The sequence below is a fragment of the Rathayibacter sp. AY1A5 genome (assembly GCF_002930875.1).
In the GTDB taxonomy this organism is placed as follows: Bacteria; Actinomycetota; Actinomycetes; order Actinomycetales; family Microbacteriaceae; genus Rathayibacter.
Genome location: NZ_PSTM01000017.1, coordinates 1 through 55,725 on the forward strand (window position 1 = coordinate 1; position 55,725 = coordinate 55,725).

The following is a 55,725-nucleotide window of genomic DNA, read 5'->3' on the forward strand; positions in this document are numbered from 1 at the left end:
GCTCCACCGACGACGCGGGCCTCGACGAGGCCCTGTGGGAGCTGGTCTGGGCCGGGCTCGTCACGAACGACACCCTGGCGCCGCCGGTCGAGCCGACGAGGGTGCGCAGCGGCGCCAGGGTGTCGTTCGTGACGAGCCCGGCCCAGACCAGCTCCCACAGGGCCTCGACGAGGCCCGCGTCGTCGGTGGAGCCGACCGCGTCGGAGAGCTGGCGGAAGAAGTAGCCGCCGCCCGAGCCGAGCACGCCGACGATCTCCTGCTGGAGCTCGGTCAGGGTCACGGACTCGGCGGCGGGGACGGGGAGGGTCAGCACTGCCGTGTCGGCGAGATGGAGGCTCACCCAGCCGTCGTTGCCGGGCAGGGTGCCCGCGCCGGCCCAGAGGACCTCGCCGGTCGCGGTGAGCTCGTCGAGCATCGCGGGGGAGTAGTCGCGCACCCGGGCGGGCAGGATCAGCGACTCCCAGGCGGACGCGGGGATGGGCGCGCCGGCCAGCTGGTCGATCACGGAGGCCACGCCGTCGATGCCGCGGAGCGAGCCGCCGACGTGCTGCCAGGCGGGGAGGAAGCGGGCGTACGCTGCCGCGTCGACCGGCTCCACCTCTTTGCGGAGCGCTGCGAGAGAGCGGCTGCGCAGGCGGCGCAGCACCTCGGCGTCGCACCACTCGGTCCCGGTGCCGGTGGGGCGGAACTCGCCCTCCGAGACGCGGCGCTCGCCCGCGAGGCGGCGCAGGGTGTCGGTGACGACCGCGACGCCGAGGCCCAGGCGGGTGGCGACGGCGGCGGCGGTGAAGGGGCCGTGGGTGCGCGCGTAGCGGGCGACGAGGTCGCCGAGCGGATCGCGGACCGGGTCGATGAAGGCGACGGGGACGCCGATCGGCAGGGGCACGCCGAGAGCGTCGCGGAGCCGGGAGGCGTCCTCCATCGCGGCGTACCGCTGCTCGCCGCCGAGCCCGACGGGCAGGACACGCTTGGCCTTCACGAGCGCGGCGACGTCGGCCTCGAGCACCGCGCGCTCGATCGCGGGCGCCTTCGCGACGTCCGCCAAGGCGACCGACTCGTCGACCAGGCGCTCCCCGAGCTCGTCGAGCGTCAGCGGGCCGAGCAGCCGGAGCAGGTCGGCGGCGCCCTCGAGCCCGCGGAGGCGGCGCTCGGGCTCGACGCGCTGCAGCTCGCGCTCGATCTGCGCGAGGACGGCCGGGTCGAGCAGCTCGCGCAGCTCCGCCCGGCCGAGCAGCTCGCCGAGGAGCGTCGCGTCGACCGAGAGCGCCGCGGCACGGCGCTCGGCGAGCGGGCTGTCGCCCTCGTACATGAAGGCCGCGACGTAGCCGAAGAGCATGGACCGCGCGAACGGACTGGCGGTCGGCGTCTCGACCTCGAGGATCCGCAGCTCGCGCCCGTCCAGCCGCGCGGCGAGCCGGAGCAGCGCGGGCAGGTCGTAGACGTCCTGGAGGCACTCGCGGACGGTCTCGAGGATGATCGGGAAGGTCGGGTAGGTGCGGGCGACGTCGAGCAGCTGCGCCGCCCGCTGCCGCTGCTGCCAGAGCGGGGAGCGCTTGCCCGGGTTGTACCTCGGGAGCAGGAGCGCCCGCGCCGCGCACTCGCGGAACCGGGCGGCGAAGAGGGCGGAGCCGCCGACCTCGCTCGTGACCAGCTGCTCCAGCTCCTCGCGCTCGAACAGGAACAGCTCGGAGCCCGGCGGCTCCGACTCCGTGTCGGGGATCCGCACGACGATGCCGTCGTCCCCGGCCATCGCCGCTCCGTCGACCCCGTGCCGCTCGCGGACGCGAGCGCCGATGGCGAGCGCCCACGGCGAGTGCACCTGCATCCCGTACGGGGAGTGCAGCACCAGCCGCCAGTCGCCCAGCTCGTCGCGGAAGCGCTCGAGCACGAGGGTGCGGTCGTCCGGGATCTGCCCGGTGGCCCGGCGCTGCTCGTCGAGGAAGGAGAGGAGGTTGCTGGTCGCGTACTCGTCGAGCCCGGCCGCCGTGCAGCGCTCGCGCGCCGTCTCGGGGGCTGCGGCGCCCACCTCGCGGGTGAACGCCCCGATCGCCTCGCCGAGCTCGGCGGGGCGCCCCTGCGAGTCGCCCTTCCAGAACGGGAGGCGCCCGGGCTCGCCGAACGCCGGCGTCACGATCACGCGGTCGTAGGTGATCTCCTGGATGCGCCAGCTGGTGGCTCCGAGCGCGAAGACGTCGCCGACGCGGGACTCGTAGACCATCTCCTCGTCGAGCTCGCCGACGCGGTTGCCGGTCGAGCCCGGCTCGCCGACCATGAACACGCCGAAGAGCCCGCGGTCGGGGATGGTGCCGCCGCTGGTGACGGCGAGGCGCTGGGCGCCGGGCCGGCCGGTGAGCGTGTTCGCGTCGCGGTCCCAGACGAGGCGCGGCCGCAGCTCCGCGAACTGGTCGGAGGGGTAGCGGCCCGAGAGCAGGTCGAGGGTCGCCTCGTAGGCGGAGCGGGGCAGGGACACGAAGGGGGCGCTGCGGCGGACGGTGTCGAACCAGTCGTCCACGTCGAGGCTCTCGAGGGCCGTCGCGGCGACGGTCTGCTGCGCGAGGATGTCGAGCGGGTTCGCGGGGACGGCGATCGCCTCGATCAGTCCCGAGCGCATCCGCTCCGTCGTCACGGCGGAGTGGAGCAGGTCGGCCCGGTGCTTGGGGTAGAAGGACCCGCGCGAGACCTCGCCGACCTGGTGGCCGGCTCGGCCCACGCGCTGCAGGGCGCTCGCGACCGAGGGCGGCGTCTCGACCTGGACGACGAGGTCGACCGCGCCCATGTCGATCCCGAGCTCGAGGCTCGAGGTCGCGACCACGCAGCGCAGACGGCCGGATTTCAGGTCGTCCTCGATGATCGCGCGCTGCTCCTTGCTCACCGAGCCGTGGTGAGCGCGGGCGAGCAGTGGCTCCTCGTCGGGCGCGGACTGCCCGCTGCCGCTCGTGCCCCCGGCCGCTCCCATCGCCTCGGCCGGGGAGCGGCGGACGGAGGAGGAGCCCGCCTCGGCGAGCAGGGCCCCGACCGCGACGGGCTCGCCCGCCTCGCGCGCCCGCTCCGCAGCGAGCTCGCGGCGCTCGGCGTAGATCTCGTTGAGCCGGGCGGTCAGCCGCTCGGCGAGGCGGCGGGAGTTCGCGAAGACGATGGAGGAGGTGTGCGCGAGGACCCGGTCGACGATCGACTCCTCGACGTGCGGCCAGATCGACCCGCTCTGCGGACCGGTGGCCCCCATCGTCGATCCGTCCTGCGGAGCCGCCGTCCCCAGCTCGGACATGTCCTCGACCGGGACGACGACGCTGAGGTCCCACTGCTTCTCGGACGCCGGAGCCACGATCGCGACCGGGGAGCGGCCGGCGAGGAACCGGGCCACCTCCTCGCGCGGGCGCACCGTCGCCGAGAGGCCGATGCGCTGCACCGGCTTCGGGAGCAGGGCGTCGAGCCGCTCGAGGGAGACGGCGAGGTGCGCCCCGCGCTTGGTCGACGCGACCGCGTGGACCTCGTCGACGATGACCGTCTCGACGCCGCGGAGCGACTCGCGCGCCGCCGAGGTGAGCATGAGGTAGAGCGACTCGGGGGTCGTGATCAGGATGTCCGGCGGCGTCTTCTGCAGCACGCGCCGCTCGGCGGCGGGCGTGTCTCCCGACCGCACCCCGACGGTGACCGTGGCCGGCGCGCTGCCGATGCCCTCGGCGCTCAGCCGCAGCGCCGTCTGGGTGACGCCGACGAGCGGCGAGCGGAGGTTGCGCTCGACGTCGACGCCGAGAGCCTTCAGCGGCGAGACGTAGAGCACGCGCGTGCGGTGCTGCGGATCCTCCGGCGGCGGGCCCTGCACGAGCCGGTCGATCGCCCAGAGGAAGGCCGAGAGCGTCTTGCCGGAGCCGGTGGGAGCGACCACGAGGGCGTGCGCTCCACTCGAGATGGCCGACCAGGCGCCCTCCTGGGCGGCGGTCGGCGCCGGGAACGCGCCCTCGAACCACGCGCGCGTGGCGGGGGAGAAGCGCTCGAGGACGTCCGGCATGCATCCATCCTCCCTGCCACCTCCGACATTGCCGGGGCCGCGGCCCGGGGGCGAGCCCTTGACGCGGGGGAGTCCGCCCGTCAGGCGAAGCCGAGACGCACGAACGTGCCGATGTCGGCGAGCTCGGCCTGCCCGACTCCGTGGGCGACGCCCTCGTAGACCCGGGCGTCGAGCGCCGTGTGCTCCGGGAACCAGGCCGCCGCGTCCCGCACGAGCTCCTCCGGGATCACCGTGTCGAGCGTCCCGCGGCCCCAGAACACCGGAGGACGCTCGCGGGCGAGCCGCTCGTCCGCGTCGTCGCCCTCGGCGAGCGGGACCACGAACCCGGACAGGGCGACCGCGAAGGCGAAGCGGCCCGGCGCGCGCCGAAGCAGCTGCACCGCCAGCGCGGCGCCCTGGGAGAAGCCCAGCAGCCCCACCGGACCCGGGTGCTCCAAAGCGTCGAGCCACTCGATCACACCCGCCGCCGCCGCCTCGACGGCCTCGGGATCGGCCCGCGGCTCGTCAGGCACCAGCGGCACCCGGAGGGGCCACCACGCGTTCGCCCCGCCGCCCAGGGCGAGAGGCGCCCGGAGGGACGCGAGGACCGGCTCCAGCGGCAGGTAGGCGCCGAGCGAGAACAGGTCCCCCTCGTGCGAGCCGTAGCCGTGCAGCAGCACCAGGAGTGGCCTGCCGACGCGGTCGCGCTCGGAGGAGGACCACAGCACCGCGTTCGCGTCGATTCCCATCGCACCATCATCCCCCTGAGTGCGGGATCGCCGCCGCCGGTCGGAACACCAGCCGCGAAGGGTGAGAATGGCTGCATGAGCGTGCGCACCCCTGACCCGAACTCCGGGTGGCTGTCCGACGACGAACTCGCCGAGATCCGTCGGCGGCTCCCGCTGCTGTACGTGGAGGCCGTGCCCGTCCGGGTCGACGGGCTCGGGCAGGTCACCGAGGTCGGCGTGCTCCTGCGCGCGACCCCCTCCGGCCAGATCACCCGCACGATAGTCTCGGGCCGCGTGATGTACGGCGAGACGCTGCGCGACGCGCTGTTCCGCCACCTCGAGAAGGATCTCGGTCCCATGGCCTTCCCCCTCCTCCCCGCGAGCCCGCTCCCCTTCCACGTCGCCGAGTACTTCCCGATGCCCGGCATGGGACCGTTCACCGACGACCGCCAGCACGCGGTCTCCCTCGCCTACGTCGTACCCGTCACCGGCACCTGCGACCCCCGCCAGGACGCCCTCGAGCTCACCTGGATGACCCCCGACGAGGCCTGCTCCGACGCGATCTCCGCCGAGATGGAGGGCGGGCGGGGCGCGCTGATCCGCGCCGCGCTCGCTTCCGTCGGCCGCCTGTCCTAGCGGCGCGGATCGGCCGCGGTGCTCCCTTCTGCGCACCGATAGCGGCGCGCCGCGGTCGGCTCGCAAGGATGGCGGGCCGGCTGGAGTGTCGGGCGTCCGCCTGGACCGATCCGCCGGCACGCGACTCGGCCGTTCGGCTCGTGGATCCGGCGTCCACGGGACCTCTGTGACCGGGCGAGGAGAGGCGGCGCCCCTGCCCGACGACGGCGCAGCAGGGAATCGCCTGATCAGGACGCGGTGAGGACTTCCGGAGCTCCCTGCGCGGGACTCCGCTCGAAGAGGTGAAGCGTGAACGACGAAGGGCCGGGGCCCGCGACCAGTAGTCGCGGGCCCCGGCCCTTCGTGATGTCGGCGCCCTGATCAGGACGAGCGCTGAGGTGCGATCACCGAACGCTCAGCCCCCGGTCGCGACATGCTCTGCGTATCGCAACCGTGCTTGAAGCCGACCGCGGTGCGCCGCTCCGCGGCGCACAATCGGACTCAGCCCTGCGCGCGGCGGCCGCCGCGGCGGGCGCCGCCGCCGGCGGACTCGCGGGCGGGAGCGGCCGAGGCCGCTCCGCCGGTCGCGGTGCTGTAGAACGAGCGCGATCCGCCCGAGGTCGAGGGGGCGCCGGCGGCCGAGCGGCTGCGGCCTCCGCGGGCGCCGCCGCGGGCGGATCCCTCGGCGGCGGTGCGGTCGCGGCGGGGGCGGTCGCCTCCGCCGGTCGCGGCACCCGTCGAGCGTCCGCCGCGGGGTGCGGCGGTGCCCTCGGTGCGGGCCGCGCGCTTGCGCTGCGCGTTGGCGCCCTGCGAGCGTCCGCCCTGCGACTGGCCGCGGACGGGCTCGACGACGGCGCTGGGGGTGACGTACGGAGCGACGTCGCCGACGAGCTTCGCGACGGCGGCCGAGTCAGCCGTCACCTGCTGGGGCGCGACCTGGATCGCGGCCTTGCGGAGGAGGGTCTTCACGTCGCTGCGCTGCGTGGGCAGGACGACGGTGACGACGTCTCCCTCGCTGCCGGCGCGGGCGGTGCGGCCCGAGCGGTGCAGGTACGCCTTGTGCTCCATCGGCGGGTCGACGTGGATGACGAGCTCGACGTCGTCGACGTGCACGCCGCGGGCGGCGACGTCGGTGGCGACGAGGACCTTGACGGTGCCGGCGCCGAACGCGGCGAGGTTCCGGTCGCGGGCGACCTGCGAGAGGTTGCCGTGCAGGTCGACCGCGGGGATGCCCTGGCCGGTGAGCTGCTTGGCGAGCTTCTTCGCGTGGTGCTTGGTGCGCATGAAGAGGATGCGGCGGCCGGTGCCGGACGCGAGCGTCTTCACGAGAGCGTTCTTGGCGTCGAGGCCGTCGACCTCGAACACGTGGTGGGTCATCAGCGCGACCGGCGAGTTGGCCTCGTCGACCGAGTGGAGCACCTCGTTCTGGAGGTACTTCTTGACCAGCTTGTCCACGCCGTTGTCGAGCGTCGCGGAGAACAGCAGGCGCTGCCCGCCGCGGGGGGTCTTGTCGAGGATGCGCGTGACGACCGGCAGGAAGCCGAGGTCGGCCATGTGGTCGGCCTCGTCGAGGACGGTGATCTCGACGGCGTCGAGGTTCACGAAGCCCTGCTTCATCAGGTCCTCGAGGCGGCCCGGGCAGGCCACGACGATGTCGACGCCCTGCTTGAGCGCGGCGACCTGGCGCTGCTGCGAGACGCCTCCGAAGATCGTGGTGGTGACGATGCCGTACGCGTCGGCGAGGGGCTGCATCGCGGCGGTGATCTGCGTGGCGAGCTCGCGGGTCGGCGCGAGGACGAGTCCGAGCGGGCGGCCGGGGCGGCGGCGTCCGCCGGCGAGCGAGCCGCCGAGTCGGGCGATCATCGGGATGGAGAAGGCGAGGGTCTTGCCGGAGCCGGTCTTGCCGCGGCCGAGGACGTCGCGTCCGCCGAGGGTGTCGGGCAGCGTGTCGACCTGGATCGGGAAGGGCTCGGTGATGCCGCTCGCGGTGAGCGCGGCCACGAGGGGGGCCGGCACGCCGAGGGCGCTAAAGGAGAGGGGGGTGTTCGACATGGAGTGGTGCCTTTCGGGGGCATCATGCCGATCGAGGACGCGCGGGCGGTGGCCGGGGCGCGGGTGATCGGCGTTCGGGCGAAGGTGACGGTGGTCACATCCGTTCGCCGTACGATTCGGTGCGCGCGGCCGGGGGCCTCATGCACGTGCGCCAGATGGTCGGGACGGATCCTCGACGGTCAGAGTCCTAGGGGACAAGGGGCGTTCTACGACGCGGGGGAGCGCAGTCGCTGCGCTCGCACCATCCCACTCTAGTGGATGCCGATCCATCCGCGCATCGCGGCCTGCACGCGGGAGCCGTCGCGGTCGCTCAGCTTGGTCCCGACGAAGTCGCCCGCCCAGTCCGAGGTCTGCACGCGGAAGGCCGGCTCCGGGTCGCGCAGGGTCTTCAGGATGACGGCGGCGACGTCGGACGGGTCCTGCGCGTGGGTCGAGGAGAAGGACGACGCGGCGCGGTCGAGGTAGGCGCCGAGCGCCGGCGAGTAGGGGCCGGCCTGCGCGAGCATCGCCGCCGCGTCGATGCCGACGTTCTCGACGAAGCTGCTGCGGACCGCTCCCGGCTCGATCAGCGACACGTGGACGCCGACGGAGGCGGCGACCGGGGCGAGCGCCTCGAAGAACCCCTCGACCGCGAACTTCGCCGCGCAGTAGTCCTCGTTGAACGGCTGCCCGATCGCGCCGCCGACGCTCGAGACGGTGACGATGCGGCCGCGGGACGAGCGCAGCATCGGCATCGCGGCGCGGGTGACCGCGACGGTGCCGAAGAAGTTGACCTCCATCACGCGGCGCAGCTCCTCCGGATCCTCCAGCTCGAGGGTGCCGAGGTGGCCGGCTCCGGCGTTGTTCACGAGGGCGTCGAGACCGCCGAGCTCCTCCTCCACGGCGCGGAGGCAGCCGGCGACGGAGTCCGCGTCGGTCACGTCGAGCGCCCGCAGGTCGAGCTCGACGCGGGCCTCGGCGGCGGCGGCGCGCAGGCCCTCCGCCCGCTCCGGATCCCGCACTGTGGCGACCACCCGCCAGCCCGCGCGCGCGGCCTCGATCGCGGTGGCGCGGCCGATGCCGGTGGAGGTTCCGGTGACGAGGAGGACGGGACGGGGCATGCGGCTTTCCTGCTTTCCGGCGCACGACGGCGCCGCCCGGAAGCTATCGGCCGCCCCTCCGAGAACGTCCAGGGTCGGTGTCAGCCCCGGTAGCGCTCGCCGACCGGCACCTCGACCGGCAGCCGGTTGCCCGCCTGGGCGAGCGGGCAGGCCCAGGCCGGGTCGTAGGCGCAGGAGGGGTTGTAGGCGAAGTTGAAGTCGAGCACCAGCGTCCCCGGGGCGGAGCCCGGACCGAGGTCGGCGCCCTTCACGGTGTCCAGGAGGTAGCGGCCACCGCCGTAGGTGCCGCCGGGTGTCCCCGCGAGGGCGTCCTTGACCGGCAGGAACAGGCCTCCGCCGTAGGACGCCAGGCGCCAGACGTCGAGGCTGCCGGTGTCCGGCACCTCGACCGTGCCGATCAGCTCGAAGGGGACGGTGCCGTCGGTGCCGGTCTCCACGTCCATCCGCCGCGCCTCCTCGGCCGGGGCCACCTCGAGCTCGAAGCGCCAGGCCGCGTCGTAGGGCGCGATCGGCAGCGAGCGGAAGTGCGCGCGGTCGGCCGGGAGGAGGGGGGTGGAGGGGTGCTGCGCGAAGAGCGCGTTGCGCCCGCGGATCCAGGACGCGTGCGCGGCGAGCAGGTCCACGTTCGAGAGTCGGCGCACCTCCGCGTAGAGGGCCTGGACGTGGCGGCGCCAGTCCGACACCTCGACCGCCGTCGTGAGGCGGCGGCGGGGCGAGACGCCGTCGTCGTCCTGCTCCTCCTCGTCGGCGGAGGGCCACTGGAGGCGCAGGAGCTCCGAGCGCGACAGCTCGGTCTCCTCCTCGGCGACACCGTCGGGGCTCATGCGGCGGACTCCCCGCGCGGGCGGGTGTCGGCACCGACATCGTGGCGCCAGGACGGGGCGAGGGAGCGGATGCGGATGCCGCGCCACTGCCAGAACGCCCACATCGACGGCCAGAGCGCGGCCGAGGCGAGGCCCGCCGAGAACTCGAGGCGGTCGCGGAAGAGCGTGCGCCCGTCGGGGAGCGGGGCGACGGCCATGCGGTGGTCCCACGCGGTGATCAGTCGGAGGGAGCCGGTGAGGGGCCCGCCGCTGTCGCGCAGGATCCGCACGTCGGGCATCGAGGGGACGCGGCGGTAGGAGAGGTCGATCTCCTGCGCGCCCATCGGCACGATCCCGAGGGCGTCCATCGCGACCTCGTGGGAGCCGAGCCCCCAGGTCGGGCGGAAGCCGCCCTCGTCCAGCGACGCGGCGGTCAGGAGCGGGGACATCACCTCCCGGAACACGGCCGGACTCTGCAGGGCGCGCCAGGCGGAGTCGGCGTCGGTGTCGAGCACGTGCTTGAGCATCACCTTCACGAGGGACATCCTCCTCCGCCCGCCCCTGCGCAGGAACCGGGTGCGCGCGGAGCCCCGGACGTGTATGCGCCTCCGGTGCTCGCTACCGTGTCAGGGTGACCGCTCCCGCCGCCTCCGTCGACCAGTCGACCTACCAGATCCGCTTCGAGTGGGGGGCCCGCGCCCTCCGCGTGCTCGCCCCCGCCCACGTCACGGTGCTCGTCGACGCTCTGCCCGGAGGCGAGAGCCCCGACCTCGGGGGAGTGGAGGGCCGCGTCGTCCGCGCGGGCCTGGCCGACCGCTCGGCCGTCGCCCGCTGGATCCTGGAGCGCCAGCACGAGAACGGCGGGCGCACCAGCGTCAACGTGATCGCACTCGGCGACGTCGACGACAGCGGAGCGGCGCGGTTCGCGATGGAGGACCAGCTGGCGGCCGGCGCCGTCGTCGACGCGCTCATCGGGCTGGGCATCGACCACGTCTCGCCCGAGGCCGCGGTGGCCTGCGCGTCCTACGAGGGCCTGCGCCGGGCGTGCGCGCATCTGCTCACCGCGTCCGAGTCCGGCCGCCTGCTCGCCGCCGAGGGGCGGGCGGACGAGGTCCGCGCCGCCGCCCGGGTCGACACCGTCGACGAGGTGGCGGTCCTCCGCTGACCCGCCGCTCCGGCGGGCGCGGCCTCCGAGAGGTGCAGGGCGTCCGCGGAGCGCACAAGCCCCTGCGGATCCGAGCCGCCGCCTCGACCACTCGCCCGCCCCCGGCGTAGCGTTCGGCGGAGGCGGTCCCTCCGCCCCCCGCCCCGACCGAAAGCTGGCCCGCATGAAAGCCGTCCTCAACGACGTCGTCCTCGCCGACGCCCCCGACTCCGACCTGATCTCGATCGAGGGCAACTGGTACTTCCCGCCGTCGAGCATCGCCGAGGGCGTGCTCGTCGAGAGCCCCACGCCCTACACCTGCCCGTGGAAGGGCGAGTGCCAGTACTTCTCGGTGCAGACCGGCGACGGCCTGCAGAAGGACAAGGCCTGGTCGTACCCGCACCCCTACCCGACGGCGTTCGACCGCGTCGGCAAGGACTTCTCGGGCTACGTCGCCTTCGACCGCTCGGTCCGCGTCTCCGACTGACCCGTCCCGCCGCGGTGCCGCTCCCGGTGCCGCGGCGGTGCGTCAGCCGCGCGGTGCGTCAGCCGCGCGGTGCGTCAGCCGCGCGGGGCGGCGGCGCGCGCCCGGTAGGCCCGGACCTTCGACCGGTTCCCGCAGCGCTGCATCGAGCACCAGCGGCGCGACCCGGCTCGGGACGTGTCGAGGTAGAGCATCCGGCACTCCGGATCCGCGCAGCGCCGCAGCCGTCCGGTCGCGGCCGGACCCAGCAGCCCCACGGCCTCCCGGGCGATGGACGCGAGCGCCTGCCTGCCCGCCGCGTGGAGCCGTCCGGCCTGCCGCGATCCGCCGCCCAGCACCGGCGGGATGTCGGGCATCGCCGCGACCAGGTTGACCACGTCGACGTCGCGCGGGTCGAGCGCGGTGCCGGCCTCGGCCGCGACGGCCAGCCGGGCGATCGCGCCCCGGAGCATCAGCGCGTCATCCAGGCGCGCGTCCCGGCTCTCGGGGCCGACCGCCTCGAAGCGCTCGGCGAGCCAGGCGGCCAGGGCGGCGTCGGAGTCGAGGTGCTCGGCCGCTCCCGGAGGCAGTGCTCCCGTCGTGGCGAAGTCGAGTGCGAGGCTTCCGGAGTCGAACCACCAGCGCCGGCCGTCGGCCTCGGGGAGCCACTGCCCGGTGACCGGCGTGCGCCCGCCGTGCGGGGCCTCGTCCGCGGTCACGGCGCCGGGACCGGTCGGCGCCGCCACTGGATCGCGTTCGCGGGCTCGAACCGGCGCGCGCAACGGCCGCAGGCCAGGGGCCGGGTGGGCCGGCGATGGCGGTAGAAGAGGTGTCCGCCCGGGCAGGTGCCGACCCACGGCGCGAGCTCGTCCGCGGTCGGGTTGCTGTGGGTGCGCGATCCCGTGTAGCCGAGCCGCGCCGCGATCCGCCGCCACTGCGGTCCGTGCCCGGCGTCGGGCCCCGCGAGCGCGTGAGCGACCTCGTGCAGGAGTGTCTGCCGGACCTCCTCGTCGCTCCAGCGGGCTGCGAGGTGGCGCGAGACCGTGATCCGGCGGCGCGTCCAGTGGCAGGCGCCGCCGCGGGTGCGCGCGTGGTCGAGCGCGAAGGACCAGGAGTGGTCGAGGTGCTCCTCGATCAGCGCGTCGGCCCAGCGGGCCACGTCCTCGAGGTCGGCCACCGGTGGCGCTGCCTAGGACTCGTCGCCGTCGGCGCGGCGGCGGCCGCGGGCGGTGCCGTCGGTGCGGGCCTCGCGGTCGGTCCCGTCCTGGAACTCGGAGGCGGCGGCGTAGCCCAGGCGCGCGACCTCGAGCTCCTCCTCGGGGACCCCGACGCGCTCGCCGAGGGCGGTCGCGGCGTCGAAGTCGCGCATCGCCCGGCCGTACTCGCCCAGCTCGAAGAAGGTGAGGCCGCGGTGCTTGAGCGCGAAGGAGTGCTCGAGGTGCCACTCGTGCGTGCGGGCCTCCTCGACGCAGAGCGCGAGCTCCGAGAGGGCCTCGTCGGTGCGGCCCCGCAGCTGCATGAGGCGGGCGCGGCGGACGCGGGCGGTGAGCAGCTCGGCGCGGTCGCCGGAGAAGCGGGTGCGGCGCACGGCCTCGTTCGCGAGGTCCCACGCCTCGTCGACGCGCCCGAGCAGGCGCAGCAGCTCCGCCTTCTCGGTGAGCGCGGCGAGGCTGCGCAGCGCGCCGACCTCCTCCAGGCGCTCCTGGGCGGCGTCGACGTCGATCTCCTCGTGGAGGGTCGCGGGGTCGTGGCGGATGATGATGCTCAGGGCGATGCTTCCTCGTGGAGTGCGGATCCGGATCGTCGCGCGCGGCGGACGAGAAGACGGTCGGGGTCGCTGACCCCGGCGTCGAGTGTACCGGCGGGTCCCCGGACGGCGCCCCGACGCGCGGCCCGGGTCAGCCCCGTCGCACCTGGAAGATGCTCCGCGCCGGCAGCGGCGACGGGGTGGCGGTCTCGTCCGTGACGACGAGGGCGCCGGCGATGAAGTTCTCGAGCTCCCGCCCCTGCACCAGCTTGGAGGGCGCGGGGTCGGAGGCGAGGCGCCGCGGCAGGCCGTCGAGCGGCAGCGGATCGGCCGAGGCGAGCATCACCACGTTCCCGAAGCGCTTGGCCTTGAGCATCTGGGTGTCGGTCATGATCGCGGTGTGCGCGAAGACGGAGGCGAGCGTCGCGGCCTGGGCGCGGGCGAAGGCGAGCGCGCCGCCGTCGGCCACGTTCACCGCGACCAGGCCGCCGGGGGCGAGCAGCGGCGCGATCGCCCCGTAGAACTCGGCGCTGGTCACGTGCGCGGGAGTGCGCGCGCCCGAGAAGATGTCGACGACGACCACGTCGACCGTGCCGCGCAGCCCGGGCGGCAGCTTGCCGAGCACCTCGCGGGCGTCGCCCTGGCGGATGCGGATCTGCGCGCCGCGGGGGAGCGGGAGCGCCTCGCGCACCAACTCGACCAGAGCGCCCTCGATCTCGACGACCTGCTGGCGCGAGCCCGGCCGGGTCGCGGCGACGTAGCGGGGGAGGGTCAGCGCTCCGGCGCCCAGATGGAGCGCCGTGACGCTGTCGCCCTCGGGGGCGACGAGGTCGATCGCGTGGCCGATCCGGCGGACGTACTCGAAGGAGAGGTGCGTCGGATCCGCGAGGTCGACGTGCGACTGCGGAGTGCCGTCGACGACCAGGGTCGCCGCGTCGGGCGAGTGGCGGTCGGGCTCGATCCGCGCGGTGTACCCGCTGGCGAGCACGGCGCGGGGGTGCTCGGAGTCGTCTCCGCGTCGGCGGCCGGTGCGTTCCTGCATCCGACCAGTCTGCCGCGGCGGCGGGACGGCGGGGCTCCGCGCCCGGCCCGGTCGGATCGATCCGGCAGGCCGTGGCCTCGTATACCGGACCCCGCGGGGCGGCGCAAGCATCCGCACTTGCGCGGCGTGGCGCGATGCGGCTATATTCGTACTTTGCGCTCCCGAGTACCCATGCCCTCATATCGCGGTCGGCAGGTCACCGGAACCCGGCATCAGATGGTGGATGCCGTTGCCACACTCTAGCCCCGCCCCCAAGACCGAGTCGCCTCGGTCCGCACGGCGTGCGGGCAGGGGTGGCGGCCCGTCCGGCGGGAGCCCACTCCACACATCCCACAGATTGAGACCCGCGAGGGTCTACGGAGGTTCCTTCCTTGGCTGCTGCGTCCACCGCGACCACCACCTCACCCAAGAACGGACGCGGAGCTTCGCGTCTCTCGTTCGCCAAGATCAGCGACACCCTGACCGTTCCGGATCTGCTCGCGCTGCAGACCGAGAGCTTCGACTGGCTCGTCGGCTCGGAGGCGTGGAAGACCCGCGTCGCCGAGGCGAAGGCCGCCGGCCGGGAGGACCTCCCCGCCAACTCCGGCCTCGACGAGATCTTCGAGGAGATCTCCCCGATCGAGGACCTCAGCGAGACGATGCAGCTGAGCTTCACGAACCCGTACCTCGAGCCCGAGAAGTACACGATCGAGGAGTGCAAGGAGCGCGGCAAGACCTACGCCGCTCCGCTGTACGTCGAGGCCGAGTTCATGAACCACCTCACGGGTGAGATCAAGACCCAGACGGTCTTCATGGGCGACTTCCCGCTGATGACCGAGAAGGGCACGTTCATCATCAACGGCACCGAGCGTGTCGTCGTGTCCCAGCTCGTGCGCAGCCCCGGCGTCTACTTCGAGCGCCAGCAGGAGAAGACGTCCGACAAGGACATCTACTCCGCCCGCGTCATCCCGAGCCGCGGCGCCTGGCTCGAGTTCGAGATCGACAAGCGCGACCAGGTCGGCGTGCGCATCGACCGCAAGCGCAAGCAGTCGGTCACCGTGTTCCTCAAGGCCCTCGGCCTCACGAGCGAGGAGATCCTCGAGCAGTTCGCCGGCTACGAGTCGATCGAGCTGACCCTCGAGAAGGACAACATCCTCACCAAGGAGGACGCCCTCCGCGACATCTACCGCAAGCTCCGTCCGGGCGAGCAGGTCGCCGCCGAGGCCGCCCGCGCGCTGCTGGACAACTTCTACTTCAACTCCAAGCGCTACGACCTCGCGAAGGTCGGCCGCTACAAGATCAACCGCAAGCTCGGCATCGACAAGGCGCTGTCCGACTCGGTGCTCACGGTCGAGGACATCATCGCGACCATCAAGTACCTGGTCGCCCTGCACGACGGCCGCACCGCCCTCCCCGGCGTGCGCGACGGCGAGCCGGTCGAGCTGCGTCTCGACGTCGACGACATCGACCACTTCGGCAACCGCCGCATCCGCGCGGTCGGCGAGCTGATCCAGAACCAGGTCCGCACCGGACTGTCCCGCATGGAGCGCGTCGTCCGCGAGCGCATGACCACGCAGGACATCGAGGCGATCACCCCGCAGACCCTGATCAACGTGCGCCCCGTCGTCGCCGCGATCAAGGAGTTCTTCGGGACCAGCCAGCTGTCGCAGTTCATGGACCAGAACAACCCGCTCGCGGGTCTGACCCACAAGCGCCGCCTGTCGGCGCTCGGCCCCGGCGGACTCTCCCGTGAGCGCGCCGGCGTCGAGGTCCGCGACGTCCACCCCTCGCACTACGGCCGCATGTGCCCGATCGAGACCCCGGAAGGCCCGAACATCGGCCTGATCGGATCGCTCGCGTCCTTCGCGCGCATCAACTCGTTCGGCTTCATCGAGACCCCGTACCGCAAGGTCGTCGACGGCACCGTCACCTCGCAGATCGACTACCTCACCGCGTCCGAGGAGGACGAGTACCTGGTCGCCCAGGCGAACGCCCCCCTCACGAAGGACTTCCGCTTCGCGGAGGGCAAGGTCCTGGTCCGCCCCAAGGGCGGAGAGGTCGAGCTCGTCGACGCCGAGCGCGTCCACTACATGGACGTCTCGCCGCGCCAGATGGTCTCGGTCGCGACCTCGCTGATCCCGTTCCTCGAGCACGACGACGCGAACCGCGCGCTCATGGGAGCGAACATGCAGCGTCAGGCCGTCCCGCTGCTGCGCAGCGAGTCGCCCGTCGTCGGAACCGGCATGGAGGGCTTCGCGGCCATCGACGCCGGCGACGTCATCACCGCCGACAAGGCCGGTGTCGTCCAGGAGGTCTCCGCCGACTCCGTCACCGTCCAGCTGGACGAGGGCGGCACGCAGACCTACTTCCTCCGCAAGTTCGACCGCTCCAACCAGGGCACCTCGTACAACAACCGCGTGGTCGTCTCGGCCGGCGAGCGCATCGAGGTCGGCGAGGTCGTCGCCGACGGCCCCGCCACCGAGAACGGCGAGCTCGCGCTGGGCAAGAACCTGCTCGTCGCGTTCATGCCGTGGGAGGGCCACAACTTCGAGGACGCGATCATCCTCAGCCAGAACCTGGTGAAGGACGACGTCCTCTCCTCGATCCACATCGAGGAGTACGAGGTCGACGCCCGCGACACCAAGCTCGGCAAGGAGGAGATCACCCGCGACCTCCCCAACGTCAGCCCGGAGCTCCTGGCCGACCTGGACGAGCGCGGCATCATCCGCATCGGCGCCGAGGTCCGCCCCGGCGACATCCTCGTCGGCAAGGTCACGCCCAAGGGCGAGACCGAGCTCTCGGCCGAGGAGCGCCTGCTCCGCGCGATCTTCAACGAGAAGAGCCGCGAGGTCCGCGACACGTCGCTGAAGGTGCCCCACGGCGAGCAGGGCACGATCATCGGCGTCAAGGTGTTCGACGCGCAGGACGGCGACGACGAGCTCGGCTCGGGCGTCAACCAGCGCGTGGTCGTCTACATCGCCCAGAAGCGCAAGATCACCGAGGGCGACAAGCTCGCCGGCCGCCACGGCAACAAGGGCGTCATCTCGAAGATCCTGCCGGTCGAGGACATGCCGTTCCTCGCCGACGGCACCCCGGTCGACATCGTCCTCAACCCGCTCGGCGTCCCCGGCCGCATGAACTTCGGCCAGGTCCTCGAGATCCACCTCGGGTGGATCGCGAAGCAGGGCTGGAAGGTCGAGGGTCAGCCGGAGTGGGCCGCGCGCCTGCCCGAGCACGCCCGCGAGGCGGCGCCCGGCACCAAGGTCGCGACCCCCGTCTTCGACGGTGCGGCGGAGGAGGAGCTCGCAGGGCTCCTCGACTCCACCACCCCGACGCGCGACGGAGAGCGCCTGATCGGCTCGTCCGGCAAGACGCAGCTGTTCGACGGCCGCTCCGGGGAGCCCTTCCCGGACCCGGTCTCGGTCGGCTACATGTACATCCTGAAGCTGCACCACCTCGTCGACGACAAGATCCACGCGCGCTCGACGGGCCCGTACTCGATGATCACCCAGCAGCCGCTCGGTGGTAAGGCGCAGTTCGGCGGACAGCGCTTCGGCGAGATGGAGGTGTGGGCCCTCGAGGCCTACGGCGCCGCCTACGCCCTCCAGGAGCTCCTCACCATCAAGTCGGACGACATCCTCGGCCGCGTGAAGGTGTACGAGGCCATCGTCAAGGGCGAGAACATCCAGGAGCCCGGCATCCCGGAGTCCTTCAAGGTCCTCATCAAGGAGATGCAGTCCCTGTGCCTGAACGTCGAGGTCCTCTCGGCCGACGGCACCGCGGTCAGCCTGCGCGACACCGATGACGAGGTCTACCGCGCCGCGGAAGAGCTCGGCATCAACATCTCCTCTCGGTTCGAGTCGTCCTCCGTCGACGACATCTGATCCGCGCCAGCATCTGACGACCTCCCGTCTCTGACGAGACACCCTGTTTTCCGACAAGGAGAAAACATTGCTCGACGTAACCACTTTCGATGAGCTGCGCATCGGCCTCGCAACGGCCGATGACATCCGTCGCTGGTCGCACGGTGAAGTGAAGAAGCCCGAGACCATCAACTACCGCACCCTGAAGCCCGAGAAGGACGGCCTGTTCGGCGAGCAGATCTTCGGACCCTCTCGCGACTGGGAGTGCTCCTGCGGCAAGTACAAGCGAGTCCGCTTCAAGGGCATCGTCTGCGAGCGCTGCGGCGTCGAGGTCACCAAGTCCTCGGTCCGCCGCGAGCGGATGGGCCACATCGAGCTCGCTGCCCCCGTCACCCACATCTGGTACTTCAAGGGCGTCCCCTCGCGCCTCGGATACCTGCTGGACATGGCGCCGAAGGACCTCGAGAAGGTCATCTACTTCGCGGCGTACATGATCATCGACGTGGACGACGACGGCCGTCACGCCGACATGCCCGGGCTCGAGAACGAGCTCCGGCTCGAGATCAAGACCCTCTCGGACCAGCGCGACTCCCGCATCGCGGACCGCCTGGCGCGCCTGGAGACCGACCTCGCCGCCCTGGAGGCGGAGGGCGCCAAGAGCGACCAGAAGCGCCGCACCAAGGACGGCGCCGAGAAGGAGATGGGCCAGATCCGCAAGTCCTTCGACGAGGACATCGCGCGGCTCGAGAGCGTGTGGGAGCAGTTCCGCACCCTCAAGGTCGGTGACCTCAAGCCCGAGGACGCGGTCTTCAACGAGCTCGTCGACCGGTACGGCGTCTACTTCGAGGCCTACATGGGCGCCGAGGCGATCAAGAAGCGCCTCGAGCAGTTCGACCTCCAGGCCGAGGCCGAGACGCTGCACCTGCAGATCGCCGAGGGCAAGGGTCAGAAGAAGATCCGCGCCATCAAGCGCCTGCGCGTCGTCAACTCGTTCCTCGCCACCGGCAACTCGCCGGCCGCGATGGTCCTCGACGTCGTCCCGGTCATCCCGCCGGAGCTGCGCCCGATGGTGCAGCTCGACGGAGGCCGGTTCGCGACCAGCGACCTGAACGACCTCTACCGTCGCGTGATCAACCGCAACAACCGACTCCGCCGCCTGCTCGACCTCGGTGCGCCCGAGATCATCGTGAACAACGAGAAGCGCATGCTCCAGGAGGCGGTCGACGCCCTCTTCGACAACGGCCGCCGCGGCCGCCCCGTCACCGGAACCGGCAACCGCGCCCTCAAGTCCCTGAGCGACATGCTCAAGGGAAAGCAGGGTCGCTTCCGCCAGAACCTGCTGGGCAAGCGCGTCGACTACTCGGGCCGCTCGGTCATCATCGTCGGCCCGCAGCTCAAGCTGCACCAGTGCGGTCTGCCCAAGCAGATGGCGCTGGAGCTGTTCAAGCCGTTCGTGATCAAGCGCCTGATCGACCTGTCGCACGCGCAGAACATCAAGGCCGCCAAGCGCATGGTGGAGCGCTCGCGCCCGCAGGTGTGGGACGTGCTCGAGGAGATCATCCGCGAGCGCCCCGTCCTGCTGAACCGCGCGCCCACGCTGCACCGTCTCGGCATCCAGGCCTTCGAGCCCCAGCTGGTCGAGGGCAAGGCGATCCAGCTGCACCCGCTCGTCTGCGCCGCGTTCAACGCGGACTTCGACGGCGACCAGATGGCCGTCCACCTGCCGCTGTCCGTCGAGGCCCAGGCCGAGGCGCGCATCCTGATGCTCGCGTCGAACAACATCCTCAAGCCCTCGGACGGCCGTCCGGTCACCCTGCCCACGCAGGACATGATCATCGGCCTCCACCACCTGACGACGATCCGCGAGGGCGCCGCCGGCGAGGGCCGCGCGTTCTCCTCCGTCTCGGAGGCGATCCTCGCGAAGGACCAGGGCTCGCTGCACCTGAACTCGAAGGTCAGGATCCGCATGTCGGACGTGTACTTCGCGCAGGGTCAGGCACCCGAGGGCGTCGAGATCGACGAGAACGGCAAGGTCATCGCGCCGGTCCTCCTTGAGACCACGCTCGGCCGCGCCCTCTTCAACGAGGCGCTGCCGGTCGACTACCCCTACTTCGAGCAGGTCGCCGACAAGACGACCATCTCCGGGATCGTCAACGACCTCGCGGAGCGCTACCCGAAGGTGGAGGTCGCCGCCTCCCTCGACCGGATCAAGGACGCCGGCTTCTACTGGGCCACCCGCTCGGGTGTCACCGTGGCGCTGTCCGACATCCTCACGCCTCCGTCGAAGCCCGAGATCATCGCGGGCTACGAGAAGAAGGCCGCGAAGGTCGAGTCCGAGTACGACAAGGGTCTGACCACTCAGGCCGAGCGCCGCCAGGAGCTCGTGAAGATCTGGACCGAGGCGACCGACGAGGTCGCCAAGGCCATGCGCGCGAACTTCCCGACGGACAACACCATCAACCGCATGGTCACCTCCGGTGCCCGCGGCAACTGGCTGCAGGTGCGCAACATCGCCGGCATGCGAGGCCTGGTGAACAACCCGAAGGGCGAGATCATCGCCCGACCGATCATCTCCTCGTACCGCGAGGGCCTGTCGGTCGCCGAGTACTTCATCGCCACGCACGGTGCCCGCAAGGGCCTGGCCGACACCGCGCTCCGCACCGCGGACTCGGGCTACCTGACGCGTCGACTCGTCGACGTCTCGCAGGACGTCATCATCCGCGAGGAGGACTGCGGCACCTCGAAGGGCCTCGACCTGCCGATCATGCTCCAGGACGCCACCGGCGCCTGGATCAAGGACTCCAACGTCGAGAACTCCGTCTACGCCCGTTCGCTCGCCACCCCGGCGTCGAACGACGCCGGCGAGCTCGTCGCCGAGGCCGGCGAGGACGTGGGCGACGTGCTCATCGAGAAGCTGGTCGGAGCGGGCGTGCGCCACATCAAGGTGCGCTCCGTCCTGACCTGCGAGTCCGCCGTCGGCGTCTGCGCGGCCTGCTACGGCCGCTCGCTCGCCACCGGCAAGCTCGTCGACATCGGAGAGGCCGTCGGCATCATCGCGGCCCAGTCGATCGGCGAGCCCGGCACGCAGCTCACGATGCGCACCTTCCACACCGGTGGATCGGCCTCGGCCGACGACATCACGCAGGGTCTTCCCCGCGTGCAGGAGCTCTTCGAGGCCCGCACCCCCAAGGGCGCGTCGCCGATCGCGGAGGCCGCCGGCCGGATCACCATCGAGGACACCGACCGTGCCCGCCGCGTCATCCTCCAGCCGGACAACGGCGACGAGGCGGTCATCTACCCGGTGCTCAAGCGCTCGCAGCTCCTCATCGAGGACGGCCAGCACGTCGAGCTCGGGCAGCAGCTGCACGTCGGAACGGTCGACCCCAAGGAGGTCCTGCGCGTGCTGGGCGTCCGCGAGGTCCAGAAGCACCTGGTGGGCGGCGTCCAGGGCGTCTACCGCTCGCAGGGTGTGCCGATCCACGACAAGCACATCGAGGTCATCGTGCGTCAGATGCTCCGCAAGGTCACCGTGGTCGACCACGGCGACACGGAGCTGCTGCCGGGCGAGCTCGTCGACCGCTCGCGCTACAGCGAGGTCAACCGTGCGGCTCTGACCGAGGGCAAGCGGACCGCGTCCGCCCGCCAGGAGGTCATGGGCATCACCAAGGCCTCGCTCGCGACCGAGTCGTGGCTGTCGGCCGCGTCCTTCCAGGAGACCACCCGCGTCCTGACGCAGGCGGCCATGGAGGGCAAGCGCGACCCGCTGATGGGCCTGAAGGAGAACGTGATCATCGGAAAGCTGATCCCGGCGGGAACCGGTCTGCCCAAGTACCGGAACGTGTCGGTCGAGGCGACCGAGGAGGCGAAGGCCGAGCGGTACCCCAACCGCATCTTCGCGGACGACGCCGCGTTCAGCGACGCCGACCTCTCGTTCGTCGACTTCGACTCGTTCTCGAGCGACGGCTACGAGCCGGGCAACTACAGCTGATCCAGGTGAGCTGAACGATCGAAGGCCCCGTCGGGACACCGGCGGGGCCTTCGTCGTCCCCGACCCGCGGTCACCCGCACGGGGGGCCGCCCGTTCGCGACGAGCGTCCTCCCCCGCAGGAGCGGGGTGATTGACTCGATGGGTGCTCGTCGGGTCGAGCCTGTACCCGTTCCCCGTCCTGGTCGCGGCACGTGAGGAAACGCGCGGATGAGACTCGTGATCGTCGTGCTGGCCGCACTGCTCGTGGTGGTCGGCGTCGTCGTGGTGCCCGCGGGGCGGGCGGAGGCGGGCGAGGCGGTCGCACCCTCGTCCTGCGGCGTCGCCGAGCTGGCTCCCGTGCTCACGGGCGACGACGTCCGGCCGCGCTCCGCCGCCGCCCTGGTCCCCATCGTGATGCTGCACGGCTGGCTGGGCACGGCGACGCACGACGCCGACCGCACAGGGGCCTTCTCCCATCTCGTCGACATGGTGTCGTCGGAGTCGGCGACCGCTCCGCTCGACGCTCCCGAGCCGTCCCTCCTCGGCCGGCTGCAGCAGATCGACGGCGCCGCGGTCTACACCTTCGACTACCGCCGGCTCGCCGCGCGCTGGGTCACCGACCCGGGGATCAGCGACGCGCTCGCCTCCTCGATCGCCTGCCTCGTCTCCGCGACCGGGCACCGCGCCGTCGTCGTCGCGCACTCGATGGGAGGGCTCGCCGCCCGCCAGGCGCTGAGCGGCTCGGTCGACGGGACCGCCGTCGCCTCGATGGTCTCGTCCGTCCTCACCTTCGGCACCCCGAACACGGGATCCGACGTCGCGGAGCGCCTCGGACGGATGGTCGACGACTCCGGTCAGGTCAGCCCCGCGGTGATCGCAGGACTGGACCCGCAGAGCCGGCTGAGCGTCTCGGCGATGCTCGCCTCCTGCGGGGACGCCGTCTCCGAGGACGCCGAGCACGCGGGGGAGTGCACGGGAGTGCCGATGATCGACGCCCTCGCCTCGGCGGCGGGCAAGGGCCTGCGGACGGGATCGACCGAGCTCGGCTCCCTGCCGCCCTGGCCCGCCGGCGTGCACGTGACGGCGCTGGTGGGTGACATCCAGGTGACCGCCGCCGTGGCGCTCGGCCTCGCCACCGCGCCGGTCGACCTCGGCGACATCATGGTCGCGACCGGATCGGCGACGGCCGGAGTCGACGACTACGTGGTCTCGACCTGCCGCTACACCTACCTCGCCGCGGCGGACGTGCCGTCCCTCGTCGCCGAGCTCTCGCCGTTCGCGCGGCTCGGCGATGCTCTGCGCTTCGCGAAGCTCGTGGTCGACGTCGACGCGAGCCCGTGCCACCACGCGCGGCTGACCCGGAACGTCGACCTCGTCGAGCACGCCACCGGCGTCGTGTCGGACGTCGTCGCGGGCGAGCTGTCCGCTCCGCACGCCTCTCGAGCGCAGACCGCGGCGAGGGCGCTCCCGGCGGCGGAGGAGTCCCGGAGGCGGTCCTCGTGACCGGTCGGCGGACACCGCCGAGGAGACACCATGTCGCGTCAGTTGACGGACGTCTGTCGGGAAGCATACGGTCGGACCGGCCCATGGGGAGGCCGCCTGGGGGACAGGCAGCGCGGCCCGCGCGGCACCCGAGCCGCATGCGCGGGCCGCGCCCGTCTCCGATCTCCTCTCACGTTCCGCGCTCCCTCCGGGTACGCTCGGCTGGACAGCAGATGTCGGAGGCTCCTCCGTGCATCCCGGCGCCGGAGGCCTGATGAGCGACGACCCCCTCGATGCGGAGGAGTCGGCGCGTCCTCCCCGCCTGACCCGCGAGCAGGTCCGCACCCGCCTGCTGGACGCCGCTCTCGCAGTCGTCCGCGCCGAGGGCCTGCGCGTCGGAGTCGCCCACCTGCCCCTCGAGGACGTCATCCGCTCGGCGGGTGTTCCGCGCAGCACCGTGTACCGGATCTGGCCCACCCGCCAGTCGTTCTACGACGAGCTGATCGCCGCGATCCCGGAGAGGGTCCTCGCCACCCGCCTCGACCAGCCGTCCCTGCGGGCCGGGAACTCCCACCTCCACCGCAGCCTCGACCCCGAGCCGACCCCGGCGCAGCGCCGCGAGGCCCTGATCGCCTCCGTCCGGGTCGCCGTCGATGCGAACGTCGACAACGTCTTCTCGTCGCAGCACTGGCGCAACTTCATCGCTCTCGCCGGCGCGGTGGGCTCGCACGAGGAGCCGGCGCGGACCGCCATCGGATCCGCTCTGCGGTCCCGCCAGCTGCACTTCATCGACAACATGGCGAAGTACTACGAGCACACCCTCGCCGAGGCGGGGCTCCGGCTGCGCCCGGACCGCGGCTCCGCCGCTCTCGCCTCCGCCGTCTCGGCACTGATCGAGGGGCTGTGCATCGCGCGGATCGCGGCACCGGAGCTGGTGACCGGCCCGCTCGACCCGGCCGATCCCGAGGGGCCGTCACTGGCGGTGGTGTCGGTGCTGCTGCTGATCGACGGGTTCACCGAACCGGACGAGTGATCCGGGTCGCGGGGTCCGCTCAGTCCTCCGCGACCGGCTCCAGCATCCCGTCGACGATCGAGCGGATCGTCCAGGCCGCCAGGGTCCACTCGACCGGCTCGCCGTCGAGGCCGGGGGCGGTCACCGCAGCGTCGAGGTCGTCGTCGAGGAGCCGGCCGCGGTGCGCGAGCCCGTCGATCACGATCGCGGTGAGGTGGGCGAGCTGGAGCGTCGTGAATCCCGGGCGCATCGTCCCGCCGAAGACCTGCAGGGTCTCCTCGTAGAAGTCGCGCATCCGGCGAGTGAGCATGCCCTCGATCCGCTTCGCCGTGGCGCGCACGGCGTCGCGTGCAGGCCCCTCCTCCATCGAGAAAGTGCAGGCGAGCAGCGCGTTGTACGAGGACCAGTCGGCGGAGCGGCGGAGCGACTCGGCATTGGCCCGCGCGCCGATGCGGATGGTCTCCCAGGCGACCCGGCGGCGGCCGGCGGCCGTGGAGAGCAGATCGGTGGAGCGCTCGTAGACCTCGCGCATCTCCTGCTGGGCCTCGGGATCGGCGCCCTCCGCGTACCGGTCCCGCACGAAGACCTCGCCGACCAGGTCGGCCACGAACTCCTCGCGCGTGCTCCAGATCCGGTAGACGGAGCTGCGCGGCACGCCGGCCAGGCGGATGTACTCCTCCATGGGCAGGTGCGCGAAGCTCACCGTGAGGCCGTGGTCGGAGACGACGTCGCGCGCCGTGGCGATCATGCGGCTGCGCACCTGCTCCGCGGGGATCCTCCGGGCCCGCCGGGAGCCCTCTGCGCTGTCGTCCATGGAGAGGGACACTAGCCGGAGACGGTGCCGCGGGTGGTCCTCCACGCGCTCCGGGAGCCGATCCGGAGCGCTCTGGGGGCGTCCTCCCACTGAGACGGAATGTCCCATCACCTGCACGATGACGTCGCGGACCGCTACGGTGCAGCCGGGGCGGACCCGAACCTGCCCCTGCTAGGGGACCCCCGTGACCGGATTCGATCGGTTCACGCTGGCCGTCGTCGACGGACCAGCGATCGAGCGCGCCGCGCTACAGGCGCTGCTCGCGCAGCTGCTGCCGCAGTTCTCGCACGACGAGGAGGGCGTCGACCGCATCGCGGTCCTCGACCTGGACGGCGTGCCCGGCGAGGAGGTGGCCGACACCCTCGAGCGTGCGGCTACCCGGACCGTCGGCCTCGTCGTGCTCTCCTCCTCCGACTCCCTGGAGCCGGTGCGGGCCGTGCTGCGACGGGAGAGAGCGGCCTACGTCTGGAAGGGCGACGACCCCAGCGAGCTCGCCGCGGCGGTCGTCTCCGTCGCCTCCGGCCGCACCTGGATCTCGGACACCGCCCGCCACCGGCTCGTGCACGGGCGCGAGGAGCGCCGCCCGGTGCTGAGCCCCCAGGAGAGCCGGGTGATGCGCGCCTACGGAGCGGGTGCCGCGGTCCGCACCGTCGCGGTCGACCTCAGCGTCGCCGAGCACACTGTCCGCACCTACATCAAGCGGATCCGCGCCAAGTACCTCGAGACCGGCGTCACTCTCGACTCACGGGTCGACTTCTACCGCCACCTCGGCGACCACGACGTCGCCATCCGCCGCGGCGGAGACCGGGTGCGGGCCGGCGCGCAGCAGGCGGCCGGCGACGTCGTCGGCGAGCGCCGAGCCTGAGGCGAGCAGGATCGCGTTCCCGCCGGTGCGCCCCTCGACGAAGGCCGTCGATCCGACCGCTGCGGTGACCGGGAGCAGCTCCCGGACGACCCCGCGCAGGCGGTCCAGCCTCCGGTGGTCGGCGTCGTCGGCGACGTTGACCGCGAGGAGCCCGTCGGCGCCGACGCGGGCGGCGAGCGGAGCGAGGACGGACGCGCGGTAGAACGCCTCCGGGATCTCGTCCCCGTCGTAGACGTCGAGCACGACGAGGTCGGCGCTCCAGGGCGGCAGGGGCCCTGCGGCGTCGGCCGTGAGGAACCGGACGCGCGCGCCGCGGGGGAGCGGCGCGTGCTCGAGCACGAACTCCACGAGTCCCGCCGCGCTCTCCACCGCGAGCTGCTCGGAGCCCGGCCGGGTCGCGGCGACGTACCGGGCCAGGGCCAGGGCTCCGGCTCCGAGGTGCAGCACGCGCAGCGGCTCGCCGGGCGGGGCGGCGGCGTCGACCACCGCGCCGAGGCGCGCGAGGTACTCGAGGTGCAGAGCCCGGGGATCGCCCGGATCGATCAGCGACTGCTCCGCGCCGTCGACCGTGAGCAGCAGCGCCTCCGGCCGCACGGGATCCGGCCCCAGCACGGCTGTGCGGCCTCCCGGCAGCAGGAGGGACGGAGGCATCCCGTCACGCTAGCGCTCCTCGCGCGATCCGCCCCGCCGCCGCTACGGTGACAGGCATGGCCGCCCTGATCCTGCTCGACGTCGACGGCGTCCTGAACCCCTCCGTCCGCAGCGATCGCGCCTCGGGCTCGCACCGCCTGGAGCTCGAGCCGGAGCGGGCGGCGCTCGTCGCCCGCCTGGCCGCGGTCGGCACGATCGTGTGGGCCACGACCTGGCCGCCGCGCTTGACGCGGGTCCTCGCCCAGGACCTCGGGCTGCCGGCGGGTACGGAGGCGATCGTCTTCGACGGCGGCCTCCCGCGCGACCCGCGGTTCCCGGGCCGGACGGGCAAGCTCCAGCCCGTCGCGGTGTGGCTGGAGGCGGCCGCCGAGCGCGGCGCGATCGACGCCGTGGTGTGGATCGACGACAACCTCCACGAGGACGCCTACGACTGGGCCCGCGAGCAGAGCACCCCCTTCCACCTGGTGCGTCCGGAGTCGGCGGCGGGCCTCACGAGCGACGAGGTCGCCGGTGCCGAGCACTTCCTGGCCGGACTCCCGGCGTCACTCGGCGACATCCGGGAATAGGGCCGCCCCCTCCACTGGTTATCGTCACTCCGGGCGGTTCCGCCGAGCAGCGGTCCGCCCCGGGACGACCCGTCCCCTCGTCGATCCCCGCGCCGCATCCGGCGCAGCGGGACCGCCACGACTCCGTGATGCACCGAAGGACAACACCGTGACCCTCTCCGCCCGCACCTCCCTGCGCGTCCTGCTCGGCACGACCGCCGCCGCCGCCGCCCTGGTCCTCGCCGGCTGCTCGCCCGCCTCGACCGACGACGTGGTCTCCGGCTCGAGCGGCGAGGGCACCGCCTCCGCGAGCTCCGGCCTGACCCTGGCCGAGGTCGAGGACTCGGGGAAGCTCACCATCGGCACCGAGGGCACCTACCCGCCCTTCTCCTTCCACGCCGACGGCGGGACGGGAGCCCTCACCGGCTACGACGTCGACGTGATCACCGCCGTGGCCGAGAAGCTGGGCGTCGAGCCCGACTTCCAGGAGACGCAGTGGGACGCGATGTTCGCGGGCCTGGACGGAGCGCGCTTCGACGTGATCGCGAACCAGGTCTCGATCAACGACGAGCGCGAGGCGAAGTACGACTTCTCGGAGCCGTACTCGGTCAGCCCCGGCGTCGTGATCGTCCCCTCGAGCGACACCTCGATCACCGACCTCGCCGGCCTCTCCGGCAAGACCACCGCGCAGTCGCTCTCGAGCAACTGGTACACCGTCGCGCAGGAGAACGGCGCCGAGGTCGAGGGCGTCGAGGGCTGGGCGCAGGCCATCGCCCTCGTCGAGCAGGGCCGCGTCGACGCGACCGTGAACGACCGCCTCACCTGGCTCGACTGGTCCACGACCTACCCCGACCAGGCCGCGGGCCTCAAGGTCGCCGTCACCACCGACGACACCTCCGAGAGCGCCTTCACCTTCCCGAAGGGCTCGGACGACCTCGTCGAGGCCGTCGACTCCGCCCTCGACGAGCTGCGCGAGGACGGCACCCTCGCCTCCATCTCCGAGCGCTACTTCGGAGCCGACGTCTCCCAGTAGCCCCACCCCGAGACGGCTCCTCCCCTTCCGGGAGGGGCCGTCTCGTGCGTGAGCGGTCCCGACGCGGGGGAGCGGCGGAGCGGCTCAGGCCGCGGGTCCGCCTGCAAGGGCGCCCGCCCCGGCGCGAAGCGTGCCAGCATTCCCGAGGAGGCGGAGACGATCCGCCCCCGACGCCACCACCCGATCGAGCCGACCGCGGATCCTCCCGCGAAGGCGGGAGAACACAATGGACCTCGTCCTCCGGTCGTTCTGGCCGATCCTCTCCGGGGGCATCGTCGGGACGATCCCGCTCGCGCTGGCGAGCTTCGCCATCGGGCTCGTGCTCGCGCTGGCGGTCGCCCTGATGCGGCTCTCGCGGGTGCGGATCCTCTCCTGGATCGCGCGCGCCTACATCTCCGTCATCCGGGGCACGCCGCTCCTGGTGCAGCTGTTCGTGATCTTCTACGGGCTGCCGAGCCTCGGACTGAAGATCGACCCCTGGCCCAGCGCCACCATCGCGTTCGCCCTCAACGTGGGCGGCTACGCGGCGGAGGTGATCCGCGCGGCGATCCTCAGCGTCCCGAAGGGGCAGTGGGAGGCGGCGCACACGATCGGCATGAGCCGCTCGCTCTCGCTGCGGCGCATCATCCTCCCGCAGGCCGCGCGCGTCTCCGTCCCGCCGCTGTCGAACACCTTCATCTCGCTGGTGAAGGACACCTCGCTGGCCTCCCTCATCCTGGTGACCGAGCTCTTCCGGCAGGCGCAGAAGATCGCCACCGCGTCGAGCGAGTTCATGCTCCTCTACCTCGAGGCCGCTCTGATCTACTGGCTCATCTGCCTGGTGCTCTCCAGCGGCCAGGGCCTGCTCGAGAAGCGATTGGACCGCTATGTCGCCCGCTGACACTCCGACCGACGCCCGGCCCGTGCTCAGGGCCCGCGGCCTCCGCAAGTCGTTCGGCGGGGTGGAGGTGCTGCGCGGCATCGACCTGGAGGTCCACCGCGGCGAGGTCGTCGCCCTGATCGGGCCGTCCGGCTCGGGCAAGACCACCGTCCTGCGCTCGCTGAACAGCCTCGAGGTGCCGGACGGCGGGGTGGTCGAGCTCGCCGACGGCAGTGTCCTCGACTTCGACCGCGGCGTCGGACGGAAGGCGCTGACCGGGCTGCGCGACCACTCCGCGATGGTCTTCCAGCACTTCAACCTCTTCCCGCACCTGACCGTCCTCCAGAACGTGACGGAGGGGCCGCTGCGAGTGCAGCGCCGTCCCGCGTCCGAGGTGGTCCCGGAGGCGGAGCGCCTGCTCGAGCGCGTCGGCCTCGGCGGCCGGGGGAGCGCTTACCCCTTCGAGCTCTCCGGCGGTCAGCAGCAGCGCGTGGGCATCGTCCGGGCGCTCGCGCTGCGGCCCGATCTGCTCCTCTTCGACGAGCCCACCTCGGCGCTGGACCCGGAGCTGGTCGGCGACGTGCTCTCGCTGATGCGGGAGCTGGCGGGGGAGGGCTGGACCATGCTCGTCGTGACGCACGAGCTCGAGTTCGCCCGGCAGGTGGCCTCGGAGGTCGTCTTCATGGCCGACGGCGTGGTCGTCGAGCGGGGCGCCCCTGCGCAGATCCTCCGGGAGCCGCGGGAGCCTCGCACCCGGCAGTTCCTGCACCGCCTCCTCCACCCGCTCGAGTAGACGGTCGGCGCTGTCCCCCGTCGACGGGGAGCCGCGCGGCGCACCGGGCGCGGCGGAAGGCGTGCCTATGCTGTCCGGGTGACCTGGAGCAGCGACGCCGAGACCACGCGGATCCCCTCCGCGACCGAGACGTCCGGCGGAACCGGACCCCAGCCGACCCGGGAGTACGTCTGGCCCGAACCCGTGACGGGCCGGCAGCCGACCGTCGAGCCCGTCGCCCCGGCCGTCGCGGCATCAGCCCCCAGCGCCCTCGGGCCGGTCGAGGCCGAGCCCGAGCCGGTCCGGCGCTCCGGCAACCGCCTCGCGGGCCTCGCGCTCGCCCTCCTGACGACCGCGGTCTTCGCCGTCCTGTACCTCGTCGCCCTGACGGCGATCCGCCTCCTCGTCGACCGCGTCGACGGCGACCCGGTCGCCCTCGCGCTCGACGCTGCGCCGACCGCGCTCTTCCTCGCCCCGGTGGCCGCGTTCCTGGTCGGCCTGGCGCTGATCGTGCTGGTCGTGAACCGCGCGGGCTGGTGGGCCTACGTCCTCGGCGGCTTCCTCGTCGCCCTCCTCACGGCCGCGGCCGCGCTGGTCGGCGGCTGGAGCGCCGTCGGACCGCTCGCCCTGCCGATCGACCGCTCCCTCGCGCTCGACTACGTCCGCGATCCCGCAGTCCTCGCGGCGGTCCTCGCCGCCGGCGTCCTCGGCCGGGAGGCGAGCGTCTGGGGCGGCGCCGCGATCGCCGGCCGCGCCCGGGGCGTCAAGCGCCGCAACGCCGAGCGCGAAGCGGCCGCGCAGTCGTGACTCCGGAGGGGCAGGGGCAGGGCCGCGGAGCCGGCCTGGGCTACGGCCTCGCGCTGGCCGGCTTCGCCGCGTTCCTCTACCTCGCCCTGGTCGTCTGCGCGTTCGGGGTCCTCAGCCTCCTGCTGGACCAGGACGTCGTGCCCGAGCGCGACGCCGGCCCGCTGCTGGGGCCGGTGTCGGTGGCGGTCTGCGTCGTCGCCGTGCTGGTCGCGATGGTGACCCTCGCCGCCCGTCCCGCCGTCCACCGCGTCCTCGGCCCGTCGCTGCTGACCGGGGTCGTCGTCTACCTGCTCTTCCTCGTCACGGGCGGAGCGCTCTACGGGCTCGGCCGCCAGGAGCCGGGGGAGATCCTCGGCTGGATCCTCGACCACGCCCCCACTGTCTTCGCGATCGCGACCGGCGTGCTCGCGGCCGCCGTCCAGCTCCTGTTCCTCCTGCTCCTGGCCCGTCGCGACGCCGGCGGCCGCAGCCCCCACTGGGGCTGGGAGGGCGACGAGCGGGAGTGACGGCGGAGTCCCGGCGCGGCTCGTCGCGGCGCTGCGGCATCTCCCAGGGCGAACGCCGCTCGGTTGACCGGCCCCGTCACTCCCCGTAATATTCTTCGGGTGTGCGCTTTGCCGTGCGCTTGTGTCGTGCCTCCGGGTCGATGCGGTCGCCGCACTTCGCTCTACCGGGTCCGCGAGGATCCGCGGGTTCGTCCGATCGGGCGGCCCCCACGGCATACCCCTCACCCTCCCGGTCCCGCTCGCGGGGCCGCGGGGTGCGTCGGGTCCAGATGAACTCGGCCGTTCCCGGAGACGGGAGGGCCGAATGTCGACCATCGATCCGCTGTCACCGTGCAGCATTCAAGGAGCAAAACCAGTGCCAACGATTCAGCAGTTGGTCCGCAAGGGACGCACGCCGAAGGTCACCAAGACCAAGGCGCCCGCCCTGAAGGCCAACCCCCAGCAGCGCGGCGTCTGCACGCGCGTCTACACGACCACGCCCAAGAAGCCGAACTCGGCCCTCCGCAAGGTGGCCCGCGTGAAGCTCTCCAACGGCACCGAGGTCACCGCCTACATCCCCGGCGAGGGCCACAACCTGCAGGAGCACTCGATGGTGCTCGTGCGCGGCGGTCGCGTCAAGGACCTCCCCGGTGTCCGCTACAAGATCGTTCGCGGCGCCCTGGACACCCAGGCCGTCAAGAACCGCAAGCAGGCTCGCAGCCGGTACGGCGCGAAGATGGAGAAGAAGTAATGCCTCGTAAGGGCCCCGCTCCCAAGCGCCCCGTCGTCGCAGACCCCGTCTACGGCGCCCCCATCGTCAGCCAGCTCGTCAACAAGATCCTCCTGGACGGCAAGAAGGGCCTCGCCGAGCGCATCGTCTACGGTGCCCTCGAGGGCGTCGCCGGCAAGAACGGCCAGGACGCGGTCGTCACCCTCAAGAAGGCGCTCGACAACGTCCGCCCGACCCTCGAGGTCCGCAGCCGCCGCGTCGGCGGCTCGACCTACCAGGTCCCGGTCGAGGTCAAGCCCCACCGCGCCAACACCCTCGCGCTCCGCTGGCTCACCAGCTACGCGAAGGCCCGTCGCGAGAAGACGATGACCGAGCGTCTCATGAACGAGATCCTCGACGCGTCGAACGGTCTGGGCGCCGCTGTCAAGCGTCGCGAGGACACCCACAAGATGGCCGAGTCGAACAAGGCCTTCGCGCACTACCGCTGGTAGCGCACCCCGCGGCCGCCCCCGGGCGACCGCGACCACCGGGCCCGCGGCGTCACCGCTGCGGGCCCGGTCCCGGCGGCGGATCGCCCGATCCCCGCGACCGGGCGACCGCCACCACCAGAATCCCAGCCATTCGGCCATGAACCCGGTGCGCTGGCTCCATCACCTATCGGAGGAACTCCGTGGCACAAGATGTGCTCACCGACCTGAACAAGGTCCGCAACATCGGCATCATGGCCCACATCGATGCCGGCAAGACCACCACCACCGAGCGCATCCTGTTCTACACGGGTATCACGCACAAGATCGGCGAGGTCCACGACGGCGCCGCGACGATGGACTGGATGGCGCAGGAGCAGGAGCGCGGCATCACGATCACGTCCGCCGCGACGACCTGCTTCTGGAACAAGAACCAGATCAACATCATCGACACCCCCGGTCACGTCGACTTCACGGTCGAGGTCGAGCGCTCGCTCCGCGTCCTCGACGGCGCCGTCGCCGTCTTCGACGGCAAGGAGGGCGTCGAGCCCCAGTCCGAGACCGTCTGGCGTCAGGCCGACAAGTACGACGTCCCGCGCATCTGCTTCGTCAACAAGATGGACAAGCTCGGCGCCGACTTCTACTACACGGTCGACACGATCATCAAGCGCCTCGGCGCGAAGCCGCTGGTCATCCAGCTGCCCATCGGCGCGGAGTCCTCCTTCGAGGGCGTCGTCGACCTGGTCGAGATGCGCGCGCTCACGTGGCGCGGCGACTCGAAGGGCGACGTCGCGCTCGGCGCGAAGTACGAGATCGAGGAGATCCCGGCCGACCTCGCCGACAAGGCGGCGGAGTACCGCGAGAAGCTCCTCGAGACCGTCGCGGAGACCTCCGACGAGCTGCTCGAGAAGTACTTCGGCGGCGAGGAGCTCACCGTCGCGGAGATCAAGGCCGCCATCCGCAAGATGACCGTCAACTCCGAGATCTACCCGGTGCTCTGCGGCTCGGCGTTCAAGAACCGCGGCGTCCAGCCGATGCTCGACGCTGTCGTGGACTACCTCCCCTCCCCGCTCGACGTCCCCGCCATCGAGGCCCACGACGTCCGCGACGAGGAGAAGGTCATCATGCGCCACGCGGACTCGACCGAGCCCTTCTCGGCGCTCGCGTTCAAGGTCGCCGTGCACCCGTTCTTCGGCCGCCTGACCTACGTCCGCGTCTACTCGGGCAAGCTCGACTCCGGCGCCCAGGTCATCAACTCGACCAAGGGCAAGAAGGAGCGCATCGGCAAGATCTTCCAGATGCACTCCAACAAGGAGAACCCGGTCGACTCGGTCACCGCCGGCCACATCTACGCCGTCATCGGCCTCAAGGACACCACCACCGGTGACACCCTGAGCGACCCGGCCGCGCAGGTCGTGCTCGAGTCGATGACCTTCCCGGAGCCCGTCATCGAGGTCGCCATCGAGCCCAAGACGAAGGCGGACCAGGAGAAGCTCGGCACCGCGATCCAGAAGCTCGCGGAGGAGGACCCCACCTTCCGCACCGAGCAGAACCAGGAGACCGGTCAGACGGTCATCAAGGGAATGGGCGAGCTGCACCTCGACATCCTGGTCGACCGCATGAAGCGCGAGTTCAACGTCGAGGCCAACGTGGGCAAGCCCCAGGTCGCGTACCGAGAGACGATCCGCCGCACGGTCGAGAAGTACGACTACACCCACAAGAAGCAGACGGGTGGCTCCGGCCAGTTCGCGAAGGTCCAGATCACCATCGAGCCGATGGAGGTCGAGGCCGACAAGACCTACGAGTTCGTCAACGGCGTCACCGGTGGCCGCGTCCCGCGCGAGTACATCCCCTCCGTCGACGCGGGCATCCGCGACGCCATGCAGGTCGGCGTGCTCGCCGGCTACCCCATGGTCGGCGTGAAGGCGACCCTGGTCGACGGAGCGGCGCATGACGTCGACTCCTCCGAGATGGCGTTCAAGATCGCCGGCTCGATCGCGTTCAAGGAGGCCTCGCGCAAGGCGCAGCCGGTCCTCCTCGAGCCGCTCATGGCCGTCGAGGTCCGTACTCCCGAGGAGTACATGGGCGACGTCATCGGCGACATCAACTCGCGTCGCGGGATGATCCAGTCGATGGAGGACGCCACCGGCATCAAGGTCATCCGGGCCAACGTCCCGCTGTCCGAGATGTTCGGCTACATCGGAGACCTGCGCTCGAAGACCTCGGGCCGCGCCGTCTACTCGATGACGTTCGAGACCTACGCCGAGGTCCCCAAGGCCGTGGCCGAGGAGATCGTCCAGAAGAACAAGGGCGAGTAGCTCCGCCCCTGGGCCGTCGCCGTTCCCCGGAACGGCGGCGGCCTGGTAGTGTCGTGCGGGTTTGCTGCCGAGTGCAGCGCGCCCCCTGTCGCAGCGGGACGGCCGCACGACCACTGCCGGTAACATACGTACACAAAACCCCCGCAAGTCCTCCTGTCCTCGTGCCGCCCCGTGCGGCCGCCCGGATGCGGATGCTTGCACCTAAGTCCTGAGGAGGACCCACAGTGGCTAAGGCCAAGTTCGAGCGGACCAAGCCGCACGTCAACATCGGAACCATCGGTCACGTCGACCACGGAAAGACCACGCTCACCGCGGCGATCTCGAAGGTTCTGGCGGACAAGTTCCCGTCCGCGACCAACGTCCAGCGTGACTTCGCGTCGATCGACTCCGCTCCCGAGGAGCGCCAGCGCGGCATCACGATCAACATCTCGCACGTCGAGTACGAGACGCCGAAGCGCCACTACGCGCACGTCGACGCCCCGGGTCACGCCGACTACATCAAGAACATGATCACCGGCGCGGCCCAGATGGACGGCGCGATCCTCGTGGTCGCCGCCACCGACGGCCCGATGGCTCAGACCCGTGAGCACGTCCTCCTCGCCAAGCAGGTCGGCGTCCCCTACCTCCTCGTCGCGCTGAACAAGGCCGACATGGTGGACGACGAGGAGATCCTGGAGCTCGTCGAGCTCGAGGTCCGCGAGCTCCTCTCGTCGCAGGGCTTCCCCGGCGACGACGCCCCCGTCGTGCGCGTCTCCGGCCTCAAGGCCCTCGAGGGCGACGACACCTGGACCCAGTCGATCCTCGACCTGATGGACGCGGTCGACGAGTCCATCCCGGACCCGGTGCGCGACAAGGACAAGCCGTTCCTCATGCCGATCGAGGACGTCTTCACGATCACCGGTCGTGGAACCGTCGTCACCGGCCGTGCGGAGCGTGGAACCCTCGCTCTGAACTCCGAGGTCGAGATCGTCGGCATTCGCCCGACGCAGAAGACCACGGTCACCGGAATCGAGATGTTCCACAAGCAGCTCGACGAGGCCTGGGCCGGCGAGAACTGCGGTCTGCTCCTCCGCGGCACCAAGCGCGAGGACGTCGAGCGCGGCCAGGTCGTCGTCAAGCCGGGTTCGGTCACGCCGCACACGGACTTCGAGGGCACCGCGTACATCCTGTCCAAGGATGAGGGTGGGCGTCACAACCCGTTCTACGCGAACTACCGTCCGCAGTTCTACTTCCGCACCACCGACGTCACCGGCGTCATCACGCTGCCCGAGGGCACCGAGATGGTCATGCCCGGCGACACCACCGACATGACGGTCGCGCTGATCCAGCCGATCGCCATGGAGGAGGGCCTCGGCTTCGCCATCCGTGAGGGTGGACGCACCGTGGGTGCCGGTACGGTCACCAAGATCATCAAGTAGGTCCGTCCTACTGATCTCTCGAGAGGGGTCGTCCGCTTCGGCGGGCGGCCCCTCTCGTCGTTCCCGGGGACGCCCGGCTAGCGTGGCGGCATGCCCTTCGTGAAGAGCGACCCCCGTGCCCTCCCGCAGTTCTTCGAGTGGGAGGCGGCCGGCCTGGACTGGCTGCGCGAGGCGGACGGCGGTGCGCGCTGTGTCGGGGTGGAGAGGGTGTCGCCCGGGCGCATCGAGCTGGAGGAGATCCGCTCCGTGCGTCCCTCGGCCGAGTCGGCTCGGGCTCTCGGCGCCGCGCTCGCCCGGACGCACGACGCCGGAGCCGCGGCGTTCGGAGCGCCGCCCCCGGGATGGACCGGCCCCGCGTACATCGGCCGCCGCGGGATGCCGTGCCGCCCGGACGACTCGTGGGGGCGCTTCTACGCGGAGCAGCGGGTGCGGCCGTTCCTCGGCCCCGCCGTGGAGGCGGGCAACCTCACGGCAGCCGAGTCGCGGCTCGTCGAGCAGGCTCTGGGCCGGGTGGCGGCCGGAGCCGTCGACGACGGTGCGGGGCCCGCCCGGATCCACGGGGACCTCTGGACCGGCAACGTGCTCTGGACGGCGGACGGCGCCGTCCTGATCGACCCCGCCGCTCACGGGGGACACCGCGAGACCGATCTGGCGATGCTGGCCCTCTTCGGTGCTTCGCACCTCGACGCCGTCCTCAAGGGCTACCGCGAGCAGCATCCGCTGGGGGCCGGCTACGAGGAGCGGGTGCCGCTCCACCAGCTGCACCCGCTCGCCGTCCACGCCGCCGGTCACGGTCCCTCCTACGGCCGCGCCCTGGCAGACGCGGCGGAGCAGGTGATCGCACTGGCCGGCTGACCGGCGCGCCCGCACCGTTCCCCCAGCCGGGAGCGCCACACTGAGGCACGCGCCGCCCTGTGCGCGTTTACAAGGAGGCATCATCGTGGATCTCGGGAAGCTCGGACGCCAGGCCGGCGAACTGCTCAACAGCCGGAAGGCCCAGGACGCGCTGCGGAGCGAGAAGGCCGAGCAGGTCTCCGACCAGACCCTCGAGAAGGCGGGCGAGATCGCCAGCCGCCTCACCAACGGCAAGTACGACGACCGCATCGAGGACCTGAAGCGCCAGGCCGACAAGCGGATCGGCAACGAGTAGCGGCTGCCGTCCGACTGCTCCTCCCTGCCGTCAAGCGGGTGCGGGCCTCGGATCCGCCGTCCTATCGTCGGATCGATGGCTGACACTCGCGCGCAACGACTCCGCAGGACCGATTCGAGCGGGCGCGGCTACACCCGGGTGCGCGCGGGCTCCGGCTTCAGCTACCGCGACCCGAAGGGCGCGACCGTCGCCGACAAGGAGCTGCGCGCGCGGTTCGACCATCTCGGCATCCCGCTGGCCTGGGCGGACGTCTGGATCGCCCCGTATCCCAACGGGCACATCCAGGCCACCGGCGTCGACTCCGCCGGCCGCCGCCAGTACATCTACCATCCGACCTGGCGCGAGCAGAAGGACCGGATCAAGTTCGACCGGGCGCTGCGGCTCGCGGAGGCCCTGCCCGGGGCGCGCCGGGCCGTGACCATCGCCCTCCGCTCGGGCGGACCCAGCCGCGAGCGCGCGCTGGCCACCGCCTTCCGGATGCTCGACACCGGATCGCTCCGCGTCGGCAGCGAGAGGTACGCGAAGGAGCACGGCAGCATCGGCCTCTCGACGCTCCTGTGCGCGCACGCCACGACCCACGGGGACCGGGTCGCCCTCGCCTTCCCCGGGAAGAGCCATCAGGCGTGGACGAGCGAGATCCTCGACCACGACCTCTCGCGCGTCGTCCGTGCTCTCAAGCGTCGCGGGCCGAACGCCCGCCTGCTCGCCTGGAAGGACGGGCGGGAGTGGCGGCCGATCTCGGCGCCCGAGATCAACGACTACGTGCGCGAGCGCGCCGGCGACGACTTCACGGCGAAGGACTTCCGCACTCTGCACGGCACGGTCGCGGCCGCGCTGAGCCTGGCGAAGTCGGGCCCGCAGGCCACGCAGCGCGCTCGGAACTCCGCGATCGCCCAGGCGATGCGCGACGCCTCGGACGTGCTCGGGAACACGCCGACGGTCGCCCGCGCCAGCTACGTCGACCCGCGGCTGCTCGACCACTTCCGCGCCGGCGAGACCATCGACGCGTCGCGCCCCGCGTCGGCCGAGACCGCCGTCCGGGCGCTGCTCTTCGAGTAGCGGGGGAGGCGCTCCGACCCGCGCTGCTGCTCGGAGCGACCGGCTCCCCAGGGCCGTCACGACGTGCTCGCGGAGGAGCCCTCCGGCGCGACACGCCCGGGTTGCAGGGGTGGGGCATCTGTGGGAGACTCTTCTAGTTCAAAATTTCCTCTCGGGCGGCGTGCTGCTCGGAGGGGGACACTGCCAGGCAGTGCCGAGACGGCATCGCGGAGGCTCGACCCGAGAGGGCGGCCGCGCGGGTGCGACGTCGAGGCGGCGGGTAGCAGAACGACAACAACCGACATCTCAACGGGTTCTCCGTGCGTCGTGCGTTCTGCACGCCGATCGGAGCGCTCCGAGGGTGCGGTGCTTTTGACAGAAGAACACTGGTTGCACTTTTCCGGGTCACCGGAGTTCCTTCGCGAGCGCGTCCAATGCGAGACGAGTCCGGCTCCGGCCGGGGGAGTCGCGTACGACGCAATAACAAGAGAGTGAGAGATCACACATGGCGGGACAGAAGATCCGCATCCGACTGAAGTCGTACGACCACGAGGTCATCGACACGTCGGCGCGCAAGATCGTCGACACGGTCACCCGTGCCGGTGCAACGGTGGTCGGCCCCGTGCCGCTGCCGACCGAGAAGAACGTGGTCTGCGTGATCCGTTCTCCCCACAAGTACAAGGACAGCCGCGAGCACTTCGAGATGCGCACCCACAAGCGCCTCATCGACATCATCGACCCGACGCCCAAGGCCGTCGACTCGCTCATGCGCCTCGACCTGCCGGCCGACGTCAACATCGAGATCAAGCTCTAAGGAGGAGTGCCACCATGTCTGTCACTGTTTCCCCCACGCTGAAGACCAGCAAGGGCCTCCTCGGCACCAAGCTCGGAATGACCCAGGTCTGGGACGAGAACAACAAGCTCGTGCCGGTCACCGTCATCGAGATCAGCCCCAACGTCGTGACCCAGGTCCGCACGGAGGAGAAGGACGGCTACACCGCCGTCCAGCTCGCCGCCGGTGCGATCGACCCGCGCAAGGTGAACAAGCCCGCCGCCGGTCACTTCGACGCCGCGGGCGTCACCCCCCGCCGCCACCTCACCGAGGTCCGCACCTCCGACGCCGCCGATTACTCGGCAGGCCAGGAGCTGACCGTGGACGCCGTCTTCGAGGCCGGCACCAAGGTCGACGTCGTCGGCACCAGCAAGGGCAAGGGCTTCGCCGGTGTCATGAAGCGCCACAACTTCAAGGGCGTCTCGGCTTCGCACGGTTCGCACCGCAACCACCGCAAGCCCGGCTCCATCGGCGCCTCCTCGACCCCCAGCCGTGTCTTCAAGGGCATGCGCATGGCCGGTCGCATGGGTGGCGAGCGCGTCACCGTGCTCAACCTCAAGGTGCACTCCGTCGACGCCGAGAAGGGCCTGCTGCTCGTCAAGGGCGCCGTCCCCGGTGCCCGCGGTCGCCTCGTGTTCGTTCGCAACGCCGTGAAGGGAGCGTAGTTCCATGGCTACCTCTGTCGACATCATCGACGTCAAGGGCCAGAAGGCGGGCTCGGTCGAGCTCCCCGCCGCGCTCTTCGACGTCCAGACCAACATCCCCCTCATCCACCAGGTCGTCGTGGCCCAGCTCGCCGCGGCGCGCCAGGGAACCCACAAGACGAAGAACCGCGGTGAGGTCTCCGGAGCCGGTCGCAAGCCGTTCAAGCAGAAGGGAACCGGTCGCGCTCGTCAGGGCTCGATCCGCGCCCCGCACATGACCGGTGGTGGCGTGGTCCACGGACCGACCCCCCGCAGCTACGCGCAGCGCACCCCCAAGAAGATGATCGCCGCGGCTCTGCTCGGTGCTCTCTCGGACCGCGCCCGCGGTGCCCGCATCCACGTGGTCGAGTCCCTCGCCCTCGGTGACACCCCCCGGACCAAGGACGTCCTCGTCTTGCTCGACGCCCTCTCGGTGTCGCGCAACGTCCTCGTGGTGCTCGAGCGCGACGATTACATCGCCGAGCTCTCGCTCCGCAACGTGCCGTTCGTGCACATCCTGCCGGCCGACCAGCTCAACGCGTACGACGTGCTCGTCTCCGACGACATCGTGTTCTCGAAGGGCGCGCTCGACGCGTTCATCGCGGCCAAGTCGGGCGTCGAGTCCAACAAGGAAGAGGTGAACGCATGAGCCAGTCCGCCGCGTTCAACAAGGACCCCCGCGACGTCATCATCTCCCCGGTGGTCTCGGAGAAGTCCTACGGCCTGATCGACGAGGGCAAGTACACCTTCGTGGTCGACCCGCGTTCGAACAAGACCGAGATCAAGCTCGCCATCGAGAAGATCTTCGGCGTCGAGGTCGCGTCGATCAACACGCTGAACCGCCAGGGCAAGACCCGCCGCACGAAGTTCGGCACCGGCAAGCGCAAGGACACCAAGCGCGCGATCGTCACGCTGAAGTCCGGCTCCATCGACATCTTCACGAGCGTCGGCTGAGCCGAAGAAGCGTAGAGGAAACAGACAATGGCTATTCGTAAGTACAAGCCCACGACCCCCGGTCGCCGCGGCTCCAGCGTTGCCGACTTCGCCGAGATCACCCGCTCGACGCCTGAGAAGTCGCTCCTGCGCCCGCTGTCCAAGACCGGTGGCCGCAACAACTCCGGCCGCATCACGACGCGTCACATCGGTGGTGGCCACAAGCGCCAGTACCGTCTGATCGACTTCCGTCGCAACGACAAGGACGGCGTCAACGCCAAGGTCGCTCACATCGAGTACGACCCCAACCGCACGGCGCGCATCGCGCTGCTCCACTTCGTGGACGGCACCAAGCGCTACATCCTGGCCCCGAACAAGCTCTCGCAGGGCGACGTCGTGGAGTCGGGCGCCGGCGCCGACATCAAGCCCGGCAACAACCTGCCGCTGCGCAACATCCCGACCGGTACGGTCATCCACGCCATCGAGATCAAGCCGGGAGGCGGCGCCAAGCTCGCCCGCTCGGCCGGCACCTCGGTCCGCCTCGTCGCCAAGGACGGCCCCTACGCGCAGCTCCGCCTGCCGTCGGGCGAGATCCGCAACGTCGATGCGCGCTGCCGCGCCACGATCGGCGAGGTCGGCAACGCCGAGCAGTCGAACATCAACTGGGGCAAGGCCGGCCGCATGCGCTGGAAGGGCGTCCGCCCGACCGTCCGCGGTGTCGCGATGAACCCGGTCGACCACCCGCACGGTGGTGGAGAGGGCAAGACCTCCGGTGGACGCCACCCGGTCAGCCCGTGGGGTCAGTCCGAGGGACGCACCCGTCGCCCCAACAAGGAGAGCGACAAGCTCATCGTTCGCCGCCGCACCGCCGGTAAGAAGCGCAAGTAGGAGTTGTAGAAGATGCCTCGCAGTCTCAAGAAGGGCCCCTTCGTTGACGACCACCTGCTCCGCAAGGTGTTCACGGCCAACGAAGCCGGCAACAAGAACGTCATCAAGACCTGGTCGCGCCGTTCGATGATCATCCCGGCGATGCTGGGTCACACCATCGCGGTCCACGACGGTCGCAAGCACATCCCCGTGTTCGTGACCGAGACCATGGTCGGCCACAAGCTCGGCGAGTTCGCCCCCACTCGGACCTTCCGCGGTCACGAGAAGGACGACAAGAAGGGCCGTCGCCGCTGACGCGGCGACGAGAAGGAGGAGAGAAATGGTGGAGTCGATCGCACGCGTGCGACACATCCGCGTCACCCCCCAGAAGGCTCGCCGTGTCGTGAACCTGATCCGCGGGAAGCAGGCTCAGGAGGCACTGGCCATCCTGAAGTTCGCGCCGCAGGGTGCGTCCGAGCCCGTCTACAAGCTCGTCGCCTCGGCGATGGCCAACGCTCGCGTCAAGGCCGATGCCTCGAACGAGTACCTCGACGACCAGGACCTGATCGTGTCCCGCGCCTTCGTCGATGAGGGAACCACCCTCAAGCGATTCCAGCCCCGTGCTCAGGGTCGTGCCTTCCGCATCAACAAGCGCACCAGCCACATCACCGTCGTGCTGGCCACTCCTGAGGAGGGGACCAAGTAATGGGTCAGAAAGTAAACCCCTACGGTTTCCGTCTGGGAATCACCACCGACCACGTGTCGCGCTGGTTCTCCGACAGCACCAAGAAGGGCCAGCGGTACAGCGACTACCTCGCCGAGGACGTCAAGATCCGCCGACTCCTCGCCACGCAGCTCGACCGTGCGGGCGTCGCCCGCATCGAGATCGAGCGCACCCGTGACCGGGTCCGCGTCGACATCCACACCGCCCGCCCGGGCATCGTGATCGGCCGCCGCGGCGCCGAGGCCGAGCGCATCCGCGCCGACCTCGAGAAGCTCACGGGCAAGCAGATCCAGCTGAACATCCTCGAGGTCAAGAACCCCGAGGCCGAGGCTCAGCTGGTCGCCCAGGGCATCGCCGAGCAGCTCTCCGCCCGCGTGGCCTTCCGCCGCGCGATGCGCAAGGGCCTGCAGGGCGCTCAGCGCGCCGGCGCCAAGGGCGTCCGCATCCAGGTCTCCGGCCGCCTCGGCGGCGCCGAGATGAGCCGCTCGGAGTTCTACCGCGAGGGACGCGTGCCGCTGCACACCCTCCGCGCGAACATCGACTACGGCTTCTACGAGGCGAAGACCACCTTCGGCCGCATCGGCGTGAAGGTCTGGATCTACAAGGGCGACATCACCAACAAGGAGCTCGCCCGCGAGCAGGCGAACAGCAAGTCGTCGCGCCCCGAGCGCAGCGACCGTCCGCGCCGTGCACCCCGCCAGCAGAGCGAGGCGCCCGTCGCAGCAGGAGTTGAGGCATAACCATGTTGATTCCGCGTCGAGTCAAGCACCGCAAGCAGCACCACCCGGGCCGGTCCGGCCAGGCCACCGGTGGCACCAAGGTGTCGTTCGGTGAGTTCGGCATCCAGGCCCTCACCCCCGCCTACGTGACCAACCGTCAGATCGAGTCCGCTCGTATCGCGATGACGCGTCACATCAAGCGTGGCGGAAAGGTGTGGATCAACATCTACCCCGACCGTCCGCTCACCAAGAAGCCCGCCGAGACCCGCATGGGTTCCGGTAAGGGCTCGCCGGAGTGGTGGGTCGCGAACGTCAAGCCGGGTCGCGTCCTCTTCGAGGTCGCCGGCGTCGACGAGCAGCTCGCTCGTGAGGCCATGACCCGTGCCATCCACAAGCTGCCCCTCAAGGCACGCATCATCAAGCGCGAGGAGGGAGACGCGTAATGGCGATCGGATCCAAGGAGCTCGCCCCCGCCGAGCTCGACACCTACGAGGACGAGCGTCTCGTCACCGAGCTGAAGAAGGCCAAGGAGGAGCTGTTCAACCTCCGCTTCCAGTCGGCCACCGGTCAGCTGGACACCAACGGCCGCCTGCGTGCCGTCAAGCGCGACATCGCCCGCATCTACACGGTCATCCGTGAGCGCGAGCTGGGCATCCGCGCCACCCCCGCACCCGTCGAGGCCCCGGCCAAGGCGGAGAAGAAGCCCAAGACCAAGAAGGCCGCCAAGGCCGAGGTCGAGGCGACCGAGTCGAACGAGGAGGCCAAGTAATGGCAACCGTCAATGACAGCGCCGGCCACGAGTCGGCCGCCCACGACGTGAAGGAGGCGGGCGCTCGCGGATACCGCAAGACCCGTCGCGGCTACGTCACCAGCGACAAGATGGACAAGACCATCGTCGTCGAGGTCGAGGACCGGGTGAAGCACCCGCTGTACGGCAAGGTCATCCGCCGTACGTCCAAGGTCAAGGTCCACGACGAGCTGAACTCCGCCGGCATCGGCGACTCCGTCGTCATCAGCGAGACCCGTCCCCTCAGCGCCACCAAGCGCTGGCGCCTGGTCGAGATCCTCGAGAAGGCCAAGTAGGCCGCGGCCTACTTGAGTTAGCAGGAGAGACACATGCTTCAGCAAGAATCCCGAGTCAAGGTCGCCGACAACACCGGCGCCAAGATGCTCCTCACCATCCGCGTCCTCGGAGGCTCCGGCCGCCGCTACGCGGGCCTCGGTGACATCATCGTCGCCACCGTCAAGGACGCGATCCCCGGTGGCAACGTGAAGAAGGGCGACGTGGTCAAGGCCGTCATCGTCCGCACCATCAAGCAGACCCGTCGCGCCGACGGCTCGTACATCAAGTTCGACGAGAACGCCGCCGTCATCCTCAAGAACGACGGGGACCCCCGTGGCACCCGCATCTTCGGACCGGTCGGTCGCGAGCTCCGCGACAAGAAGTTCATGAAGATCGTCTCGCTGGCACCGGAGGTTATCTAGTCATGGCCAAGATCAAGAAGGGTGACCTCGTCCAGGTCATCTCGGGCGCTACCCAGGCCCGCGGTGGAGACCGCGGCAAGCAGGGCAAGGTCCTCGAGGTGCTGGTCGAGCGCAACCGCGTCGTCGTCGAGGGCGTGAACTTCGTCAAGAAGCACGTCCGCGTCGGCCAGACGCAGCGCGGCTCGAAGGAGGGCGGCATCGAGACCGTCGAGGCCTCGATCCACATCTCCAACGTCGCGCTCGTCGACCCGAAGACCAAGAAGCCGACCCGGGTCGGCCACCGCAACGTGGCCGTCACCAAGGACGGCGTGACCAAGACCGTTCGCGTGCGCTACGCGAAGGCGTCGGGTGAGGAACTGTAATGACTGACACCACCGCAGTGGCTGCGAAGGTTCAGCCGCGGCTCAAGGCCAAGTACCAGGCCGACATCATCCCCGCTCTCAAGGAGCAGTTCGGCTTCGGCAACGTCCACCAGGTCCCCGGCCTGGTCAAGGTCGTCGTCAACACCGGTGTCGGTGAGGCCGCCCGCGACGGCAAGATCATCGACGGCGCGGTCAAGGACCTCACCGCCATCACCGGTCAGAAGCCGCAGGTCACCAAGGCCCGCAAGTCCATCGCGCAGTTCAAGCTGCGCGAGGGTCAGGCCATCGGCGCTCACGTCACCCTCCGGGGCGACCGCGCCTGGGAGTTCCTGGACCGCCTGCTCTCGGTGGCGCTGCCCCGCATCCGCGACTTCCGCGGGCTGTCGGACCGCCAGTTCGACGGCAACGGCAACTACACCTTCGGCATCACGGAGCAGTCGATCTTCCACGAGATCGACCAGGACCGCATCGACCGCGTCCGCGGCTTCGACGTGACCGTCGTGACCACCGCCAAGACCGATGACGAGGGTCGCGCGCTGCTCAAGCAGCTCGGCTTCCCGTTCAAGTCGTCGGACAACGCGTAAGCAGCAAGCCTCGAGGCCGGGGGACGGTGAGAACCGCCCTCCGGCCTCGTCGTGCGTCCGCCGCCGGACCGGTCCGTCCGGAGCCGGCGGCGGGCGCCACGCGGGATCCCGGATCCCGTGCACGATCGGCCCTCGACCGCAGGACCTCGGCCATGTAGCATGGCTCGTTGGCCTGCGTTCGCGCGGCCGCATGGGCGTCGACGTCGTCGGCGCCGTCCCACACCACAGGTCGTCACTCTTGTAAAGGGTGCCGAAACCAGGCGAGAAAGGCACCATCAGCCATGACCATGACTGATCCGGTCGCAGATCTGCTGACCAGAATCCGTAACGCGAACTCCGCGCACCACGACTCCATCACCCTCCCGGGCTCGAAGCTCAAGGCGAACATCGCCGAGATCCTCAAGACCGAGGGCTACATCGCCGACTGGAAGGTCGAGGAGGCGCGCGTCGGCACGACGCTCTCCATCTCCCTCAAGTACGGCCCGAACCGCGAGCGCTCGATCGCCGGCATCAAGCGGGTCTCGAAGCCCGGACTCCGCGTGTACGCGAAGTCGGCCGAGATCCCCACCGTGCTCGGCGGCCTCGGCGTCGCCATCCTGTCCACCTCGAGCGGTCTCCTGACCGACCGCCAGGCCGAGAAGAAGGGCGTGGGTGGGGAAGTCCTCGCCTACGTGTGGTAACCCCTCATGTCGCGTATTGGAAGACTCCCCATCGAGATCCCGGCGGGCGTCGACGTCTCCGTCGCCGGATCCGCCGTGACCGTCAAGGGCCCCAAGGGCGAGCTGACCGTCTCGGTCGCCAGCCCCATCCAGGTGTCCGTCGAGAACGGCCAGGTGCTGGTCTCGCGTCCCGATGACGAGCGCGAGTCGCGCTCGCTCCACGGCCTCACCCGCACGCTCATCGCGAACGACATCATCGGTGTCACGCAGGGCTACTCCAAGGGCCTCGAGGTCGTCGGAACCGGTTACCGCGTGCTGGCGAAGGGCTCGGACATCGAGTTCGCGCTCGGCTTCTCGCACCCGGTCGTCGTCACCCCGCCCGCGGGCATCTCGTTCACGGTCGAGGGCAACAACAAGCTCACCGTGCACGGCATCTCGAAGCAGGCCGTCGGTGAGGTGGCCGCCAACATTCGTAAGATCCGCAAGCCCGAGCCCTACAAGGGCAAGGGCGTGCGCTACGCCGGCGAGGTCGTTCGCCGCAAGGCCGGAAAGAGCGGTAAGTGATCATGGGACTCGGAACCAGAGGAAAGAGCAAGTCCGCTGCGCGCGGTCGTCGTCACGACCGTCTGCGCAAGAAGGTCGTCGGATCCGCCGAGCGCCCCCGCCTCGTCGTCAACCGCTCGGCCCGCCACGTCTTCGTGCAGGTCGTCGACGACGCTCAGGGCCGCACCCTCGCGTCGGCGTCGACCCTCGAGGCCGACCTGCGCGTGTTCGACGGCGACAAGACCGCCAAGGCCCGCAAGGTCGGCGAGCTCGTCGCCGAGCGCGCCAAGAACGCCGGTGTCGAGGCGGTCGTCTTCGACCGCGGAGGCAACAAGTACGCCGGTCGCGTCGCCGCGATCGCCGATGGAGCACGAGAGGCAGGGCTCAACCTGTGAGCGCCGCAGAGAACAAGGAACCCGAGGTCGCCGCTGTGTCGGAGGCCCCCGTCGAGACCGCTGCGTCCACGCAGCCGCAGCAGGAGGCTCGTGAACCCCGCCGCGGCGGCCGCGACCGCAACCAGGGTGGCCGCGACCGCGGTGGCCGTGACGCCGAGAAGAGCCAGTTCCTCGAGCGCGTCGTGACCATCAACCGCGTGTCGAAGGTCGTCAAGGGCGGCCGTCGCTTCAGCTTCACCGCGCTCGTGGTCGTCGGAGACGGCAACGGACTGGTGGGCGTCGGCTACGGCAAGGCCCGCGAGGTCCCGACCGCCATCTCCAAGGGCGTCGAGGAGGCGAAGAAGAACTTCTTCCGCGTCCCCCGCGTCGCCTCGACCATCCCGCACCCCGTCCAGGGTGAGGCCGCCGCCGGTGTGGTGCTCCTGCGCCCCGCCGCCGCGGGTACCGGTGTCATCGCCGGCGGTCCCGTCCGCGCCGTCCTCGAGTGCGCCGGCATCCACGACGTCCTGAGCAAGTCGCTCGGCTCGTCGAACACCATCAACATCGTCCACGCGACCGTCGAGGCTCTGAAGCAGCTCGAGGAGCCGCGCGCCGTCGCCGCTCGTCGTGGTCTCGACTTCGACCAGGTCGCGCCGGCACGTCTCGTCCGTGCCGAGGCCGACGCCCTCGCCGCCGCGTCCAACGCGAAGGCAGGTGCCTGATGGCCCAGCTCAAGGTGACCCAGATCAAGTCGAAGGTCAGCGAGAAGCAGTACCAGCGCGACACGCTGCGCTCGCTCGGCCTCAGGAAGATCGGTCAGAGCGTCGTCCGCGAGGACAACGCCCAGAACCGCGGATACGTGAAGACCGTCGCCCACCTGGTGAAGGTCGAGGAGATTGACTAATGGCTGAGACGAAGAAGGCCGCCGCCGCGGAGTCCACGACTCCCGCGCAGGCGACCACCACGAAGGGCGCGGCGGCGCCGGCGACCAAGGAGCACGTGCTCAAGGTCCACCACCTCCGCCCCGCTGCCGGAGCCAAGAAGGCCAAGACCCGCGTGGGTCGCGGTGAGGGCTCCAAGGGAAAGACCGCCGGTCGCGGCACCAAGGGCACCAAGGCCCGCTACCAGGTGCGAGTCGGCTTCGAGGGTGGGCAGATGCCGCTGCACATGCGCACCCCGAAGCTGCGCGGCTTCAAGAACCCGTTCCGGGTCGAGTACCAGGTCGTGAACCTGTCCGCTCTCGCGGAGCTCTACCCCCAGGGCGGCGACGTCACCATCGGCGACCTGGTCGCCAAGGGTGCTGTCCGCAAGAACGAGAAGGTCAAAGTCCTCGGGGACGGCGACATTGCGGTTAAGCTGAACGTCGCGGTCGACAAGGTCTCCAGCTCTGCCGAGCAGAAGATCGTCGCTGCGGGCGGATCCATCAAGTAGCACCAGCAGCTTGTCGGTCGAGCTTGTCACGCCGACTCCCTCCGGGAGCGCGTGGCAAGCTCGACCTGTATCCCGCACCACAGAATTGAGCAGGAGACCTTAGGTAGTGTTTGGCGCCGTTGCGCGGATCTTCCGCACCCCCGACCTCCGCCGCAAGATCGGCTTCACCCTCGCGATCGTGGCGATCTTCCGGCTGGGATCCTTCATCCCTGCTCCGTTCGTCGACTTCAGCGCCGTGCAGGCCTGTCTCGCCGGCAACCAGGGCACCTCGGGTCTCTACGAGCTCGTGAACCTCTTCAGCGGTGGAGCACTGCTCCAGCTGTCGATCTTCGCGCTCGGGATCATGCCGTACATCACGGCGTCGATCATCGTGCAGCTGTTGCGCGTGGTCATCCCTCACTTCGAGACCCTGTACAAGGAGGGGCAGTCCGGTCAGGGCAAGCTCACCCAGTACACGCGGTACCTCACCATCGCGCTCGGCGTCCTCCAGTCGACGACGCTGATCACCGTCGCCCGCTCGGGCGCCCTCTTCGGCAACTCCGGTGTCCCGGAGTGCTCGGCGCTCATCATCACCGACGAGTGGTACTCCATCCTCCTCATGGTCATCACCATGACCGCGGGCACCGGGATCATCATGTGGATGGGCGAGCTCATCACCGAGCGCGGCATCGGCAACGGCATGTCGCTGCTGATCTTCACCTCGATCGCCGCCCAGTTCCCCACCTCCCTGTGGTCGATCGCGCAGTCGCGCGGCTTCGAGACCTTCCTCCTCGTCCTCGGCGTGGGCCTCGTGCTCGTGGTCGCCGTGGTCTTCGTGGAGCAGTCTCAGCGGCGGATCCCCGTGCAGTACGCCAAGCGGATGGTCGGCCGCCGCACCTACGGCGGCAACAACACCTACATCCCGATCAAGGTCAACATGGCCGGCGTCGTGCCCGTCATCTTCGCCTCGTCGCTGCTGTACCTGCCCGCGCTCATCGCGCAGTTCAACCAGCCCGCCGCTGGCCAGGAGGCCCCGGTCTGGGTCACCTGGATCACGAACTACCTCACCAAGGGCGATCACCCGCTCTACATGGCGCTGTACTTCCTCCTGATCGTGGGCTTCACCTACTTCTACGTCGCGATCACCTTCAACCCGGACGAGGTCGCCGACAACATGAAGCGCTACGGCGGCTTCATCCCCGGCATCCGCGCCGGCCGCCCGACCGCCGAGTACCTCAACTACGTGCTCACCCGGGTGACGCTGCCCGGGTCGGTCTACCTCGGCCTCATCGCGCTCGTGCCCCTCGTGGCCCTCGCGCTGGTCGGTGCGAACCAGAACTTCCCCTTCGGCGGCACGTCCATCCTGATCATCGTCGGAGTCGGCCTGGAGACGGTGAAGCAGATCGACTCCCAGCTGCAGCAGCGCCACTACGAAGGACTCCTCCGATGACGTCGCATCCGATCGGCTTCCGTCTCCTGCTGATCGGCCCTCCGGGCGCAGGCAAGGGGACCCAGGCCGCTCGGCTGAGCGACATCCTCCGGGTGCCCGCCATCTCGACCGGGGACATCTTCCGCGCGAACGTCGCCAACGAGACCGACCTCGGTCTCCAGGCGAAGGCCTACCTCGACAACGGGCGCTACGTGCCGGACGAGCTGACCAACGCGATCGTGCACGACCGCCTCCAGGAGGCGGACGCGTCGACCGGGTTCCTGCTCGACGGCTACCCGCGCACCACGGAGCAGGTCGACGAGCTCGACCGCATCCTCGCCGCGGACGACAACCGGCTCGACGCGGTCGTCCAGCTGACGGCCGATCCCGACGAGGTCGTCGGCCGCCTGCTCAAGCGCTCGCTCGAGCAGGGGCGCAGCGACGACACCGAGGACGTCATCCGGCGCCGACTCGCGCTCTACGAGGAGCAGACCGCTCCGCTCATCGACGTCTACGCGGCCCGCGGGCTCGTGGTCGTGGTCGACGGCCTCGGGCCGGTCGACGAGGTGACCGAGCGGATCGTCGTCGCCCTCGAGGGCCACCGCGTGGGCCGCCTCGACACCCCGGCCGCCTGAGCCGTGGCGTTCCGCTCCTCGTTCTACAAGACGCCCGCGCAGCTGCGGTCGATGCTCGCTCCGGGCCTCGCCACGGCCGCCTCGCTCGATGCGGTCCGCGCGGCGATCCGCCCGGGCGTCACCACGCTCGAGCTCGACGCGATCGCCGAGTCGGCGATCGTCGCACTCGGCGGCCAGTCGAACTTCCAGCTCGTCCCGGGCTACCGGCACACGATCTGCGCCTCGGTCAACGACGAGGTGGTCCACGGCATCCCCGGCGGGCGCGTGCTCGAGCCGGGCGACCTGGTCTCCATCGACAGCGGCGCCGAGATCGACGGCTGGAACGGCGACTCCGCGATGACGGTGGTCCTGCCCGATCCCTCCCGCCCGGAGGAGGTCGCGGCACGCGCCGAGCTCTCGCGGGTGACCGAGGGATCCCTGTGGCGGGGGATCGCCGCCCTCGCCTCCGCCCGACACCTCAACGAGGTCGGCGCGGCGATCGAGGAGTACATCGAGGACGAGGCCGAGCGCTCGGGCCGCGTCTACGGCATCCTCACCGACTACATCGGCCACGGCATCGGGCGCACCATGCACGAGGCTCCGCCGGTCTTCAACTACCGGGTGCGCCAGCGCGGCCCCGAGGTGAAGCCGGGACTCGTCGTCGCGATCGAGCCGATGGTCACCGCGGGCAGCGCCGACACCTTCGTCCGCGAGGACGAGTGGACGGTCGCGACCGAGGACAGCAGCATGGCCGCCCACTGGGAGCACTCCGTCGCCGTGCACCACGACGGCATCTGGGTCACCACGCTCGCCGACGGCGGCGCGGTCGGCCTCGCCCCCTACGGGATCGTGCCGACGCCCTTCGCCTAGAGGCCCCAACGCGGAGCTCCTCCGATCCGATGCGGAGGAGGCTCCTCGTGGCCTCTCGCGCCCGGCGGGGGACCGTCGGGCGCCCACGAAGCGCGGGAGCGGGAGGACGACAGCGCCCTCCGGCTCCATCCGGAGTGCGGGTGTCGGCTAGCTGTCGATCACCCGCACCAGCTCCTCGATGAAGCCGCCGAAGTCCGTGGAGCGCCGGATGAGGCGCTGCACCTCCGCCCGGTCGGCGAACACCTCGACGAACTGGTCGAACACCGACTGGAAGGTGCTGCGGCCGGCCGAGGCGAACGCGATCATCGCGATCACGTTCACCCGCTGCTCGCCCCACTCCATCGCCGTGTCGTTCACGACGATCGCGATCGAGGTGCGGCGGGCGCTCATCGCCATCGCGTGGGGGACCGCGAGGTTGTCGGTGAACGCCGTGGAGCTCATCCGCTCGCGCTCGATGGCGCCGTCGACGTAGTCCTCGTCGATGATGCCGCCGGCGATCATCCGCTCGCCCAGCATCCGGATCATCGCCGCCTCGTCGCGCGCGTGCACGTTGCGGAAGAACAGCTCCTCGTCGAAGAACTGCAGCAGCTCGTCCTTGATCTGCGCGCGGCGGCGGTGCCGGCGGACGCGGGCGATGGCGCGGCGCACCGTCTCGACGTCGTGGTCGGTGAGGAACGGCTGCACCACCACGACGTCGTCGGACGCGGGGCGCTCGTCGATCGTGGTGATCACGAGGTCGGCGGTGAGACGGTCCCAGTCGACGTCGCTCCGCGTGATCAGCGAGCGCACCTCCACCTCCGTGCCGAGGGAGCGCTCGACGCGCAGGCGCAGCATGTGCGCGAGGTCGTAGTAGTTGGGGCAGACGATCACGCAGGACAGACGCTCCTCCCGCCGGGACACCCGCTCGAGGAAGGAGCCGACGTGGAGGGCGATGTAGGCGATCTCGTCCTCGTTGACCACGACGCCCCGCCGGCGCTGCAGCCCGCTCGCCAGGAACACCGCGATCTCGTAGGTCATCGGGTAGCTGGTCTTGATCGAGCGGGTGAGCGGGTTGCGGGAGTAGCCGCCCTCGGCGGCCCGGGCGATCAGGTTCCGCACGTGCAGGGCGAGGCGGACGATGAAGCCCTCGTCGTCGAGGTCGACCAGGTACTCGCGGTTGACGTCGGCGACGAGCTCGCGGACGACGGCGAGGTCCTCCGGGTCGAGGTAGTTCTCGACCACGGCGGCGACCGGCTCGTTCTGCCCGGGCGTCGCCACCCGCGTCGTCATCAGGATCGCGAGCTGGGCGAGCTCGGCGTCGGTCAGGCGCGTCGCGAAGTGCCGCTCCACCAGCTCCGCCAGCAGGGCCGCGAGCTCGCCGTGGATCGCGGGGGCGGCGGCGTGGAGCCGGCGGGGCCGGGTCTCGCAGGCGCCTGATGCGACCCGGTGAGGGTCGCCGTCACGCTCCAGGGGCTGCCGCGGCTACCGGCGCCGTGGGCGCCGGGGCCGGCCGCCTTGCGTGACGCTCCGCGTCACGCGTCGTGGTCGGTGGTGAGGAAGGTCGCGAGCTCCTCGAGCACGGCCTGCTCGTTGTCGCCCTCGACGCTGACGGTGAGCTCGTCGCCGTGCTCGATGCCGAGCGAGATGATCCCGAGGATCGACGCGGCGTTGACCGGGGTCGCGTCGCCCTTGGCGACGAGGACCTTCTGACCCGACTTCGCCGCGGCCTGGCTGAAGAGCGAGGCGGGGCGGGCGTGGAGGCCCTTCGACGATGCAACCTGCACGGTGCGCTCGACCATGAACGTTTCTCCTTGATCCTGCAGTCGCGACTGCATCAGTGGTGCCCGGAGTCGGGCTCGCCCGGACGGACCGGGCGGGTGGAGGAGTCCCCGTCCGCGCCTGCGACGACCGCGCGAGCGGCGAAGAGGACGGGCAGGGTCTCGAGCACGGCATCGGCACCGTGCGCTCCGAAGACATCGGGCGGGAGGAGGGCGGCCGCGGCTCCCACGAGCTCCGCACGGTGGCGGAGTCCGTCGAACTGCGACTCGAGGTGCGGCCCCACGAGGAGGACGTCGGCCTCGGGGAGGGAGTGGTCGAGACCGGTGAGGGTCTCGGAGCGGAACACGGCATCCATGCCGCGCTCCTTCGCGCCCGCTCGCAGCCGGTGGGCCAGGAACGTGCTCGACGCGCCTGCACCGCAGACGATCAGGATCTTCCGCACCTCGTTCGCCTCCTCGCGTCCGGGTCGTGATTCATCCAAGCATCCCCTCGGAGGGGCGGCACCCTCCAGCAGACAATCTTCCGCGGGGGCGGAAGACGGCCCCTTCCACCCGCGGCGCGGGGGCTCCCGGGCGCGTCGCCGGGGTGATTGACTGACGGGACGTACGACTCGCCGCCCGCGTCCTGCGGGCCCGCGGCAGGGTCGTGGCGCTCCCGGCGCCCGCCCCGACCGCACGCCTGGAGCCTGATGCCTGACAACCGCGAACGACTGCTGGAGTACCTCTCCCGCGCCGACGGCTGGGTGACGGCGCACGAGCTCGCCGACAGGCTCGGAGTCACCACCCGCAGCGTCCGGAGCTACGTCACCGCGGTGAAGGCGCAGGCCGCCCCGCTGGAGCCGGTCGAGTCCTCCGCGAACGGCTACCGGCTCGCGCGCGAGGCGTACGCGGCCTACCTGGAGGCGCAGCGCAGCCGCGACGTCGAGCCCGACACCCCGCGCGACCGGCTGTACAGCATCGTCCGCCGCCTGGTCGACTCCGACGAGGGCCTGGACGTCTTCGCCCTCGCTGACGCGCTGTCGGTGAGCGAGTCGACCGTCGACGCCGATCTGCGCCGGGTGAAGGCCCTCGCCGACGAGGCCGGCCTCGGGCTGGTCCGGCGCGGCCCGTCGGTGCGCCTCGAGGGCAGCGAGGAGGCCCGCCGCCGCCTGATCTCGCGGATGTTCCGCGACGAGAGCGCGCAGGGCGTCTTCACGCTCGACGACGTCCAGCGCGAGTTCGCCTCCCCCGGCCTCGGCGCCTTCAAGACCGAGCTGCTGGCCGAGCTCGAGACCCGCGGCTACTACATCAACGACTACGGCGTGAACAGCGTCCTCCTCCACATCGCGATCGCCGTCGACCGCGTCGCCCGGGGCATCGGGGACCCCTCCGGCTCCCGCCCCTAGAAATCGGAGAACACACCACATGACAACGACGTCAGCGACGTCGACGCGCGGTGGAGCGCGCGTCCACGTCCAGCGCTTCGGCACCTTCCTCTCGGGAATGGTCATGCCGAACATCGCGGCCTTCATCGCCTGGGGCTTCATCACGGCCCTCTTCATCCAGACCGGATGGCTCCCGCTCCTCGGCATCGACGCCACCTGGGTCCAGCAGTTCGGCGGCTGGAGCACGGATCCCGACGTCGTCAATACCGGCCTCGTCGCCCCGATGATCACCTACCTCCTCCCGCTCCTCATCGCGAACACCGGCGGCCGCATGGTCTACGGCGCCCGCGGAGGCGTGGTCGGCACCATCGCGACCATGGGCATCATCGTCGGCGCCGGCATCCCGATGTTCATCGGCGCCATGATCATGGGCCCGCTGTCGGCGTGGCTCATGAAGAAGGTCGACTCGATCTGGGACGGCAAGATCAAGCCCGGCTTCGAGATGCTGGTCAACAACTTCTCCGCCGGAATCCTCGGCCTCCTGCTCGCGCTCCTCGCCTTCGCGGGCGTCGCGCCGCTCGTGGTCGGCCTCTCGACCGCCCTCGGCGCGGGCGTGGAGTTCCTGGTCAACGCGGGTCTGCTCCCGCTGACCTCGCTCTTCATCGAGCCGGCGAAGATCCTCTTCCTGAACAACGCCATCAACCACGGCATCCTCACGCCGCTGGGCGTGCAGCAGGCGGAGGAGGCGGGCAAGTCCTACCTCTTCCTCCTCGAAGCCAACCCCGGCCCCGGCATGGGCGTGCTCCTGGCCTTCGCGTTCTTCGGCGTCGGCGCGGCCCGCGCCTCGGCTCCCGGCGCGGCGATCATCCACTTCATCGGCGGCATCCACGAGATCTACTTCCCGTACGTGCTGATGAAGCCGGCGCTGCTCGCGGCCGTCATCCTCGGCGGTGCGACCGGTGTCGCGACGAACGTCGCGTTCAACTCCGGCCTCCGCGCCCCCGCCTCGCCCGGCTCGATCATCGCGGTGCTCCTGCAGACCGCGAACGACAGCTTCCTCGGCGTCATCCTCTCGGTGATCCTCGCGACCGCCGTGTCGTTCCTGGTGGCCTCGGTCATCATCCGGTCCGGCCGCAAGCGCGACCTGGCCGCGGAGCAGGAGGGCGACGACAAGCTCGCCGCCGCCGTCGCCGCCAACGAGGCGAACAAGGGCAAGGAGAGCGCCGTCGGCTCGCTCATCAACGCCCGCGGCGCCAACGCTCCGCAGGACTCGGCCGGCGCCTCGACCGCGGGAGCCACGGCCACCGCGACCCAGGTCCGGAACATCGTCTTCGCCTGCGACGCCGGCATGGGCTCGTCCGCGATGGGCGCCTCGGTGCTGCGGAACAAGATGAAGAAGGCGGGCTTCGAGGACGTCACGGTCACCAACAAGGCGATCGCCGCTCTCGAGGACGACGTGGACCTGGTCATCACCCAGGCCGAGCTCACGGAGCGCGCCCGCCAGCGCACCCCGGGCGCGATCCACGTCTCCGTGGACAACTTCATGAACAGCCCGAAGTACGACGAGGTCGTCTCGCTG

At 70.9% G+C, this 55,725-nt stretch carries 60 protein-coding genes (1 of these 60 only partly in view); 46 read left to right on the forward strand and 14 right to left on the reverse strand.

What is annotated here, in order from left to right:
* On the reverse strand, window positions 1-4,009 hold a 4,009-nt coding region (locus C5B98_RS12120; protein ID WP_104327871.1), incomplete at its 3' end, for an ATP-dependent helicase.
* A gap of 80 nt (window positions 4,010-4,089) precedes the next feature.
* Complete coding sequence (locus C5B98_RS12125; RefSeq protein WP_104250889.1) at window positions 4,090-4,737, reverse strand: alpha/beta hydrolase; 648 nt, start codon at window positions 4,735-4,737, stop codon at window positions 4,090-4,092.
* 75 nt (window positions 4,738-4,812) lie between these two features.
* Here C5B98_RS12125 and C5B98_RS12130 point away from each other — a divergent pair, with 75 nt between their 5' ends.
* A complete protein-coding gene (locus C5B98_RS12130) occupies window positions 4,813-5,352 on the forward strand; it encodes an NUDIX hydrolase family protein (RefSeq protein ID WP_104225113.1) in 540 nt (179 codons plus the stop codon).
* Between the two features lie 480 nt (window positions 5,353-5,832).
* Here C5B98_RS12130 and C5B98_RS12135 read toward each other — a convergent pair whose 3' ends face one another.
* The 4 genes from C5B98_RS12135 to C5B98_RS12150 all read right to left on the reverse strand — a co-directional run bounded on the left by C5B98_RS12135 (window position 5,833) and on the right by C5B98_RS12150 (window position 9,831).
* Window positions 5,833-7,383: a DEAD/DEAH box helicase gene (locus C5B98_RS12135; RefSeq protein ID WP_104327872.1), complete on the reverse strand. Its 1,551-nt coding sequence runs from the start codon at window positions 7,381-7,383 to the stop codon at window positions 5,833-5,835.
* Between the two features lie 251 nt (window positions 7,384-7,634).
* Window positions 7,635-8,483: an SDR family oxidoreductase gene (locus C5B98_RS12140; protein ID WP_104233932.1), complete on the reverse strand. Its 849-nt coding sequence runs from the start codon at window positions 8,481-8,483 to the stop codon at window positions 7,635-7,637.
* Between the two features lie 80 nt (window positions 8,484-8,563).
* Window positions 8,564-9,307 carry a DUF1684 domain-containing protein gene (locus C5B98_RS12145; protein WP_104226769.1) on the reverse strand — a complete coding sequence of 248 codons (744 nt, stop codon included), beginning with the start codon at window positions 9,305-9,307 and terminating at the stop codon, window positions 8,564-8,566.
* Entirely contained in the window at window positions 9,304-9,831 is a 528-nt protein-coding gene (locus C5B98_RS12150) for a hypothetical protein (protein ID WP_104238079.1), read from the reverse strand. Before C5B98_RS12150 ends, C5B98_RS12145 begins: the two co-directional genes overlap by 4 nt.
* An 86-nt stretch (window positions 9,832-9,917) precedes the next feature.
* Here C5B98_RS12150 and C5B98_RS12155 point away from each other — a divergent pair, with 86 nt between their 5' ends.
* Complete coding sequence (locus C5B98_RS12155) at window positions 9,918-10,451, forward strand: 2-phosphosulfolactate phosphatase (RefSeq protein WP_104233930.1); 534 nt, start codon at window positions 9,918-9,920, stop codon at window positions 10,449-10,451.
* A gap of 163 nt (window positions 10,452-10,614) precedes the next feature.
* Window positions 10,615-10,917: a DUF427 domain-containing protein gene (locus C5B98_RS12160; protein ID WP_104224584.1), complete on the forward strand. Its 303-nt coding sequence runs from the start codon at window positions 10,615-10,617 to the stop codon at window positions 10,915-10,917.
* Between the two features lie 74 nt (window positions 10,918-10,991).
* On the opposite strand, the gene C5B98_RS12165 is transcribed toward C5B98_RS12160, so the two are convergent.
* From C5B98_RS12165 to C5B98_RS12180, 4 genes are all read right to left on the reverse strand, one after another.
* A complete protein-coding gene (locus C5B98_RS12165; RefSeq protein WP_104226792.1) occupies window positions 10,992-11,612 on the reverse strand; it encodes a CGNR zinc finger domain-containing protein in 621 nt (206 codons plus the stop codon).
* Complete coding sequence (locus C5B98_RS12170) at window positions 11,609-12,070, reverse strand: SprT-like domain-containing protein (RefSeq protein ID WP_104226767.1); 462 nt, start codon at window positions 12,068-12,070, stop codon at window positions 11,609-11,611. Before C5B98_RS12170 ends, C5B98_RS12165 begins: the two co-directional genes overlap by 4 nt.
* A 12-nt stretch (window positions 12,071-12,082) precedes the next feature.
* Window positions 12,083-12,481 carry a hypothetical protein gene (locus tag C5B98_RS17035; RefSeq protein ID WP_181065529.1) on the reverse strand — a complete coding sequence of 133 codons (399 nt, stop codon included), beginning with the start codon at window positions 12,479-12,481 and terminating at the stop codon, window positions 12,083-12,085.
* 310 nt (window positions 12,482-12,791) lie between these two features.
* On the reverse strand, window positions 12,792-13,682 hold the full coding sequence (locus C5B98_RS12180) for a spermidine synthase (RefSeq protein WP_104250884.1): 891 nt from the start codon (window positions 13,680-13,682) through the stop codon (window positions 12,792-12,794).
* A 371-nt stretch (window positions 13,683-14,053) separates the two neighbouring features.
* Here C5B98_RS12180 and rpoB point away from each other — a divergent pair, with 371 nt between their 5' ends.
* The 4 genes from rpoB (at window position 14,054) to C5B98_RS12200 (ending at window position 24,006) form a co-directional block, all read left to right on the forward strand.
* Window positions 14,054-17,545, forward strand: a complete 3,492-nt coding sequence (gene rpoB / locus C5B98_RS12185; RefSeq protein WP_104224581.1) for a DNA-directed RNA polymerase subunit beta — start codon at window positions 14,054-14,056, stop codon at window positions 17,543-17,545.
* A 67-nt stretch (window positions 17,546-17,612) separates the two neighbouring features.
* Window positions 17,613-21,512 carry a DNA-directed RNA polymerase subunit beta' gene (locus C5B98_RS12190; protein WP_104327873.1) on the forward strand — a complete coding sequence of 1,300 codons (3,900 nt, stop codon included), beginning with the start codon at window positions 17,613-17,615 and terminating at the stop codon, window positions 21,510-21,512.
* A gap of 207 nt (window positions 21,513-21,719) precedes the next feature.
* Window positions 21,720-22,994, forward strand: a complete 1,275-nt coding sequence (locus C5B98_RS12195; protein ID WP_104250883.1) for a triacylglycerol lipase — start codon at window positions 21,720-21,722, stop codon at window positions 22,992-22,994.
* Between the two features lie 253 nt (window positions 22,995-23,247).
* Complete coding sequence (locus C5B98_RS12200) at window positions 23,248-24,006, forward strand: TetR/AcrR family transcriptional regulator (RefSeq protein ID WP_104324480.1); 759 nt, start codon at window positions 23,248-23,250, stop codon at window positions 24,004-24,006.
* Window positions 24,007-24,025: 19 nt separating this feature from the next.
* On the opposite strand, the gene C5B98_RS12205 is transcribed toward C5B98_RS12200, so the two are convergent.
* A complete protein-coding gene (locus C5B98_RS12205; protein WP_146076958.1) occupies window positions 24,026-24,799 on the reverse strand; it encodes a hypothetical protein in 774 nt (257 codons plus the stop codon).
* 184 nt (window positions 24,800-24,983) lie between these two features.
* Between C5B98_RS12205 and C5B98_RS12210 the strand changes: the two genes are divergently transcribed.
* The 37 genes from C5B98_RS12210 (at window position 24,984) to map (ending at window position 51,025) form a co-directional block, all read left to right on the forward strand.
* Complete coding sequence (locus C5B98_RS12210) at window positions 24,984-25,664, forward strand: LuxR C-terminal-related transcriptional regulator (RefSeq protein ID WP_104224576.1); 681 nt, start codon at window positions 24,984-24,986, stop codon at window positions 25,662-25,664.
* Window positions 25,665-26,371: 707 nt separating this feature from the next.
* The gene (locus C5B98_RS12215) at window positions 26,372-26,881 is read left to right on the forward strand and encodes an HAD domain-containing protein (protein ID WP_104327874.1); all 510 of its coding nucleotides are present in this window, start codon (window positions 26,372-26,374) and stop codon (window positions 26,879-26,881) included.
* Window positions 26,882-27,029: 148 nt separating this feature from the next.
* Window positions 27,030-27,893: an amino acid ABC transporter substrate-binding protein gene (locus tag C5B98_RS12220; RefSeq protein ID WP_374953063.1), complete on the forward strand. Its 864-nt coding sequence runs from the start codon at window positions 27,030-27,032 to the stop codon at window positions 27,891-27,893.
* A 226-nt stretch (window positions 27,894-28,119) separates the two neighbouring features.
* The gene (locus C5B98_RS12225) at window positions 28,120-28,773 is read left to right on the forward strand and encodes an amino acid ABC transporter permease (protein ID WP_104224574.1); all 654 of its coding nucleotides are present in this window, start codon (window positions 28,120-28,122) and stop codon (window positions 28,771-28,773) included.
* On the forward strand, window positions 28,760-29,545 hold the full coding sequence (locus C5B98_RS12230) for an amino acid ABC transporter ATP-binding protein (RefSeq protein ID WP_104324482.1): 786 nt from the start codon (window positions 28,760-28,762) through the stop codon (window positions 29,543-29,545). Before C5B98_RS12225 ends, C5B98_RS12230 begins: the two co-directional genes overlap by 14 nt.
* A gap of 78 nt (window positions 29,546-29,623) precedes the next feature.
* Window positions 29,624-30,331, forward strand: a complete 708-nt coding sequence (locus C5B98_RS12235; protein ID WP_104327875.1) for a hypothetical protein — start codon at window positions 29,624-29,626, stop codon at window positions 30,329-30,331.
* Window positions 30,328-30,837, forward strand: a complete 510-nt coding sequence (locus C5B98_RS12240; RefSeq protein ID WP_104247596.1) for a DUF6121 family protein — start codon at window positions 30,328-30,330, stop codon at window positions 30,835-30,837. Before C5B98_RS12235 ends, C5B98_RS12240 begins: the two co-directional genes overlap by 4 nt.
* Before the next feature lie 355 nt (window positions 30,838-31,192).
* Complete coding sequence (gene rpsL / locus C5B98_RS12245; RefSeq protein WP_011186743.1) at window positions 31,193-31,567, forward strand: 30S ribosomal protein S12; 375 nt, start codon at window positions 31,193-31,195, stop codon at window positions 31,565-31,567.
* Window positions 31,567-32,037: a 30S ribosomal protein S7 gene (gene rpsG / locus C5B98_RS12250; RefSeq protein ID WP_068251443.1), complete on the forward strand. Its 471-nt coding sequence runs from the start codon at window positions 31,567-31,569 to the stop codon at window positions 32,035-32,037. Before rpsL ends, rpsG begins: the two co-directional genes overlap by 1 nt.
* A 179-nt stretch (window positions 32,038-32,216) precedes the next feature.
* Entirely contained in the window at window positions 32,217-34,331 is a 2,115-nt protein-coding gene (gene fusA / locus C5B98_RS12255; RefSeq protein WP_104247597.1) for an elongation factor G, read from the forward strand.
* Window positions 34,332-34,555: 224 nt separating this feature from the next.
* A complete protein-coding gene (tuf, locus tag C5B98_RS12260; protein WP_104224570.1) occupies window positions 34,556-35,749 on the forward strand; it encodes an elongation factor Tu in 1,194 nt (397 codons plus the stop codon).
* 90 nt (window positions 35,750-35,839) lie between these two features.
* Window positions 35,840-36,604, forward strand: coding sequence for a fructosamine kinase family protein (locus C5B98_RS12265; protein WP_104327876.1), 765 nt, complete (start codon window positions 35,840-35,842; stop codon window positions 36,602-36,604).
* Window positions 36,605-36,689: 85 nt separating this feature from the next.
* Window positions 36,690-36,899, forward strand: coding sequence for an antitoxin (locus C5B98_RS12270; protein ID WP_159939075.1), 210 nt, complete (start codon window positions 36,690-36,692; stop codon window positions 36,897-36,899).
* 75 nt (window positions 36,900-36,974) lie between these two features.
* On the forward strand, window positions 36,975-37,958 hold the full coding sequence (locus C5B98_RS12275) for a DNA topoisomerase IB (protein ID WP_104327877.1): 984 nt from the start codon (window positions 36,975-36,977) through the stop codon (window positions 37,956-37,958).
* Between the two features lie 484 nt (window positions 37,959-38,442).
* A complete protein-coding gene (rpsJ, locus tag C5B98_RS12280; RefSeq protein WP_005050520.1) occupies window positions 38,443-38,751 on the forward strand; it encodes a 30S ribosomal protein S10 in 309 nt (102 codons plus the stop codon).
* Window positions 38,752-38,765: 14 nt separating this feature from the next.
* On the forward strand, window positions 38,766-39,434 hold the full coding sequence (gene rplC / locus C5B98_RS12285; RefSeq protein ID WP_104224566.1) for a 50S ribosomal protein L3: 669 nt from the start codon (window positions 38,766-38,768) through the stop codon (window positions 39,432-39,434).
* 4 nt (window positions 39,435-39,438) lie between these two features.
* Window positions 39,439-40,101 carry a 50S ribosomal protein L4 gene (rplD, locus tag C5B98_RS12290; protein WP_104224565.1) on the forward strand — a complete coding sequence of 221 codons (663 nt, stop codon included), beginning with the start codon at window positions 39,439-39,441 and terminating at the stop codon, window positions 40,099-40,101.
* The gene (gene rplW / locus C5B98_RS12295; RefSeq protein ID WP_068209445.1) at window positions 40,098-40,406 is read left to right on the forward strand and encodes a 50S ribosomal protein L23; all 309 of its coding nucleotides are present in this window, start codon (window positions 40,098-40,100) and stop codon (window positions 40,404-40,406) included. Before rplD ends, rplW begins: the two co-directional genes overlap by 4 nt.
* Window positions 40,407-40,433: 27 nt before the next feature.
* A complete protein-coding gene (gene rplB, locus C5B98_RS12300) occupies window positions 40,434-41,273 on the forward strand; it encodes a 50S ribosomal protein L2 (RefSeq protein ID WP_068251462.1) in 840 nt (279 codons plus the stop codon).
* Window positions 41,274-41,285: 12 nt separating this feature from the next.
* A complete protein-coding gene (rpsS, locus tag C5B98_RS12305) occupies window positions 41,286-41,567 on the forward strand; it encodes a 30S ribosomal protein S19 (protein ID WP_055787078.1) in 282 nt (93 codons plus the stop codon).
* A gap of 25 nt (window positions 41,568-41,592) precedes the next feature.
* Entirely contained in the window at window positions 41,593-41,958 is a 366-nt protein-coding gene (gene rplV / locus C5B98_RS12310) for a 50S ribosomal protein L22 (RefSeq protein ID WP_077221988.1), read from the forward strand.
* Entirely contained in the window at window positions 41,958-42,716 is a 759-nt protein-coding gene (gene rpsC / locus C5B98_RS12315; RefSeq protein WP_068209439.1) for a 30S ribosomal protein S3, read from the forward strand. Before rplV ends, rpsC begins: the two co-directional genes overlap by 1 nt.
* A gap of 2 nt (window positions 42,717-42,718) precedes the next feature.
* The gene (gene rplP, locus C5B98_RS12320) at window positions 42,719-43,138 is read left to right on the forward strand and encodes a 50S ribosomal protein L16 (protein WP_068209436.1); all 420 of its coding nucleotides are present in this window, start codon (window positions 42,719-42,721) and stop codon (window positions 43,136-43,138) included.
* Complete coding sequence (rpmC, locus tag C5B98_RS12325; RefSeq protein ID WP_104224564.1) at window positions 43,138-43,464, forward strand: 50S ribosomal protein L29; 327 nt, start codon at window positions 43,138-43,140, stop codon at window positions 43,462-43,464. Before rplP ends, rpmC begins: the two co-directional genes overlap by 1 nt.
* Window positions 43,464-43,778 carry a 30S ribosomal protein S17 gene (gene rpsQ, locus C5B98_RS12330; RefSeq protein ID WP_104224563.1) on the forward strand — a complete coding sequence of 105 codons (315 nt, stop codon included), beginning with the start codon at window positions 43,464-43,466 and terminating at the stop codon, window positions 43,776-43,778. Before rpmC ends, rpsQ begins: the two co-directional genes overlap by 1 nt.
* 33 nt (window positions 43,779-43,811) lie before the next feature.
* The gene (gene rplN, locus C5B98_RS12335) at window positions 43,812-44,180 is read left to right on the forward strand and encodes a 50S ribosomal protein L14 (RefSeq protein WP_104224562.1); all 369 of its coding nucleotides are present in this window, start codon (window positions 43,812-43,814) and stop codon (window positions 44,178-44,180) included.
* A gap of 2 nt (window positions 44,181-44,182) precedes the next feature.
* Window positions 44,183-44,542, forward strand: a complete 360-nt coding sequence (gene rplX, locus C5B98_RS12340; RefSeq protein WP_104224561.1) for a 50S ribosomal protein L24 — start codon at window positions 44,183-44,185, stop codon at window positions 44,540-44,542.
* On the forward strand, window positions 44,542-45,126 hold the full coding sequence (gene rplE, locus C5B98_RS12345; RefSeq protein ID WP_068209425.1) for a 50S ribosomal protein L5: 585 nt from the start codon (window positions 44,542-44,544) through the stop codon (window positions 45,124-45,126). The genes rplX and rplE overlap by 1 nt, the downstream gene beginning before the upstream one ends.
* A gap of 281 nt (window positions 45,127-45,407) precedes the next feature.
* A complete protein-coding gene (gene rpsH / locus C5B98_RS12350) occupies window positions 45,408-45,806 on the forward strand; it encodes a 30S ribosomal protein S8 (protein ID WP_068209423.1) in 399 nt (132 codons plus the stop codon).
* Between the two features lie 6 nt (window positions 45,807-45,812).
* Window positions 45,813-46,349 carry a 50S ribosomal protein L6 gene (gene rplF / locus C5B98_RS12355; protein ID WP_104224560.1) on the forward strand — a complete coding sequence of 179 codons (537 nt, stop codon included), beginning with the start codon at window positions 45,813-45,815 and terminating at the stop codon, window positions 46,347-46,349.
* A 2-nt stretch (window positions 46,350-46,351) separates the two neighbouring features.
* Entirely contained in the window at window positions 46,352-46,723 is a 372-nt protein-coding gene (rplR, locus tag C5B98_RS12360; RefSeq protein ID WP_056037296.1) for a 50S ribosomal protein L18, read from the forward strand.
* Window positions 46,720-47,424 carry a 30S ribosomal protein S5 gene (rpsE, locus tag C5B98_RS12365; RefSeq protein ID WP_104224559.1) on the forward strand — a complete coding sequence of 235 codons (705 nt, stop codon included), beginning with the start codon at window positions 46,720-46,722 and terminating at the stop codon, window positions 47,422-47,424. Before rplR ends, rpsE begins: the two co-directional genes overlap by 4 nt.
* Complete coding sequence (gene rpmD / locus C5B98_RS12370; protein ID WP_181024623.1) at window positions 47,424-47,606, forward strand: 50S ribosomal protein L30; 183 nt, start codon at window positions 47,424-47,426, stop codon at window positions 47,604-47,606. Before rpsE ends, rpmD begins: the two co-directional genes overlap by 1 nt.
* Entirely contained in the window at window positions 47,606-48,133 is a 528-nt protein-coding gene (rplO, locus tag C5B98_RS12375) for a 50S ribosomal protein L15 (RefSeq protein WP_104226755.1), read from the forward strand. The genes rpmD and rplO overlap by 1 nt, the downstream gene beginning before the upstream one ends.
* 106 nt (window positions 48,134-48,239) lie before the next feature.
* Window positions 48,240-49,562 (forward strand): preprotein translocase subunit SecY, encoded by a 1,323-nt coding sequence (gene secY, locus C5B98_RS12380; protein WP_104224557.1) that lies wholly within the window; start codon window positions 48,240-48,242, stop codon window positions 49,560-49,562.
* A complete protein-coding gene (locus tag C5B98_RS12385; RefSeq protein ID WP_181065530.1) occupies window positions 49,559-50,176 on the forward strand; it encodes an adenylate kinase in 618 nt (205 codons plus the stop codon). The genes secY and C5B98_RS12385 overlap by 4 nt, the downstream gene beginning before the upstream one ends.
* A gap of 3 nt (window positions 50,177-50,179) precedes the next feature.
* Entirely contained in the window at window positions 50,180-51,025 is an 846-nt protein-coding gene (map, locus tag C5B98_RS12390) for a type I methionyl aminopeptidase (protein WP_104327878.1), read from the forward strand.
* Window positions 51,026-51,172: 147 nt separating this feature from the next.
* Here map and C5B98_RS12395 read toward each other — a convergent pair whose 3' ends face one another.
* The 3 genes from C5B98_RS12395 to C5B98_RS12405 all read right to left on the reverse strand — a co-directional run bounded on the left by C5B98_RS12395 (window position 51,173) and on the right by C5B98_RS12405 (window position 53,264).
* Window positions 51,173-52,354 (reverse strand): transcription antiterminator, encoded by a 1,182-nt coding sequence (locus C5B98_RS12395; RefSeq protein ID WP_258063511.1) that lies wholly within the window; start codon window positions 52,352-52,354, stop codon window positions 51,173-51,175.
* Window positions 52,355-52,536: 182 nt separating this feature from the next.
* On the reverse strand, window positions 52,537-52,803 hold the full coding sequence (locus tag C5B98_RS12400; RefSeq protein ID WP_104224553.1) for an HPr family phosphocarrier protein: 267 nt from the start codon (window positions 52,801-52,803) through the stop codon (window positions 52,537-52,539).
* A gap of 35 nt (window positions 52,804-52,838) precedes the next feature.
* Window positions 52,839-53,264 (reverse strand): PTS sugar transporter subunit IIB, encoded by a 426-nt coding sequence (locus tag C5B98_RS12405; protein WP_181065531.1) that lies wholly within the window; start codon window positions 53,262-53,264, stop codon window positions 52,839-52,841.
* Window positions 53,265-53,471: 207 nt separating this feature from the next.
* Here C5B98_RS12405 and C5B98_RS12410 point away from each other — a divergent pair, with 207 nt between their 5' ends.
* Together C5B98_RS12410 and C5B98_RS12415 are read left to right on the forward strand one after the other, a co-directional pair.
* Window positions 53,472-54,167 carry an HTH domain-containing protein gene (locus tag C5B98_RS12410; protein WP_258063512.1) on the forward strand — a complete coding sequence of 232 codons (696 nt, stop codon included), beginning with the start codon at window positions 53,472-53,474 and terminating at the stop codon, window positions 54,165-54,167.
* Between the two features lie 19 nt (window positions 54,168-54,186).
* On the forward strand, window positions 54,187-55,725 hold the 5' portion of the coding sequence (locus C5B98_RS12415) for a PTS mannitol transporter subunit IICB (RefSeq protein WP_104327879.1). Its footprint extends 24 nt past the window's final position; only the first 1,539 of its 1,563 coding nucleotides appear in the window; its start codon is at window positions 54,187-54,189; its stop codon lies off the right edge, out of view.

Coding starts and splice junctions, on each gene's coding strand:
- C5B98_RS12125 (WP_104250889.1), bottom strand. CDS start 4,737: ATGGGAATCGACGCGAACGCGGTGCTGTGGTCCTCCTCCGAGCGCGAC.
- C5B98_RS12130 (WP_104225113.1), top strand. CDS start 4,813: ATGAGCGTGCGCACCCCTGACCCGAACTCCGGGTGGCTGTCCGACGAC.
- C5B98_RS12135 (WP_104327872.1), bottom strand. CDS start 7,383: ATGTCGAACACCCCCCTCTCCTTTAGCGCCCTCGGCGTGCCGGCCCCC.
- C5B98_RS12140 (WP_104233932.1), bottom strand. CDS start 8,483: ATGCCCCGTCCCGTCCTCCTCGTCACCGGAACCTCCACCGGCATCGGC.
- C5B98_RS12145 (WP_104226769.1), bottom strand. CDS start 9,307: ATGAGCCCCGACGGTGTCGCCGAGGAGGAGACCGAGCTGTCGCGCTCG.
- C5B98_RS12150 (WP_104238079.1), bottom strand. CDS start 9,831: ATGTCCCTCGTGAAGGTGATGCTCAAGCACGTGCTCGACACCGACGCC.
- C5B98_RS12160 (WP_104224584.1), top strand. CDS start 10,615: ATGAAAGCCGTCCTCAACGACGTCGTCCTCGCCGACGCCCCCGACTCC.
- C5B98_RS12180 (WP_104250884.1), bottom strand. CDS start 13,682: ATGCAGGAACGCACCGGCCGCCGACGCGGAGACGACTCCGAGCACCCC.
- C5B98_RS12195 (WP_104250883.1), top strand. CDS start 21,720: ATGAGACTCGTGATCGTCGTGCTGGCCGCACTGCTCGTGGTGGTCGGC.
- C5B98_RS12200 (WP_104324480.1), top strand. CDS start 23,248: ATGAGCGACGACCCCCTCGATGCGGAGGAGTCGGCGCGTCCTCCCCGC.
- C5B98_RS12205 (WP_146076958.1), bottom strand. CDS start 24,799: ATGGACGACAGCGCAGAGGGCTCCCGGCGGGCCCGGAGGATCCCCGCG.
- C5B98_RS12215 (WP_104327874.1), top strand. CDS start 26,372: ATGGCCGCCCTGATCCTGCTCGACGTCGACGGCGTCCTGAACCCCTCC.
- C5B98_RS12225 (WP_104224574.1), top strand. CDS start 28,120: ATGGACCTCGTCCTCCGGTCGTTCTGGCCGATCCTCTCCGGGGGCATC.
- C5B98_RS12230 (WP_104324482.1), top strand. CDS start 28,760: ATGTCGCCCGCTGACACTCCGACCGACGCCCGGCCCGTGCTCAGGGCC.
- rpsG (WP_068251443.1), top strand. CDS start 31,567: ATGCCTCGTAAGGGCCCCGCTCCCAAGCGCCCCGTCGTCGCAGACCCC.
- C5B98_RS12265 (WP_104327876.1), top strand. CDS start 35,840: ATGCCCTTCGTGAAGAGCGACCCCCGTGCCCTCCCGCAGTTCTTCGAG.
- C5B98_RS12275 (WP_104327877.1), top strand. CDS start 36,975: ATGGCTGACACTCGCGCGCAACGACTCCGCAGGACCGATTCGAGCGGG.
- rpsJ (WP_005050520.1), top strand. CDS start 38,443: ATGGCGGGACAGAAGATCCGCATCCGACTGAAGTCGTACGACCACGAG.
- rplC (WP_104224566.1), top strand. CDS start 38,766: ATGTCTGTCACTGTTTCCCCCACGCTGAAGACCAGCAAGGGCCTCCTC.
- rplD (WP_104224565.1), top strand. CDS start 39,439: ATGGCTACCTCTGTCGACATCATCGACGTCAAGGGCCAGAAGGCGGGC.
- rplW (WP_068209445.1), top strand. CDS start 40,098: ATGAGCCAGTCCGCCGCGTTCAACAAGGACCCCCGCGACGTCATCATC.
- rplB (WP_068251462.1), top strand. CDS start 40,434: ATGGCTATTCGTAAGTACAAGCCCACGACCCCCGGTCGCCGCGGCTCC.
- rpsS (WP_055787078.1), top strand. CDS start 41,286: ATGCCTCGCAGTCTCAAGAAGGGCCCCTTCGTTGACGACCACCTGCTC.
- rplV (WP_077221988.1), top strand. CDS start 41,593: ATGGTGGAGTCGATCGCACGCGTGCGACACATCCGCGTCACCCCCCAG.
- rpsC (WP_068209439.1), top strand. CDS start 41,958: ATGGGTCAGAAAGTAAACCCCTACGGTTTCCGTCTGGGAATCACCACC.
- rplP (WP_068209436.1), top strand. CDS start 42,719: ATGTTGATTCCGCGTCGAGTCAAGCACCGCAAGCAGCACCACCCGGGC.
- rpmC (WP_104224564.1), top strand. CDS start 43,138: ATGGCGATCGGATCCAAGGAGCTCGCCCCCGCCGAGCTCGACACCTAC.
- rpsQ (WP_104224563.1), top strand. CDS start 43,464: ATGGCAACCGTCAATGACAGCGCCGGCCACGAGTCGGCCGCCCACGAC.
- rplN (WP_104224562.1), top strand. CDS start 43,812: ATGCTTCAGCAAGAATCCCGAGTCAAGGTCGCCGACAACACCGGCGCC.
- rplX (WP_104224561.1), top strand. CDS start 44,183: ATGGCCAAGATCAAGAAGGGTGACCTCGTCCAGGTCATCTCGGGCGCT.
- rplE (WP_068209425.1), top strand. CDS start 44,542: ATGACTGACACCACCGCAGTGGCTGCGAAGGTTCAGCCGCGGCTCAAG.
- rpsH (WP_068209423.1), top strand. CDS start 45,408: ATGACCATGACTGATCCGGTCGCAGATCTGCTGACCAGAATCCGTAAC.
- rplF (WP_104224560.1), top strand. CDS start 45,813: ATGTCGCGTATTGGAAGACTCCCCATCGAGATCCCGGCGGGCGTCGAC.
- rplR (WP_056037296.1), top strand. CDS start 46,352: ATGGGACTCGGAACCAGAGGAAAGAGCAAGTCCGCTGCGCGCGGTCGT.
- rpmD (WP_181024623.1), top strand. CDS start 47,424: ATGGCCCAGCTCAAGGTGACCCAGATCAAGTCGAAGGTCAGCGAGAAG.
- rplO (WP_104226755.1), top strand. CDS start 47,606: ATGGCTGAGACGAAGAAGGCCGCCGCCGCGGAGTCCACGACTCCCGCG.
- C5B98_RS12385 (WP_181065530.1), top strand. CDS start 49,559: ATGACGTCGCATCCGATCGGCTTCCGTCTCCTGCTGATCGGCCCTCCG.
- C5B98_RS12400 (WP_104224553.1), bottom strand. CDS start 52,803: ATGGTCGAGCGCACCGTGCAGGTTGCATCGTCGAAGGGCCTCCACGCC.
- C5B98_RS12410 (WP_258063512.1), top strand. CDS start 53,472: ATGCCTGACAACCGCGAACGACTGCTGGAGTACCTCTCCCGCGCCGAC.